The following is a 49,374-nucleotide window of genomic DNA, read 5'->3' as shown; positions in this document are numbered from 1 at the left end:
GGCGGGGCGACCTGCGGGGGCCGGCGCGACCGCGGGGGCGCGCGCCGGGAACGCAGAAGCGCCCGCCCCCAGAAGGGGCGGGCGCTTCGCAGTAAGTCAGTAAGCGATCAGCGCTTAGCGACGCAGACCGAGGCGCTCGATGAGCGCACGGTAGCGGTTGATCTCCGTTGCCTGGAGGTAGCCCAGGAGACGGCGGCGCTGGCCAACGAGCAGCAGAAGGCCACGGCGCGAGTGGTGATCGTGCTTGTGGGTCTTGAGGTGCTCGGTCAGATCCTTGATCCGGCGCGAAAGCATCGCAACCTGAACCTCAGGGGAACCGGTGTCACCGGGCTTGGTCGCGTACTCATCGATGATCGCCTTCTTGACGTCTGCTTCGAGTGCCATATAGGGATCCCCTTCCTGTTGCTGCGCGGCGCTATCAGCAGGGTGCTGGAGCTCTCTTTATCCGCGGCCGTTAAACGGCAACCTTCACATACTAGCACCATCGCGGCGTGCGTACCCGTCACGCTCCGGAAACCGAATGGTGACGCCCGGGTAACGCGGGAGTGACGACCCCGAAACAGCGGCCCAGCACACTAAACCCACGACACAACCCCGGGGCAACCCGGAGGAAGGCGGCACCGATGGAACTCCTCACCCCGCACGACGTCTGGGTCCTCACGAGCGCGGCGCTCGTGCTTGTCATGACCCCGGGTCTCGCACTCTTCTACGGCGGGCTCGTCCGCGTCCGCTCGGTCGTCAACATGATGCTGTTCAGCATCAGCGCAATGGGCGTGGTCGGGGTCCTCTGGATCCTCTTCGGCTACGGCATGAGCTACTTCGCTCCGGGCGAGAGCGGCTGGGCCGGCAGCCCGGCAAAAGACTTTGGCCTGATCGAGACGGATCCTGCCAGCTTCATCGGACTCGGGTTTGGCGTGACCTTCGCGATGATCTCAACGGCGCTGATCTCGGGGGCGATCGCCGATCGGGTCGGCCTCGGCTCGTGGGTATTGTTCTCGGGCCTGTGGGCGACGCTCGTGTACTTCCCCGTCGCCGCCTGGGTGTGGGGCGGGGGCTGGATCCAGCAACTGGGCAGCGTGCTCGGCACCCCCGAGGTGATCGACTGGGCCGGAGGCACGGCGGTGCACATCAACGCCGGGGCCGCGGCGCTGGCGCTCGCACTTGTCGCGGGCAAGCGTGTGGGCTTTGCCCCGGGCTCGCACCGTCCCCATAGTCTCCCCCTCGTCACCATTGGCGCGGCGTTGCTGTGGTTCGGTTGGATCGGCTTCAACGCCGGAGCTGCCGAGGACGCTGCGACGGCCGGGCTCATCCTGGTGAACACGCTCGCGGCTCCGGCTGCTGCGATCCTGGGCTGGCTGCTCGTGGACCGCGTGCGGGGACGGAAGCCGAGCGTGGTGGGGGCAACCTCCGGTGCGGTGGCGGGCCTCGTCGCGATTACTCCATCGTGCGCGAATCTGGCACCCATCTGGGCCCTGCTTCTGGGGCTTGCTGCCGGCGCCGTCTGCGCGGTCGCGATCGATCTGAAGTACCGGCTCGGCTTTGACGATTCGCTCGACGTTGTAGGGCTCCACCTTGTTGCCGGCGTCTTCGGCACGCTGTACCTCGGCTTCTTCGCCACCGGCGACGGGCTGTTCATGGGCGGCGACGCTGGGCTGCTCCTTGTGCAGACGATCTCGGTGCTTGGCGTGGCGCTCTACTCGTTTGTGGTGTCGCTCATCATCGCCCTCGCGGTCAAGGCTGTCACGGGACTGCGGGTCCCCGTCCGCGTTGAGGAGGCCGGGATCGACGCCCACGCACACGGCGAAGAGGCCTACGCCTCCGACGCCATACTGGCCCCCGCGTCCCGTTAGGCTCGGAGCATGACGCACACGCAGAGCATCGAGCTGTCCCCTGAGGCCCTGGCCGAGCTTGCCCGGATCGCCGCCGACATTGCGCGCGTGGCCGGGACGAAGATCCAGGAGCTGCGTGCGGAGGGGGTCACGGTCGCGGCAAGCAAGTCCAGCATCACGGACGTGGTGACGGCCGCAGATCGTGCGGCCGAGGAGCTTGTGGTGGCCGCTCTGCGTGCGGCGCGTCCGGACGATGCGATTCTCGGCGAGGAGGGTGCGGGCATCGCGGGCACGAGCGGGATCACCTGGGTGATCGACCCGATCGATGGCACCGTGAACTACCTCTACGACCTCCCGATGTATGCCGTGAGCATCGCGGCGACCGTCGCGGATCCGTCCGCAATGGCGGACGGTCGCCGCGCGGTCGCCGGTGCCGTCTACGCACCGCGGCTGGACGAGCTCTACGAGGCGTGGGAGAGCGGCGGTGCGCGGCTCGACGGGGTGCCGATCCGGACCTCCGGCAAGACCGAACTCGCAACCTCGCTCGTGGCGACGGGTTTTGGCTATACCGTGGAGCGCCGGATCGAGCAGGCCGAGATGGTGTCCCGCCTCGTGCCCCGGGCCCGGGACATCCGCCGCATGGGCTCCGCCGCCTACGATCTGTGTGCGCTCGCAGCGGGCCGGCTCGACGCGTATTTTGAGCGTGGCTTGCAGCCCTGGGATTACGCGGCGGGTGCCCTGATCGCGCGGGAGGCCGGGGCTGCGCTGCTGGGCCGGGACGACGCAACCCCGCCCGGTGAACCGCTCATGTTCGTGGCGGATCCGGCGCTCGTGCACGAGCTGCGCGACGTTGTGCTGGGGCAGGATTCCGACGCACGTCAACGTGAATGACATCACTTCTTACATTTGAGGCCTCGGGTGTGTGAGGATGGAAGCGAGAGCGGCTCCGCAGGAGTAGCCGCGTTTCCTTAGGAGGACCGATGCGTCGGAATTCACCCGATCCCCTGATTCAGGAACTCGTGCAGCGCGCTCGGGCCACACAGTTGAATCGCCGCCAGCTCCTTCGCGGGGCCGGATTCGGAGCTGCGCTCCTGGGTGCCGGATCTCTCGCAGCATGCGCGGGCCCCAGCGGTCCCGGCGACGGCTCCGGCGGCACCGTGCGCTGGGCCAACTGGACGTACTACCTCGACTATGACGAAGACGCAGGTGACTGGCCTTCGCTCAATGAGTTCATGGAGCGCAGCAACATCCGCGTCGAATACTTCGAGGACATCGACGACAACAAGACGTTCATCGCAAAGATCAAGGACCAGCTGAAGCTCGAGCAGGACACCGGCTACGACGTGTTTGTCCCCTCGGACACCACGACTGTGCGGCTCGTTGAGCAGCAGCAGCTGCTCGAGTTCGACCGCACGCTGATGCCGAACGTGGACGCGAACATGATCGACATGGTGCAGCACGCGAGCTTCGATCCGGACCGGATCTGGTCGATCCCCTACCAGGCCGGGATGACGGGCCTGGTCTACAACACACAGCTGTATCCGAAGGGCGTGCGCTCAGTGTCGGATCTGTGGTCGCCGGACCTCGCCGGAAAGGTGAATCTGTTGACGGAGCAGGACGACACCCTCGCCCTCATCATGCTGGAGCAGGGCGTCGACATCGAAAGCAACTGGGGCGACACCGAGTTCGAGGCCGCCCTGGCCGTGGCGCGGGATCAGATCGACAGCGGGCAAGTCCTCACCGTGAAGGGGAACTCCTACACGCAGGATCTTGAGCAGGGCAACGTCTGGGCGGGCATGTGCTGGTCCGGCGATATCGCGATCCTGAACGAGGAGGCCGGCGAGGAGATTTGGAAGTTCGTGGTGCCCGACGCGGGGGCCTCGGTGTTCATCGACTCGTTTTCAATGCCGCTCGCGGCCCAGTCAGTCGAGCAGGTGCACGAACTCATCGACTACTACTACGAGCCGGAGGTCGCCGCGCAAGTCGCCGAGTACGTGCAGTACGTGTGCCCGGTCGCTGGCGCGCAGGAGGCGATGGCGAAAACGAACCCGGAGCTCGCCGAGAACCCGTTAATCTTCCCTGACGAGGAGATGTCGAAGCGAATCTTCGATATGCGCTCGCTCAGCGCCGAAGAAGACAATAGATACACGCAGGCGTACCAGAAGATCCTCGGGAACTAGGCCGGAAAGAGGTAGCTGTCGAGCGTCGGCCCGACGAGTTCCGCGAGCTCGTCGCGGCTGAGCGCTGCGATCGCGGGAACCTGTAGAACGTACCGCGCAACGACAAGCCCCAGGATCTGGGACCCCGCGAGACTGAGGCGTAGATCTGGCGATTCCCCCGGCAATCGAGGCGACACGACCCCCAACACGTCCCGGGTGACAAAGCTGAGAAAGATCCTGCGCGACGGCTCGTGGGTTCCGAGATTCCGTACCAGGCCCAGAAATGCCGGGCCGACCTCGGGATCCTCGAGCGCGCCGAGTACGGCCCGCAGGTACCCGACTCCCCGGGAGGCCCCGGAATCGTGGTGAATGTCCACGAGCAGATCCGGCAGTCCACGTGAACGAAAGCCCTCGGAAATCACCGCGGTGAACAGCGCCTCTTTAGATCCGAAGTAGTAGTGCACGAGCTTCGCGTCAACACCCGCCGCCGCCGCGATCCCGCGCATGGTGCTCGCTTGATAGCCAGACTCGGCGAAGTGAGTCATCGCCGCCCGCAGGATCTGGGTTCGCATACCAACGGCACCCGGCCGACGCCCCCGTTTGGGCCCCCGTGGCCCGCCCGGGTCTTCGTCTCTCGCAACCACGGCACCCTCCTCGCCTACTCAGCTCGACGCGATATGCGGGCTGATGCACTCAAATGTCACCTTGAGTATTTCATCACTTGATGAACGGCAATTACGCTCAAATTCATCAACTGACGAATTGGGAAGGTGGCCCATGCTTGCTGTGATTCGGAAAGAGTTTCGTGAGCTTGCTCGCGACCGCAGAACCCTGGCTCTGCTTGTGGTACTGCCCATGCTGCTCCTCATCATTTTCGGCTACGCCGCGAACTTCAGCGTTGACCGGGTCGCGGTGGTGGTCGGTGGCGAGGGTGGCGCAGCGTTGGCGGAAGAGGTCGAGCTCCGGGATGCCGATCCGGCCAAGATCCACATCATCCGCATCGATTCCACACTGGACGAGGATGCTGCCGTGCGCCTCCTTCGGGATCGGGAAGCCGATGCGGTGATTCTCGGCACCGCCGTGTCGGCCGAGCCGATCACAAATCGCATGCGGGTGTTTGTCGATGGGAGCCGCCTGTTCACCGCGCAAGCGACACAGGCCGCGTTTGTACAACTTGTCGGAGCGGATGCCCGCGAACGCGCACGGGATGCGCAGGCGGATGTCGCCGCGGCACGAGCTGCGGGGGAACGTGCGGAGGGCAATGTCACCCAGTTCCGCGTTGAGCTCACCGAATACGTGGAATCGCTCGTACGTTCCTCGGAAACGGGATCTCCGGCGCCCGCCGAACCCGTTCCGCCCGAGGAAGTCACGTTCCCCGAACTCCCGGAGCTCTCCATCCCCTCCTTCGATCCCGATGAATTCATCACGATGCTGTTCAACCCGGACCTCAAGACCTCCTGGGTGATGGTGCCCGGCCTCACCGGCCTGATTCTCCTGTTTGTGGGGACCATGATCACCAGCATCGGTCTGGTGCGCGAGCGAGAAACCGGAACGCTTGAGCAGCTCGCGGTGATGCCTCTGAGTCCCTCCGCGATCATCTTCGGCAAGGTCACGCCCTATTTTCTCCTCGCGATCCTCAACATGGCGGCGGTGACGGGACTCGGGGTCTGGCTATTCGCGATTCCATTTGCGGGCAGCGTCCTGTGGTTCGCACTCGCGGCCCTAGCCTTCTTGCTCGTGGTGCTCGGAGTGGGGGTTCTGATCTCGTCCGCTTCGCAGAGCACCGGACAGGCGATTCAAATGGCGATCATGTTCGTGGTGCCGCAGGTCCTGCTGTCCGGGCTCATCTTCCCGCTCGAAGCCATGCCCGCGATCATCCGGTCGATCGGCTACGCGCTCCCGCTCACGTGGTTCCGCGAGGTTTCGCAGGGGGTAATGTTGCGAGACGCACAGATCGACAGCCTGTGGCTGCCGATCCTAATTCTTGTGGGCATGGCCGTGGTGGCGTTCGGCGCGGCCACCGTCCGGATGCGACGCATCCTCACCCACGGCGGGGCCCGCTGATGTCCGTGCGCCCCATCACGCTCGACGAGGTGACCGTTCGACTCGGGGGCCGCGCGGTGCTCACAGACGTCTCCGGCTCGTTCGCCCCCGGGACGATTACGGCGGTGATCGGCGGTGACGGCGCCGGAAAGTCCGTGCTCTTGCAGCTCCTCACTGGTCGCCTGCGCCCGAGTCGCGGGAGCATCTCTGGGCTCCCGCGGCACCGTCACGAGCTCGGATATCAGGCCGCCACCGCCGGTGTCTGGCGCGATCTCTCCGTCGCGGAAAATCTCGAGTTTGTCGCCCGTGCCTACGGGATGGATCCACAGCTCACACGATCGCGAACGGCGGAGCTGTTGGACCGGGCTGGGCTGACATCTGCGCGGCGACGCCGTGCCGGCCAGCTGTCTGGCGGGATGCGGCAGAAACTCGGCGTGATCCTCGCGACGCTGCACCAGCCGTCCCTGGTCATCCTTGACGAGCCGAGCACCGGGGTCGACCCCGTCAGCCGGTCGGAGCTGTGGACCCTCATCACGAGGATTGCCGCGGAGGGAGCGACGGTTGTCTGTGCGACGACCTATCTCGACGAAGCGGAGCGCGCCACAAACCTCATCCTGTTGGGCGAGGGCCACGTGCTCGCCACGGGGCCCCTTCACGAGGTGGTCCGTGACACACCAGGAGCCATGTGGGAGGCACCGGCGTCGAGTAAGGGTGCCGATCTCGCGCCCGAGTCGCCGCGATCATGGCGGCGCGCGGACACTGTGTACCGGTGGAGCCCACACCGAGAGACCCCGGCCCCGGCAGGGTTTTCTCCCACGCAGATCGATCTCGAAAACTCCAGCATTGCATTGCTCCTCGCCGCGGAAGAACGCAGGAAGGTGCCCGTCGCGCCACAGAGCTCCGTCGCGCAGGAGCGCAGCCGAACCCGTACCACGCGCGTGGAGACACCCGTGGTCGAGGCCGCCCACGTGGGGCGCACATTCGGCGACTTCGCCGCCCTTTCCGAGGTCTCAGTAGAGGTGCGTCCCGGGGAGATCGTGGGGTTGCTGGGCGGGAATGGTGCCGGTAAGACCACGCTGATGCGGATCTTGCTCGGTATCGACGCACCCACAACGGGCAAGGCCGAGCTGTTCGGGGCTCCGCCCACACTGGCCTCGCGGCGCCGACTCGGATATGTCTCGCAGGGGCTAGGACTCTATTCGGGGCTCTCCGCACAGGAGAATCTGAGATTCTCCGCTGCGGTCCACGGTGTCCCGATCTCGGATCGCGCCGCAGAGTTCGCGCGAGGGGTCGGGCCGGGCGCTGTATCGGGGCTTCCGCTCGGGACTCAGCGCACGCTCGCGTACTGGGCCGCAGCGCTCCATACCCCTGAACTTCTTGTGCTCGACGAACCGACCTCGGGAATGGACCCCTTGACGCGGAGCCGCCTCTGGCGCGAACTCCACACTGCCGCGGCTCAGGGGGCCGGGGTGCTGGTCACCACGCACTACATGCAAGAGGCGGCCCAGTGCGATCGGCTCGTTGTCCTCACGGAGGGACGCGTCACAGCTGCCGGCACCGTGTCCAGTGTCACCGCGGCACACCACTCGGTCTCCGTCACCTGTGAGGACTGGCAGCGCACGTTCACGACCTTGCGCGCCGCAGGCCTCCCGGCGCTCCTGCACGGTCGTGCGATCCGCGTGCCGGGTGCCACCGTGCCGGTCGTCGCCGAGGCGCTGGCCGATGTTCCCGGGACACGGGAGTTGAGGGACACGTCGGCCACGCTCGAAGAAACAATGCTCCTCACCGCGCTGGCAATGAACGACTCCCCGAGCGGGCTCCGCGACAGCCTCGGAGTAGCGTCAGAGTAGGCCCGCGGCTACTCGCGCTCGGCCGACCAGCGGGCGGCGCGTTCGGTGAGCCGCGCTGTGAGGGTGGCAAACGCTGTCGGATCGTCTGCCGCCCGGCCCACCGCGATGCCAAGCAGAAACGTGGTGAGGGGTGCCGCGGGCCGCGCGACATCGTGTGCCACGTCGCGCGCGAGATCGAGCAGCGCGCCGATCGAGATCTCGCTCGCATCAAGGCCCAGCTCGTCAGCCGCCGCGATCAGCCAAGCGTCGAGAGCCTCGGGCGGGAGGTGTTTCGGGGAGGTGCTCATGGCGTGTCCTTTCCGGGGTTCGCCGCGCGGGCGCGGGCCAGGTCTGCGGGGGTGTCGATGTCGGCGATGAGTGCGGCAGATGCGGGCACGGCGCGGATCGAGAGCCCGTCACACGCGGCGCGTAACGGGCGGTTCGCAACCTCGCCAACCGCGGCGACTCCCGCGCGCAGCGGCGCGATTCGGTACCGTCCCGCCAGCCACTGCGCCCGCCCGTCTGGATCGTGCAGGATCACCGCGTCCACGGGAGTGCCGTCCGCGGCGCAGAGCGGCTCCCGTGCGAGCGCCGAGACAACGGCTTCCGGGTGTTCAAGGTCGCAGGACAGTAAGAAGACTGTGTCGTTGGGAACAATCTCGGGACCCACGTGCAGCACGTCGAGCCCCGCGGCGAGCGCTGCAAGCGGCCCGCCGAACGGTGGATCTTCTCGGGCGGGGATGCATCCCGATGGCACCGCGTGGTCCGGACCCACGACCACGATGTGTGTCACGCCGCGCGGTCGCACGGCCGCCACCACTCGATCGATGAGTCGGGTCCCGCCGAGCCGCAACTCGGCCTTGTCGATTCCACCGAGCCGCGAACCGCGGCCACCGGCAAACAGGATCGCGGCTGGCACGGAGGTGATGGGTTCGGTACCGGCGGGTCCGGTGCCGATGGGCTCAGGTGCCGGAATCATGCGTCAACCAGGATGACGTCGACCTGCTCACCCACGGCAACGTCCCCGCGTTCCGCAGCGACGAGCGCGTACCCGTCAGCACTGCCGTGGCCGCCGACGGCGTGCGAGACCCCGCCGGGATCTACCGCTGGGCGGCACCTCAGAACGCCGTCCGCGACAGTGATTCGCACCGGGAGCACTTGGAGCCGCTCGGAGGCTCCGCGCCACCCGACCTCCGCCGTGGCGGCGAGCCGCGGTCGTTGCGTATCGCGCCGACCCTGAGCGTGCCGGAGCGCGGGGAGCACAAACAGTTCGCAACTCACTGCGGCGCTCACGGGGTTGCCCGGGAGCGCGAAGATCCACGCACCGCCCCGCAATGACCCCGCACACTGTGGTTGCCCGGGGCGCACAGTGACGCGCACCGCGCGCACGCCAGGCTCGGCTTCGAGGGCGATACGGACGATGTCGTGGCGGCCGGGCCCCACGCCACCGGTGGTGATGATGACATCGACAGTCGGAGCGAGCTCGGCGAGCCGCGCTCCGAACGCGTCCGCGTCATCGGCGTTCACCGTGACGGTCTCGGGCACGATGCCGTGTTCCGCCAGCAGGCTCGCGATCAGCACCGAGTTGGACTCGGGAATCTGGCCTCGGCTGAGAGTCTCCCCTGGGCCGCGCAGCTCCGATCCGGTCGCGATCACAGCAATCCGCGGCCGGGGCCGCACACGCACAGATGAGACCCCAGCTGCGGCGAGCGCGGCGATGCGACGGGCCCCCAAATGATCGCCGGATCGCGCGAGAATACTTCCCGCCGAAACATCCTCGCCGCGGCGACGCACGTGCGCACCCGGCACCGGTGCGCGGAGGATCGCCACCGATGACTCGGCCCACTGTTCGCCCGGGTGTTCGCCGCGGGTGTGTTCGACAGGAACGACGGTATCGGCCGCGCTCGGGAGCGGGGCCCCGGTCATAATTCGCACGGCGGTACCCGTGGGGAGTTCGGGGTCGGCTGGGCTGCCCGCGGGCACTTCGCCGACGATCCGCAACGACACGGGTGTGTCGGGGGTCGCCGTGGCGAGATTCGATGCGCGCACGGCATAGCCGTCCATCGCAGAGTTGTCCCAGAGCGGCAGCGCGTGCGGCGCGGTGACATCCTCGGCGAGCGTGAGTCCGTGCGCCTCGCGCAGTGAGACCGAGATCGGGGCGAGCAGCGGGATCCGGCGCAAAATCCAGGCGAGGTGTGTCTCGGGAGTGACGGGCCCGAGTCCCGGAGCTTTGGCGCGTGCGCGCTCCCCCACAGTGTCCGTCATCGCGACTCCGCTCCGCGCACTCCGTGCGCTTCCTTGCCCTCGAACTGATTCGATGCTATCCAAGAAGCATGTCTCGTATCGCCGCACGACGTCGTGTCACTAGAGTCACCGCGGGGGTCCGCACGTCGCAGCGTGCAGATTTCCTCTCGGTGGAGGAGCCACTTGAAATCCGGGTGCTCGGGAAGTCGCTTGCGGTCACGATGCGATCCCCCGGGCATGACGTGGAGCTCGCCGCGGGCTTCCTTGTGTCTGAGGGGGTGATCCACGACGCGGATCACTTCAGTACCGCGCGCTACTGCGCGGGGGCAACCTCGGACGAGGGCAACACCTACAACGTGCTCGATGTGACGCTCGCCCCCGGCGTGGCACCACCCGATCCAAGCCTCGCCCGGAATTTCACCACGACAAGCGCGTGCGGACTGTGCGGCAAGGCAAGTATCGAGGCGGTGCATACGCAGACCCAGTTCGACGTGTCAGATGACCCGCTCGTGATCGACGCGAGCGCAATCATCGAGTTTCCGGACAAGCTGCGCGCCGAGCAGGCCGTGTTCGAGCGCACGGGTGGGCTGCACGCTGCCGCGCTATTCGACGGCAATACCGGCGAGATGCTCGTACTGCGCGAAGACGTGGGCCGGCACAACGCGGTAGACAAGGTTGTCGGCTGGGCGCTCATGCGCGGACTTCTGCCCGCCCGGTCATGCGTCCTCATGGTCTCGGGCCGCGCAAGTTTCGAGTTGACGCAGAAGGCGCTCATGGCGGGAATCCCGATGCTCACCGCGGTCTCGGCCCCGTCCTCGCTCGCGGCCGATCTTGCGGAGGAATCCGGGATCACCCTCGTGGGTTTCCTCCGCGGCGACTCGATGGTCGTGTACACTCGCCCGGATCGCATCACCAATCTCGGCAGCGTCGACGAGACGGACGCTATGGCGTCTTCCGGCACCGGCGCACTGCCTGTTTCCTCCCTTGAGAAAGTAGCCCTGCCATGACGCCCGAAGCACCGATTGAGGATTTCTCCGACGCCGACATCGAGGTGACCGAGCCGAAGGACTACGCGGCCGGCATGGGCGGTGTGCTGCACTCGATGATGCCCTCGCTCGCGACACTCGGCGTCGCGCGGTCAGCGAAGCTCCTCACCAAGATCAATCAGAAGGACGGCTTCGACTGCATGAGCTGCGCGTGGCCCGACCCGGGACACCGCAAGATCGCGGAGTTCTGCGAAAACGGGAGCAAGGCCGTCACCTGGGAGGCCACCCCGGTCACGGTGCCGCGCGAGTTCTGGCAGGAGCACTCCCTGACCTCGCTTGAGGACAAGACCGAGTACTGGTTGGGGATGCAGGGCCGCATCACGGAACCCGTGTACCGCCCGAAGGGCAGCGACAACTACGAGCCGATCACCTGGGATCGAGCGTACGGGATTGTCGCGGATCACCTGAACGCGCTGGATTCCGCGAACGAGGCGGCCTTTTACACGAGCGGGCGCGCCTCGAACGAGGCAGCGTTCCTGTATCAACTCTTTGCACGCATGCTCGGCACGAACAACCTGCCCGACTGTTCCAACATGTGCCACGAGTCCACGGGGACCGCGATGCAGTACACCGTGGGCATCGGGAAGTCGACGATCGCGTATGACGACTTCGAGAAGTCCGATCTCATCATCATCATGGGCCAGAACCCCGGCACCAACCATCCGCGCATGCTCACCGCACTGCAGGAAGCGAAAGAGAACGGCGCGAAGATTGTCGCCGTGAACCCGCTCCCGGAAGCTGGGTTGAAGGGCTACAAAGATCCGCAGCGGGTGCGCGGATACCTCGGCAAGGCCACCGAGATCGCCGATCAGTTCATGAAGATTCGGCTCGGCGGCGATATGGCGCTGCTCCAGGCAATCTCGAAGCGCGTGCTCGAGGCCGAACAGCGCGCCCCCGGGACGGTGCTGGATCAGGAATTCATCGCGCAGCACACCGACGGCTTCGAGGCATTTGCCGCGCACATCGCCACAGTCGACGACCGCGAGGTGGAGCAGGCAACCGGGCTCACCACGGCCGAGATCGACGAGCTCGCGGACCGTTACCTGAGCGCGGACCGCGTCATCATCGCCTGGGCGATGGGCATCACGCAGCACAGGCGTGCCGTCGACACGATCAAGGAGATCATGAATCTCCTGTTCCTGCGCGGCAACATCGGTAAGCCCGGCGCGGGTGCCTCGCCGATCCGCGGGCACTCGAATGTGCAGGGCGATCGCACGATGGGTGTCTGGGAGAAGATGCCCGATTCGTTCCTCGACGCGCTCGGCACAGAGTTCGGTTTCGAGCCGCCGCGGGATCACGGCCTCGACTCGGTCGACGGGATCCGCGCGCTCGATCAGGGCAAGGTGAAGGTCTGGATGGGTCTCGGGGGCAACCTCCTCGGCGCGATCTCGGACACGAATCTCGCCGAGTCGGCGATGCGGAAGACCCGCCTCAGCGTGCAGCTTTCCACAAAGCTCAACCGCTCGCACGTGATTACGGGTGAAGAGGCGCTGATTCTGCCCGTGCTCGGTCGCACCGAGGTTGACATGCAGCGCTCCGGTCCGCAGTACATCACCGTCGAGGATTCCGTGTGCGCGGTGCACGGCTCACACGGTCAGATCGACCCGATCTCCCCCGAGGTCCGCTCCGAAACCGCAATCGTCGCGGGGATCGCGCAGGCGACGCTCGGCGAGCGGTACAACGTCGATTGGCAGGGCATGATCGACAACTACGACGTGATCCGCGATCACATCTCGCGGGTGGTTCCGGGCTGTGAGCACTACAACGAGAAGACCCGCCGCCGCGAGGGCTTCGTGCTGCCGAACGGCCCGCGGGACGAGCGCCGCTTCGACACGGACACCGGCAAGGCTCGGATCACCGTCAACGAGTTGGAGCCTGTCGAGTGCCCGCCCGGGCGGCTGTTGCTGCAGACGCTGCGCTCGCATGACCAGTTCAATACGACGATCTACAGCCTCAACGACCGCTACCGCGGGATCAAGAAGGGCCGTTCGGTGATCTTCGTGCATCCGGATGATCTGGCGGATCTCGGCCTCGAGGACGGGCAAACTGTCGATATCTTCAGCGAGTGGAAGGACGAGCCGGATCGCGTGCTGCGCGGGTTCCGCACGGTCGCCTACCCCACGGCCCGCGGTTGCGCGGCGGCGTACTTCCCCGAGGCGAACGTGCTGGTGCCGCTCGATAGCACGGCGCTGGAGAGCAACACCCCGGTATCGAAGGCCGTGGTGATCCGCATGGAGCCGTCGAACACTCCGGTGGGGGTCGGCCGGCCCGTCGTCGTGTAACTGCCAGCTCAGCCCCGGCTAGGCTGGCTGTATGCCGCGCCGCGTGGAGGACTTCCGGGGGCTCACCCGTGTGAGCCGGCTCCGGCTGCTCCACGCGGTGCACCGCGGACCGGGTCGACGCTTGCCGGAGCTCGCTACCGAGGTCAGGCTGCACCTGAACACGGCTCGGGAGCACCTCGCGGTGCTCGAGCGCGAGGGGTTAGTCCAGAGTTTTACTCTGACAACGGGAGGCCGGGGGCGGCCACCGGTTGTGTTCCACCCGGTCGAGGACACCGAGGAGAATCCCGCCGCGCGCCGCCGCGTCGACGGAGCGCTCAAGCGGGGCGAGATCCTGCGTCGCCTCTCCCCCGACCTCGACCGCACCGCGGAGCTCGGCACCGCGGCCGTGCAGCAGATCGACGCGCTCACCGAGCACCTCGACGACATCGGCCTCGAGCCGCGCCCGGATGAGTCCCAGCTCCGCATCGACCTGGCACCGTGCCGCTACGCCTTCGCGATCGAGACGGATCGCGCGCTTGTGTGCTCGGTGCACATTCAGCTCCTGAAGCAGCAGCTGCGCCAGGTACCCGGGCCCGTGCGCTTGCAGAGCGTGCGGCCCTTTGTGACCCCGACACAGTGCACCGTCACCCTCCGCGTCCTCGAAGCGGAGGCAGAGGGCAACAGTGCGGAGGGCGACGGTGCGGAGGGTGACGGTTCGGAGGGCGGCTAGTCAGGCCGGATTCTGCGCCCACATGTCGGGGCCGAAGACCTCGTAGTGGATGTTGCCCGCCGCAATGCCCTGCCCCATGAGCTCGCGCCGCGCGGACTGCATGAACGGCAGCGGTCCGCACATAAACACCTGCGCGTCGGTGGGTATCTCGACCCCGGTGAAATCCATGAAGCCGCTGCGAGCGGGTACCAGCGTTGGCGCGGCCGCCGCGTGTTCCTCGTACCAGTTCTGTCCCCGAGCGTCAGGCATGGCGAGCACCTGCTCCCGCAGCTCCGTGTAGAGCGGGTGCTGGGCGTGGGAGCGATCGGCGTGGAACAGTCGCACGGTCCGATCAGGCTGGTTCTGCGATACGTCCGCCATGATCGCCGCGACCGGCGTAATCCCGATTCCCGCGGAGACGAGCACGAGCGGGGCTGCTGTGTTGTCGAGGACAACGTCTCCTGCCGGCTGCGAGACCTCAAGCACGGTGCCCGGCTGCGCGTACTCGTGGAGCCAGCCCGAGACGACGCCGTCCGGCGTGCCGTCTGCACCGCGCACCCGCTTGATCGTGACCCGCAGCGCGTCCGCACCCGGGCCGTTCGAGACCGTGTACTGGCGGGGCTGGCGCTGCCCGCTCGGGAGGTCCACCGCAATTGCAATGTACTGGCCTGTACGCACCTCCGGCAGTTCGCCCGCGACAGGGGTCAGGAGCAGCGAGAACACCTCTGCGGAGTGCTCCTGCCGCGCCGTGACCCGGTACTCACGCCAAGGCTGCTCGGGGTCGGTGCCGCCCAGCGCGTACAGCCTGGCCTCCTCAGCGATCAGCTGGGTCGCAAACAGCCAATAGACCTCGTCCCAGGCTGCCGCCACTTCCGGGGTCACCGCGTCACCGAGCACCGTGCCGATCGCGGCCATCAGGTGGCGGCCCACGATCGTGTACTCGGGAGCGCGAATGCCGAGCGAGACGTGCTTGTGCGCGATGCGCTGCAACACCGGGGTGAAGTCGGGAGCGTCCGGGTCGATGAGTTGCACCGCGAAGGCTACAACGGATGCGGCGAGGGCTTTGGGCTGTTCTCCGATCGCTTGGTTGGCGGCGTTGAACACGTTCCGCAGTTCCGGGTGGGCGGCAAACATTGCCGGGTAGAACGTGGCGGTGATCTCGTCGGCGTGCGCTGCGACAACCGCCGCGGTGGCCGCAACCGTGGCCTCGGACTGGGGGGACAACTGCATCGACATACTGCCTCCTGAGTGGTGGTGTTCTCAGTGCTGATCCTCCCGCGCGGGGTCGGATCGCTGCCCGGTCTTTCACCGTGTTTATTCGAGGGAGCGGTGTGTAGATCGAAAACACCGCAGGGACCGCCAGCTCATGCTGACGGCCCCTGCGGTGATTCAAAAGCGCGGGACTGCGGGAGTTCTAGCCGAGCGCCGATGCCGCGCGCGGCGCTCCCATTCCGGGATCGATCTGCGCGGGCCCCGAAGCCGACGGTCGAATGTCGACGTCAAAGATCGCCGTCGGCAGGTACACCGTGGAGCAGGAGTTCGGGATATCCACAACGCCCGAGAGCCGGCCCTCGATCGGCGCGGCCCCGAGCAGCAGGTATGCCTGCTCCGGGCTGTAGCCGAACTTAGTCAGGTAATCGATCGCGTGCAGGCAGGCCCGCTGGTAGGACAGGTGCGAGTCCAGGTAGCGCTGCTCGCCGTCGAGCGTCACTGAGGTGCCCGAGAACGCCAGCCACTCGCTGTACCGCGGCTCGACGTTGCCCGGCATGAAAATCGCGTTCTCAGAAACACCGTAGGTCTCCATACCCCCGCGGATGATGTCGACGCGCAGGTCGATAAACCCGCCCATCTCGATCCCACCGCAGAACGTGATTTCGCCGTCGCCCTGCGAGAAGTGCAGGTCCCCCACCGAGAAGTTCGCCCCGTCCACAAACACGGGGTAGAAGATCCGGGTGCCCTTGCTCAGGTTCTTGATGTCCTGGTTGCCGCCGTTCTCACGGGGCGGGGCGGTGCGCGCGGCCTCGGAGCCCACGCGGCCCCACTCTTCGCGCGGCACCCCACCGAGAATCGCGTGCTCTGCCTCGGGCGGGAGCGCGAGGGGCGGGACGCGGTGCGGATCCGTGGCGATCAGGGCACCCTCACGTGCGTTCCACTTCGCCAGCAGCTCCGCAGACGGTGCCGTGCCCATGAGGCCCGGGTGGATGAGCCCGGTGAAGGAGACACCCGGGATGTGCCGCGACGTTGCGGTTTGCCCGGTGAAGTCCCAAATCGCCTTGTATGCGTCGGGGAACTGATCGGTGAGGAAGCTGCCGCCGTTCTCTTTCGCGAAGATGCCCGTGTAGCCCCAGCCCTGCCCGGCGAGCGGACCGGTGTCTTCCTGCGGGATCGGGCCGACGTCGAGGATATCTACGACAAGCAGGTCACCGGGCTTCGCGCCCTCGACAGCGAACGGACCGCTCAGGGTGTGGACCGACAGCAGCGGCGCGTCCATGATGTCCTGAGCGGAGTCGTCGTTCTTGATCGCGCCGTCAAACCATTCGCGGCAATCTACGCGAAAGCTCTGACCGGCCTTGACCGTGGCAACCGGTGGGATCTCCGGATGCCACCGGTTGTGCCCGAGTTTCTCCTGCTCGGTGAATTTTTTTGTGGAATCCAGGGTAAACAGATGCTCTGGCATTGCTTCGTTCCTCACTCATTCATCGGTCACGCCGACGGGCTCCCCGTCAGCCGGGTGCAGGCGACGCGGTGAGGCGCCGCCCGGGGTTCAGGGGCGCGGAAGTTTCGCGTGGAGGGGGTTTCGCGTGACAGGTGTCGCTTGACCGGGCCCGCGCGAGGGGAGGTTGCTCACCACGGCTGGCTCGTGGGCGGTCGCGGCGGCCCGATCCATCAGCCCATACGCAGAGCTGCCGGCGGCAGACAGGAAGGGGGCGGTGATCGTGCGGCGGGCGCTCGCGCCGCAGCTTCGACAGTCAAGCTGGGCGGGCACCTCGGACATGGAGAACAGGGCATCAAACTGGCACCCCTCCGCACAGGTGTACCGGTAATTGGGCATTTCCACGGCCTTTCTCGTCGTCGCGCCACTGCGAGATGAGGGGGCCGCGCCATCGAAACACGACCCGTCATGAATGGGTGACCTGTCCGAGCATCCCCACCTGTCTGGGACGCTATCGGCATCCGCGCGGCCCCGTCAACGGTCGGCAGTTTCCGGCGAACTCTGGCACTCCGCACCAGCGCCAAAAAAGGTTGCATTGAACCTCATATGCGTGGCTAAACTGCCAGGTATGACAGATTTCAGGATTAGTGAGGCCGCGCGCCTCATCGGTGTCAGCGACGACACCGTGCGACGGTGGGCTGCGGATGGGCTGCTCGAGGCCCGAGAGGATGAGTCGGGCAGAAAAGTCGTGTCTGGTGCCTCACTCGCGCGCCGCGCCGTGGAACTCGCACCGCAGGTCCATGAGAGGGGTGCGGTGCGCGGCAGCGCCCGGAATCGCTTCACCGGGATCGTCACCGCGGTGGAGCGCTCCGGCGTGGTGGCGAAGGTGGATCTGCAGTGCGGACCGAACCGCGTCGTCTCGCTGATGACCTCCGAGGCGCTCGACGACCTCGGCATCGACGTCGGCTCACGCGCGACCGCAGTCGTCAAAGCCACAACAGTGATTATCGAAACGGGACAGCGGTGATCCGGATCGCGCGGCACACCGCGCTTGTCTCCGCGACCCTCGCTGCACTGCTCCTCGTGGGCTGCAGCTCCGCTCCGGCACCGGAGTCGGATCAGCACAGCACTGAGGGCGAGCTCACCGGCACCCTGAACATCGCCGCGGCCGCCTCACTGCAGCCCGCGTTCGAGGAGCTTACTGAAGCGTTCACCGAGCTGCATCCCGGGATCACGATCGACCAGCTCACCTTCGACGGATCCTCCGGGATCGCAACGCAGATCCTCGCCGGGGCACCGATCGACGTCTTCGCGTCTGCGGACGAGGCGAACATGGACAAGGTCGCTGACGCCAAGCTGACCGCCGCGACCCCCCTCCCGTTCGCGACAAGCAGTCTCCAGATTGCCGTCGCACCGGGGAATCCGCTCGGAATTTCTGGGCTGATGGATCTCGTGGATCCGAAGCTCGGTGCCCCCGGCCCGCCCGTTGTGGTCACCTGCGCTCCAGAAGTACCCTGCGGTGCGGCATCGTGGCAATTGCTCGATCGCGACAAGGTCACGCTCAGCCCCGCCAGCGAGGAGCAAAATGTGACAGCGGTGCTCACCAAGGTGGCCGCGGGCGAGGCCGACGCTGGGTTGATCTACCGCTCCGATGTGCTCCGCTCGGACGGCGCGGTCGAGGGCGTCGACATCGATGGCTCAGACGAGGCCGCAGGCACCTACGTGATCGCCCCAATTGCGGGCACCGCGGCACTCGACGCCGCGACAGCGTTCACCGAGTTCATGCGATCGGAACGCGCCCAGTCGCTCTTCGCGCAGCTCGGGTTCGGCCAGGCGTGAGTTCTCGCGCGGGGAGTATCCCTGCCGGGCTGTTCGTCCCGGCGGCGGTCGGCGGCGGTTTGTTGCTGCTGCCGCTCCTCGCGCTGCTCTCGCGGATCGAGTGGGCCGCGATCCCGCGCCTGCTTGTCGCCCCGGAGACCGCGAACGCGCTCGGCATCTCGCTTGTCACCGCGCTGACTTCGACGGCCCTGTGCCTGGTACTGGGAGTGCCTCTGGCGCTTGTGATCGCGCGCGCCAGGGGCTGGGTGGCCACGCTCCTGCGCGCGGTTGTGACCCTGCCGCTGGTGCTGCCACCGCTCGTCGGGGGTCTCGCGCTGCTGTCACTGCTGGGGCGCGGTGGCGTGCTCGGCGACGCGCTCGCCGAGGCCGGAATCCGGATCCCGTTCACCACGGTGGCGGTCATCGTTGCCCAGACCTTTGTCGCGTTGCCGTTCCTGGTGATCTCTGTGGAAGGCTCCCTCCGCAGCCTCGACCCCGTCTACGCGGAAGCTGCCGCAACGCTCGGCGCGTCCCCCACCGGCGTGCTGTTCCGGATCACGATTCCGATGATCGCGCCGGGGCTGCTCGCCGGAACTATCCTGAGTTTCACGCGCGCCCTCGGCGAGTTCGGGGCCACCGCACTCTTCGCGGGTAATGCCGAGGGCACAACTCGAACCGTGCCAATGGCGATCTACACGGCGTTCAACGGCGCGGGGGTCACGCAGGACACCGCTCTCGCGCTCTCCCTCATCCTGATCACCGTCGCCGTCACCGCGCTCGCGGTGCTCCACGGCCGCACAGCTGGCGACCGCGCGGCCGCGTAGCGGCTGGACGCTGCACCCGGTGACCGAGTGCTAGGGTGAGCACCACAAGGAGGTGCCGCGATGCCCGCTCGCAGTCGTGCCGTGACGAGTCTGCCCATCGGCACTCGCGAACGGCCCACGCAGCTGCCGTCGACCGGCACCCTCGACGCCCGTTCGCGTCCGCTCCGCGATCTTCGCATCTCGGTCACCGACCGCTGCAATTTCCGCTGCGTGTATTGCATGCCCAAGGAGATTTTTGGCCGCGATTACACCTTCATGGAACGCGCCGAGCTACTCACGTTTGAGGAGATCGAACGGCTCGCCGCCGCCGCCGTCTCCCTCGGCGTTGATACGCTGCGGATTACGGGCGGAGAGCCGCTGCTGCGGCGCGGGATCGAGGATCTCATTGCGCGCCTGGCCGCCCTGCGCACGCCGGACGGCCGCCGCCCCAACCTCGCACTCACGACCAACGGCTCGGCCCTCCGTGTGAAGGCGGCCGCGCTCAAGGAGGCGGGGCTTGACCGCGTGACGGTCTCGATCGATTCGCTCGACGACACCAGATTCCAGGCAATCAACGACGTGAATTTCCCGGTCTCTCGGGTGCTTGACGGGATCGCCGCAGCAGCTGAGGCCGGGCTGGACCCCATCAAGGTGAATGCCGTGATCACACGCGGCGTCAACGATGACGAGGTGTTGCCCCTCGCCGAATACTTCCGGGAACAGGGAAACACCCTGCGGTTTATCGAGTACATGGATGTCGGATCGTCGAACGGATGGGTGCTTGACGAGGTCGTGCCCTCCGCCGAGATCGTCGCCATGATCGACGCCGTGCACCCACTCGAAGCGGTGGCCGCGAGCCGGCCAGGAGAAACGGCGAAGCGGTGGCGCTACCGGGACGGTGCTGGTGAGATCGGCGTCATTTCAAGCGTGACGAGTGCGTTTTGCGGCGACTGCACTCGCGCACGGGTATCCGCCGACGGCAAGCTCTATACCTGCCTCTTTGCGCGTGAGGGCTTCGATCTGCGCGCTCTGATGCGCTCCGGAGTCGACGACGCCGAGCTGCGCGCAACGCTCGCGAAGCTATGGTCCGTGCGCGACGACCGCTACTCGGAACTGCGTGCGAGCCTGCCCAACGTGCCGCAGCCTGAGCGCATCGAGATGTCCTACATCGGGGGCTAGAGCCCCACCCACTCACTGACACCGTCGCCGAAGTGCTGCCGCTTCCAGATGGGGACTTCCCGTTTGATCCGCTCCACGAGTCGCTCGATCGCGGCGAACGCCTCGGCCCGGTGCGGGGCCGCGGCGGCGGCAACGAGCGCCGAGTCGCCAATTGTGAGCGCGCCGACGCGGTGCACGGCCGCAAGTGTCAGGCCGCTTGCCTCCTGCTCCTGCGCGACGCACGCGAGGATGAACCGTTCGGCATCCGGGTGCGCCTGATAGTCGAGAGCTTTGACGCCACGGCCACCGTCGTGGTCGCGCACGATGCCGTGGAACATGACAAGCGCGCCGCAATCGGGGGCATCGACGGCGGCGCGCACCTGCGCGTCATCGATCGCGTCGGTCGTGATCTTGGCGAATGGTGTGGTGGACATGAAACTCCTCGGGGCAACGACGGGACAAACTGATGATGACGCGGAGACGCTAGGCATCTCGCTCAACGAGATCCGGGGCCACACGAGCGAACGCCTCGATACCGCCGCGGAGGAACACAACCTCGGTGTTTCCCTGGGCGATCAACGCGATTGCGGCGCGCACCGAACGCGGATCGCGCTCGCAGTAGACCAGCGCGGGGCCGTCGACGCGCACCGCGCCTGCTTCGATGTCTGCAACGGGGATCAGCTCTGAACCACGCACGTGTCGTTCCGCGTGCTCCACGGCCGAGCGAACGTCGATCCAGCGCGGTGCCGATCCGCCACGCAGCGCCGCGAGCGCGGCCCCAATCTCGATCCCCTGCGGTGCCCCGGGTGCCGCATCTGAGGCGGCCGGGCCCACTCCGCAGAGCAGCGCGTAATCGACAAGCTCGGTCACGGGCGCGCCTGCAGGATCCCTGTTGATGTGCAGTTCTCGGGTGCGCGCGGTCAGCGCGTCGTAGAGCAGGACGCGGCCGATCAGCGGCTCGCCGATGCCGGTGATGAGCTTGATCGCCTCGGTCGCGAGGAGCGAGCCGATCGTGCCACAGAGCCCCGGCAGCACGCCGCCTGTCGCGCAATCGAGCACAGTGTCGGGGTCCGGTGGCACCGGAAAGAGATCACGATAGCCTGCGCCGTGCGCGTGCCAGGCGACACCGATCTGACCGGAATACTGCAGGATCGCGCCCCACACGAGCGGGATCCCCACGAGCTGGGCCGCATCGTTCGCGAGATACCGCGTCGGGAAATTGTCGCTGCCGTCGATCACCAGGTCGTAGTCCGCGAACAGCTTGAGCGCGTTTTCCGAGGTCAGACGGACTGCCAGACGGTCTACCGTCACGTGCGGTGTCTGCGCGGCAACGGATTCGGCAATCGAGTCCACCTTACGCCGCCCAATATCGGCGGTACCGTGCACGATCTGCCTGTGCAGGTTCGACCGCTCAACCACGTCGTCGTCGATGATTCCGATTCGCCCGACACCGGCCCCGGCCAGATACGGGACAAGCGCCGAGCCGAGGCCGCCAGCACCAATCACGAGTACCCGCGCCGCCCACAGCCGCTCCTGGGCAGACTCTCCGAAGCCGGGCAGCGTGATCTGCCGGCGGGCTCGGGCCGCGACGTCGCCCGGAAGCTTCGCTGCGGGTGCCACAAGCGGCGCAAGCCGTTCGGTCAACGCTGAGTCCATGCGCCCCATTCTAGGAGCAGACACCCACTCCGCGGTGGGACCCCTGCGCGTCATTTCCGCGCACGGTCTAGCATGGCGGTATGGACCGCATCACTGTCAGGTACTTCGCCGCTGCCGCCGAAGCCGCTGGACGCGAGGAAGAGGCCTGGGACTTGCCCGCTCCGGCCACCCTCGAGGCTCTGCGCACCGATCTTGCCACCCGCTACGGAACCGAAATGCAGCGGGTGCTCCGCAGCGGCTCGTTCCTCGTCGATGGCACGGTGCGGCGGGACGGCGGCGCGATCAGCGGGACCACCGTCGACGTGCTCCCCGCCTTCGCGGGCGGGTGAGCATGCGCACGCACAGTGAGCACGCCCGGCTCGTCCGCGCCGTGCTCGATCCGGCGCTCGCTGCCGCGTCGGCCGAGTCAGAGTTCGTGTCCGTGCAGGATCCCGCACTCACCGGCCGCGTCGCCGCACACCCGGTCACCTCGCCGATCCCGCTGCCACCGTTTGATAACTCGCAAATGGACGGCTACGCGGTGCGCGTTGCGGACTTCGCGGACTCTGCAAGTGGAGTCACCGAGCTACGGATCGGCCGCACGACCGCTGCGGGCGACGCCGCGATGCTGCACGTGGCGGGCACAGCTTCCCCCATTATGACGGGAGCGCCAATCCCAGAGGGTGCCGATGCGGTGATTCCGATCGAGCGCGCAGATCCCGCACGCTTCACCGAGCTGCGCCACGCCGGCGATCCCGAACCCCAGGGCACGGTGCGCTTCGCGGAAGCGCCCGTATCCGGTGAGTTCGTGCGGCCGCGCGGTTCCGATCTTGCGGTCGGAGCGTTACTTCTCGCCGCGGGCACCCGCGTGACCCCCGCCCGGATCGGCTTGCTCGCCAATGCCGGGGTCGTCGAGGTGGCAGTGCGCCGCAAGCCCCGGGTGCTCCTTCTTTCTACGGGGGACGAGGTTGCCGCCCCGGGGGCCCCGCTCGCACCCGGTCACGTCGGCGACGCCAACACACCCATGCTGGCCGCGCTGCTCACCGGGCTCGGCGCGGAGGTCTCGGCGCATCGTGTTCCCGATGCGGTCTCGGCTGTCGAGGGCGTGCTGGCCGCCCACGGACCCAATGCCGACATGATCGTGACCTCCGGCGGGATCAGCGCTGGCGCGTACGAGGTTGTCCGCGATGTCTTCTCCGGGCACGGCGTGGAGTTCGGCGGCATCGCGATGCAGCCCGGTGGGCCCCAGGGCCTCGGCTACTGGGACCCTGACGGGGCACGCGTCCCCGTGATCTGTTTCCCGGGCAATCCGGTCAGCACCGCGCTGTCAGCCGAGCTGTTTCTCGCGCCCGCGCTGCGCGCTGCAGCGGGGCGGCCGGAACGGCTCCCCGCCGAAACCCGCGCGCTCGCCCACGCCATCGATTCCCCGGCCAACAAACACCAGGTACGGCGCGGCAGTCTCGATGCGGCCGGCCAGGTGCAGCTCACCGGCCCCAGCTCACACCTGCTCGCCGACCTCGCGGCCGCGGAGCTACTTGCCCACATCCCGATCGGCGTCGACAAGCTGCCGGCGGGATCCCCCATTGAAATCTGGAGACTCGATGTCTGACGAGACCCCCCGCCTCACCCACATCCGCGCCGACGGGAGTGCCCACATGGTCGACGTGACCGAAAAGGCTGTCACGAAGCGCACGGCCCGCGCGGAGGCATTCTTGGAGACCCGACCCGAGGTGATCGCCCAGCTTGTCGCCGGCGAGCTCCCTAAAGGTGAGGCGCTGGGCACGGCCAGGATCGCCGGCATCATGGCGGCCAAGCGCACGTGGGAGCTCATCCCGCTGTGCCACCCGCTCCCCCTGACCAAACTCGCCATTGACTTCGAGCCCGCGGCGGATCGGGTGCGCATCATCGCCACGGTCACAACGCGTGGGGTCACCGGCGTGGAGATGGAGGCGCTGACCGCGGCGAGCGTCGCCGCCCTCACCCTCTACGACATGATCAAGGCGGCGGACAAGCACGCTGTCATTTCGGGGACGCGGGTGCTCGCGAAGTCTGGCGGAAAGAGCGGCGACTGGGAGATCGAGTGACGGGCGACGTCTCAGCGGGCACCGCCCGCGTGATCGTCGTCTCCACGAGCGCCGCCGCGGGACACGCACCCGATCGGACCGGGCCGGTCATTCGCAAGTGGCTCACCGCGGCGGGGTTCACCGTCGACTCGCCGCTGATCGTCGCCGACGGTGATCCAGCAGGCCAGGCTGTGCGCGAGGCTCTCGCGGGCGACCCCAGGGTGATCCTCACGACCGGCGGCACCGGTGTCGCCCCGTCGGATCGCACGCCCGAAGCAGTCGCACCGCTCCTTGCGCTCCAGCTCCCCGGAGTGATCGAGGAGCTCCGCCGCCGCGGTGCCGCGAGCTTTCCGCACGCGCTTCTCACCCGCGGCGTCGCGGGGTTCGCCGGGGACACATTCGTCATGACGCTGCCCGGATCCCCTGGCGGGGTCCGCGACGGCCTCGCGATCCTCGAACAGGTGCTCCCTCATCTCCTGGCACAGCGCAGCGGCAGCCGGGATCCGGCACCCCACCCACCGCGGGACTGATTTCGGGAGCACACACGAACGCGGCCCGTCCGCGCGCCGGCCAAGGCCGGAAGCGCGCGGACGGGCCGCGTTCAGCGTGCGGAGCGTTACACCCCGAGCATGGCCTCGATCGGGCCACGTGCAAAGAAGATCACAAAGCCTGCCGAGACGATCCAGAGCAGCCAGTGCACCTGCTTCGCCTTCCCGGTGAACGCGTGGATCAGCACCCAGGATACGAAGCCCGCGCCGATGCCGTTGGCGATCGAGTAGCTCAGCGGCATGACCGCAGCCGTGAGGAACACGGGAAGCAGGACTCGGAAGTCCGTGAGGTCGATGTGCGCAATCTGCGACATCATCATGGCGCCCACGATCACGAGAGCCGCGGCAGCGACCTCGGTGGGGACGATCTCGGTGAGCGGGGTGAAGAACATCGCCAGCAAGAACACCACGCCCGTGACGACGTTCGCGAGACCCGTACGTGCGCCCTCGCCAATACCCGCGCCGGACTCAACGAACACAGTCGTCGAGGAGGACGAGGTACCGCCACCGACGATTGCGCCGACGCCCTCGACGACAAGCGCCGACTTGATGCGGGGGAAGTTGCCCTTCTCATCCGCAAGACCAGCCTCGCGGGACAGGCCCGTCATGGTGCCCATCGCATCAAAGAAGTTTGTGAAGAGCAGCGTGAACACAAGCATGACGACGGTCACGAGGCCGACCTTGCCGAAATCGAAGCTCACCGCACCGACGAGGCTGAGATCCGGAACCGCAAACGGCTTGTCGCCCAGCACTGGCTCCGTGAGGCTCCAGCCGCCGGGGTTCACCGCGCCGTCGGCACCGAACTTCGGGCCGATCTTCCAGATCGCCTCAACGATCACCGCGATGACGGTGCCGGTGACGAGGCCGATGAGGATCCCGCCCTTCACCTTCTTGGCAACGAGGATTCCCGTGAGGACAAGCGTCACTACGAAGATCACGGTGGGGATTGTGGTAATAAAGCCAACGCCCGACGGGCCGAGGCCCACGGGGGGCGAGGACTGTCCGGTCGCGTCCACAAAGCCGGAGTTCACAAAGCCGATGAACGCGATGAAGAAGCCGATACCGACGGTGATCGCCAGCTTCAGCTGCACGGGGACCGCGTCAAAGATCATCCGGCGCAGGCCGGTCGCCGCGAGCAGCACGATCAACAGGCCGTTAATGACCACGATTGCCATCGCCTCGGGCCAGGTCACTTCCTGGACCACGGAGAACGCGATGAAGGCGTTAATGCCGAGCCCGGCCGCAAACGCGAACGGGAGGCGCGAGACGATACCGAAGAGGATCGTCATGACACCGGCGGCGAGCGCGGTGACCGCGCTGACCTGACCGAAGTCGAGGATGTTGCCGGCGACGTCTTCTTTACCCGACAAAATAATCGGGTTGAGGATCACGATGTAGGCCATCGTCACGAACGTGACCAGGCCTCCTCGGATCTCTGTGCCGAAGGTAGACCCGCGCTCGGAGATCTGGAAGAACCGATCGAGGGTGCCCTTCACCCCCGTGGCACGCTGCTGATTGGTGTCCTGCTGGGCCTCTGCCACGGGGTGCTCCATTCCCTCAAACTGGGCGTTTCCTGAACGGATATACGTTACCACCTCGGCGGAGACTCGCCGCCGGTTCGGGTTCGCGGGGATATTCCGGGGTACTGCCGGCCTCTTCGGCCACTGTGCGCGGACAAATCACGGGCTCGCTCGGGCCGGCGTACAAACTGCGATGCGCATCGAGCAAGGTGCTGTGCACATCGACCGCGGATGAGATAGCCTGTTCCGCAGATTCTTTCCGCGATGCGGAACACCTCTGGCACGCGATAAGGACTCTTCATGGCCGCAGTTCCCTCCGACGCCGTCAAGTCGGTTGCCCGCGTATTCAATCTGCTCGAACTCATCGCGGATGCGGGCGGCGATGTCGCGCTCAGCGAGCTCGCGGCGACAACGGATCTGCCTCTCCCCACGATCCACCGGCTCCTTCGCACCCTGGTGTCGCTGGGATACGCGCGACAGCTCGCGAACCGGCGCTACGCGCTCGGCCCGCGCCTTGTGCGTCTCGGTGAGGTCGCGAACCGCAAGTTTGGCCAAATTGCGATGCCGCAGTTGAAAGATTTGGTCGCACGGTTGGGCGAGACCGCAAACCTGGCCACGATCGACGGGGACCGAGTGATCTACGTCTCGCAGGCTCCCTCCCCCCACGCGATGCGGATGTTCACCGAAGTGGGTCGCCGCGCGTACCTGCACTCCACGAGCGTGGGCAAGGCGATCCTTGCACAGCTGAGCGACGACGCCGTGCGGGAGATTATCGGTCGCACGGGGACTCCCCGCCTGACCGACTTCACGATCCGATCGACGAGTGCGTTGCTCGCCGATCTGGAACTCACGCGCACGCGAGGCTACGCGCTGGACGATAGCGAGCAGGAGGTGGGAGTTCGGTGCTTCGCAATGGCAGTCCCGGGCATGCCCACACCGACCGCCGTGTCGATCTCCGGGCCAACCACCCGCGTTGATGACGCGTTCATCGAGCGCGCGATCCCGGTACTCACCGAGGTCGTGGCGGAGATCTCCGCCTCCGCGAACGCGATCTAATCCCACGCCTTTTCGTCGTACACCAGGCATAAGTCGAGGCAGGGCCCGTGATTGGGGGCCTATTTGGTGTGCCCGCAGCGCCCCCTTGACCGGGTCGCGTATTCGACCTATCCTTTCCATATTCCAAGAAGATACTTCCGAATCCTGGAAATACGCACCGAAACTCAATGACGAGAGGTGACCATGTCAAGCCAAACCTCCCCGGGGCCCGCCTCCAACGAGACACAGTCCAAATACTTGCCGACCGGCAACGATCCGGACTTCTACTTTCCTGTCCGCGCGCGCCGCCGAAACGGTTTCTGGACCACGCTCCGCTCACTATTTCAGCGTCGGCCCTCGCCGTAATTCTCGCTTCCGACCCCACGCACGCCATCGCCGACGTACGGACTGGGGCATCGTTGCCCAGCCTCCGGAATAGCTTGAGGAGACTGCCTCATGAATGACACCGAAGTTACGGTGAACGGGCACTCGCGTTCACTTGCCGGTTCGCCCACGCACACCACCGCGCTTGATTGGCTCCGCACCACTGGACTCTCAGGAAGCAAAGAGGGGTGCGCCGAGGGTGAGTGCGGTGCGTGCGCCATCCTCGTGGCGACCCCGAATCCAGACGGTGGCACCGCCTGGACACCCGTCAATGCCTGCCTCGTTCCTGTGTACGCACTCAACGGGCAGGAGATTACGACCGCAGAAGGCCTCGGCAGCCCCGAAGAATTGCATCCGGTACAGGAGAAACTCGCTGAGGCGGGCGGCTCACAGTGCGGCTACTGCACTCCAGGGTTTGCCTGCAGCATGGCGGCAGAATACTATCGCCCGACCCGCTCACGGTCGCGCACTCCCGCAGCCGCCGAAGCTCCCCCTGCGGCAGCACCGTGCCGGGATCGCGATCCGGAGCACGGACCTAATGGATTCGATCTGCACGCGTTGAGCGGTAACCTGTGCCGCTGCACCGGATACCGGCCCATCAGGGACGCCGCCTACGCGCTCGGCAGTCCGGAGCCGTCCGACCCGCTCCAACAGCGCCTGGCCGCACCCGCTCCAGTGACAGTTCCCACCGATGTCGAAGTCGAAGGCGCGCGCTTCGTCCGTCCCCAGACGCTCGCCGACACGCTGGCCATCATCCGGGACGAACCCGACGCGCTGATTGTCGCGGGCTCCACAGACTGGGGCGTCGAGGTCAACATCCGAGGCCGTCGCGCACCGCTCGTCGTTGCCATCGAGCAGCTCGACGAACTCCGCGAGCTCACCATCACCGATGAGGCCGTGGAGATTGGTGCCGCGCTCCCTCTCTCCGAGGTGGAGAACCGTTTGGCCGGTCGGCTCCCACTGCTCGCACAGCTCTTTCCGCAGTTCGCCTCTCGCCTCATCCGAAACCGCGGCACAATCGGCGGCAACCTCGGCACGGGCTCACCCATTGGCGACACTCCACCGGCGCTGCTCGCGCTCAGCGCGCACGTCGTTCTCGCATCGGCCGCCGGCGAGCGTGAGATCCCGATCTCCGAGTACTTCACCGGCTACCGCCAGACCGTGCGTCGCCAGAATGAACTCATCAAATCAGTCAGGATCCCGCTCCCGCTTGCCCGGGTCACTGCGTTCCACAAGATCGCAAAGCGCCGCTTCGACGATATTTCAAGCGTCGCCGTGGCATTCGCGCTCGACATCGAAGACGGTGTGGTCACACGGGCACAGATCGGCCTCGGCGGGGTGGCCGCAACACCGATCCGAGCAACTGAGGCCGAGCGGGCACTGCTCGGGAAGCCGTGGACCCTTGCCACTGTGACCGACGCCGCACGAATCCTAAGCGACTCCGGAACGCCGATGTCCGATCACCGCGCGAGCGCAGAATACCGCGCCATCATGATGAGCTCTGCACTCTTGAAGTTCTACAACTCGACCGCACTTGCTTCCGAGGAGGTCCCAGCATGAGCACGCTCGCTGATCGTCCAGCCCACCCCATCGTTGGCATCCGAGCCCCGCATGAGAGCGCGAAGCTCCACGTCACCGGCACCGCGATGTACACCGATGACGTCGCCGCGCACACCCCCGGCGTTCTCACTGCATGGCCGGTGCAGTCGACACACGCCCACGCGCACGTTCGCGTCGATGTGTCCGGCGCCTATGACGTTCCCGGCGTCGTGCGCGTGCTCTCCGCGGATGACGTCCCCGGCGTCAACGATGCCGGCGTACACAACGATGAACCGCTGTTTCCGAGTGTGGCCCAGTTCTACGGCCACGCCCTCGTCTGGGTACTCGGTGACACGGAAGAGGCGGCCAGGCTGGGGGCGGAACGAGTCACCATCGACTACACGCCGCTGCCCTCGCTGATCACCGTCAAGGAAGCGATCGATTCCGACTCATTTCAAGGCAACGAGCGGACAGTTTCCCGCGGCGACGCCGCCACCGCACTGCACGGTTCCGCTCACGTTTTCGAGGGAGTCACCGAGTTTGGTGGGCAAGAACACTTTTACCTCGAAACACACGCGGCGCTCGCGCTGCGAGATTCCGAGGGACAGTACTTCGTCCAGAGTTCCTCGCAGCACCCCTCTGAGACGCAGGAGATCGTGGCGCATGTGCTGGGCATCACCTCCAGCGAGGTGACCGTACAGTCGCTCCGCATGGGCGGCGGCTTCGGCGGAAAAGAAATGCAACCGCATGGCTTCGCAGCGATCGCCGCGCTGGGGGCCAAACTGACCGGCCGCGCCGTGCGGCTCAGACTGAACCGCACCCAAGACATCACAATGACCGGAAAGCGACACCCGTTCCACATCACGTGGAAAGCCGGTTTCGATACCGAAGGACACATTCAGGGTCTGGAGGCAAACCTCACCTGCGACGGCGGGTGGAGTCTCGATCTGTCGGAACCGGTCCTTGCACGCGCGCTCTGCCACGTCGACAATGCGTATTGGATTCCGCACCTGCTCGCGCGTGGACGCGTGGCGCGCACCAACAAGGCCTCAAATACGGCGTTCCGCGGCTTCGGCGGGCCCCAGGGCGCGTTCCTGATCGAAGACATCCTGGGTCGGGTCGCCCCGCTGTTGGGCATCGATCCGATCGAACTTCGCGCACGGAACTTCTACAAGCCCGGGCAGACGGCACCGTATGGCCAGGTCGTCAAAGACGCAGAGCGGCTGGACGACATCTGGACGCAGCTCCGTGCGGAGTCGGGACTGGATGCGCGGCGCGCGGAGATCGCGGCGTTCAATGCCCGAAACCCGCACGTGAAGCGGGCACTTGCGATGACTCCGGTGAAGTTTGGGATCTCCTTCAACTTCGCCGCGTTCAATCAGGGCGGCGCACTCGTGCACGTCTATAAGGACGGTTCGGTGCTCGTCAACCACGGCGGCACCGAAATGGGTCAGGGGCTTCACACCAAGATGCTCCAGGTGGCCGCGACCGCACTCGGGCTCGGGCTCCACCAAGTTCGCCTGGCACCGACCCGCACGGACAAGGTACCGAATACCTCCGCGACCGCTGCGTCCTCCGGCGCCGATCTCAACGGGGGCGCCGTCAAGAACGCGTGCGAGCAGATCCGCGATCGCCTGGCCCGTGTGGCCAGTCGGATGCTTGACGCGGACGAAGAGGATGTCCGATTTGGCGGAGGCTACGTCACCGCGCTCGGTAACCCCGCACAGCGTCTTACCTTCGCTGAGGTTGTCGGCTCCGCGTATCTCCAGCGCGTGCAACTGTTCGCGGCGGGGTACTACCGAACCGAAGGTATCCACTGGGATGCCCGGGTGATGCAGGGCTCGCCTTTCAAGTACTACGCCTACGGTTGTTCCGCGACCGAGGTTGAGATTGACAGCTTCACCGGCACCTATCGCGTGCGCCGGGTCGACATCGTCCACGACGTCGGCGACTCCCTCTCGCCCATGCTCGACATCGGACAGATCGAGGGCGGCTATGTGCAGGGTGTCGGCTGGCTGACCCTCGAGGAACTGCGCTGGGACACGAGTGACGGCCCGCACCGCGGCCGGCTCCAGACCCAGTCGGCATCGACGTACAAACTGCCGAGTTTCTCAGAGATGCCTGAGCAGTTCACGGTGCGCCTGTACGAGAACGCCCGGGAGACGGGGGCTGTGTACGGTTCCAAGGCCGTTGGGGAACCGCCCTTCTTGCTCGCCTTCAGCGCACGCGAGGCGATTCGAGAAGCCGTGGCGGCGTTCGGTCCGGCAGGACACGCAGTTGATCTGCCCTCACCCGCGACGCCGGAGACCGTGTACTGGGCAGTGAGCGCTGCGCAGCAGGCGCGTGTGGCCAGCGTCGACCCTCAGCTCGCCACCGCGGGTGCGGAGTAGCTGATGGACTGGATCGACGCGCTGCAGGGATTCCGGTCCCGACGCGAACCCGCCGTGATCGTCACCCTCGCAAGCGTGCGCGGGCACGCGCCGCGCAACGGCGGGGCCAAAATGGTCGTCGGTGCCACCGAACTCATCGGCACAATCGGGGGCGGCAATCTCGAGGCCACCGCCACAGAACGCGCACGCGCGATGCTTCAGTCTGGCACTGCCGAGCCGGCTCTCCTGACATTGCGTCTCAGCGATAAGGCCTCCGCAGACTACGGTGTGCAGTGCTGCGGTGGAGAGGTGACAATTATGCTCGAACCCGTGCCGGTCGTCCCAGCAGTGGCAATCTTCGGCGTGGGCCATGTCGGGCTGGAGCTCGCCAGGATCCTCGCACGCCACGAGCTTGAACTCCACCTTGTCGATTCCCGAGCTGAGATGCTGGATCCCGACCGCATCGGTATCCCCGGCGTCGCAGGGGTTCTGGGTGACGCTGTAGCTCGCGTACACGTCGCCCATTCGCCGCTCCCCGAGGCCGCGATTGCGCACCTCCCACCGGGCACACACGCGCTCGTGATGACACACGATCATCACGAGGACCTCGCGGTGATCGATCAAACGCTCCGCGCAACGCATCTCGGCTCGATCGGCCTGATCGGCTCCCGATCGAAGTGGGTACGATTCCAACACAAACTCCGCGGCACCGGGCACTCGGATGCCGATCTCTTGCGCATCACCACGCCCATCGGTGTTCCCGAGGTGACCGGCAAGCAGCCCGCCGTGATCGCCGTGAGCGTCGCAGCACGCCTGTTACAGCTCATCAGCGCCGCGGCCCCCGTCACTGTGTCGACGCCGCTCACGGTGCCCGCGATTCCCCAAGCCGGCGATGTCTCCGTGCCGGAGCGCGCCGAGTGACCGCCGCAGCGTCTCCCACAGCGATCGTCACCGGTGCGGGCAGCGGGATCGGGCGCGCCATCGCCCACGCTCTGCTCGCCGATGGCTTCGCGGTGACCCTAGCTGGGCGACGGATCGCGCAGCTCCGGGAAACTGTCGCGGCAGTCCCGGAGCACACCGCCGGCGTATCCTCGCACACACTGCTGTGCGAGACGGACGTGACGGATCCCGCGCAGGTCGAACACCTCTTCGCCACGCACGCTGCGGAGTTTGGACGCCTCGACGTGCTCGTCAACAACGCCGGCACGTTCGGACCGACAGCGGATATTGGCGATCTCACGCTCACCGATTGGGAGGCCACGCTCGCCGTCAACGTCACAGGGTCCGTTCTGTGTGCCGGTGCGGCCTTCCGCCAGATGCGCAACCAGACTCCCACAGGGGGCCGAATCATCAACAACGGTTCAATCTCGGCGCAGACCCCGCGACCACGCTCGGTCGCCTACACGACCACGAAGCACGCCATTGCGGGGCTCACGAAGTCAATCGAACTCGACGGACGCGCACACCAGATCGTCGCAACGCAGCTCGACATTGGGAACGCCCAGACCGGCCTGCTTGACACACTCGTGGGTCCGGGTGCCCTCCAAGCAGATGGCTCCACGCGCCCTGAGCCCGCGTTTGAGGTTGCTCACGTCGCAGCCGCTGTGCTCCAACTCGCCAGACTCCCGCTTGCGGTCAGCGTGCCTCAGCTGACAATTACCGCTGCGGGCATGCCGTTCATCGGCCGCGGCTGAGCGGGCCGCGACCGGACTCAACAGACCCTTCAGTACTCAGTTCGAGCGGAGTTCTGCGTCCACTCAGTGAAGGGCGCAATACGCTGATCCGTCGGCAGTGTTTCCTGAGCAACTGGCATCACCGCCCGGTCCGCTGGACCGCCTTCGAAGTATTGATAGAAGACGGCGTCGTCGAATCCCGCCTCGGCAGCATCGTGACGATCCGCGGCGAAATACACACGATCGATCCGCGCCCAGAGCGAGGTCGCGAGGCACATGGGGCACGGCTCACAGCTTGTGTAGAGCACAGCACCCGTGAGGTCAAACGTGCCAAGTCCCTGACAGGCGTTGCGAATGGCGGTGACCTCCGCGTGCGCTGAGGGATCAAGATTTGCGGTGACGCGGTTCAGACCTTCGAATACACGCCCATCCGCGGACACCACGATCGCCCCGAATGGACCACCCTCGTTTCGCACGTTCTCAACCGCGAGTTGCACCGCCCGGGCGAGATAGTCGGCCGGGGATGAAGCAACGCCTGGGCTGTTTGCCGGGATGGGGGCAGCAGTTCCGTTCGTCTCCATATGTGAAAGCTTCCTTGCGCTCGTGGCGGGTTCCGTCTGGGCCGAGTCAGTTGCCCAGAGAGTATCAGCGAAAACCTGCCACTTCAATGTTTCTTGGAATCGAAATTTCATGATGTGAGATAAAACTCGCCTGGTCGCGGGCAAGTCATCACACTTCCTCAACATCAAGCGGTCATGCACTCCTCACTGAGACTGTTTTGCGAACGCACAGCTTGGCCTATGATGCGCTCGATGTATTCGCCCGTAGCCCTCGAGAAGGACACCCGCATGCACCCCATCCCATCCCGCCGTTCGCGGCTCTCTCGCACGCTCGCATCATGCGCCGCAATCGCTGTGCTGGCCTCAGGTATCGGCCTCACGACCGGTGCCGCGGCACACGCCGAGCTCCTTCGATCTGGGCCCGTAGCCGGCCAGTTCGAGGGCCCCGTCGCCACCCCTACCGAGACGCTCGATGCAATTTCCGAGCCCGCTTCGGAAGAGCAGGAATCCCCGGAAGTGCCGGAACCGGCCCCGTCCGTACCCGATGAGGGCGAGGAGACCTCAGCCGTGCCGGCCGACACCGAAGCGCCCGGCGAGCCCGATCGGAGCGAGGTCACTCTTCCGGCCGAGGAGGCCGTGGAGTCTCCTGCTCCGGCACCCGAGCCGGTTCCGAACGGAGCGCCGGAGGCCATCACGAACGGGTCCTCCAAGCAAGCAGCTACCACGATTGGGCTCGGGCAGACCGTGACTGGATCCGCAAAGAGCTACTACTCCCCGACGTACTATCGGCTCCGCGCTCCGAGCGATGGGCGGGTAAATTTCTCGCTCACGTTCCCAACTTCGGTGTCCGGGGAAGCATTTCAAGTTGAGCTCGAGTCGGATGTCTCAAACAACGAGTATGAATACCGATTCAACGGCGGCGATGCACAGGGCAAGAGTAGCGCCATTCCCGCAGCGTTCCTGCCCGCCGGTGACTTCTTTGTGATCGTCCGCCCACTCTCGGAGTCGACGCGCAATGTCCAGTACACACTGAACGTCACCCACAGTCAGGTCTCCCAGGTCGAACGCGAACCCAACAATTCCCGTTCACAGGCAAATTTCATCACTGCCGGGAAAACCATCCACGGGTCCTCTGACTCCTACTACAACCCTGACTTCTTCGTCATGAACACACCCCAAGCTGGGACTGGCCAGATCCAGTTCACATTCCCCAATCGCCTCTCCGGGAAGACCTATCTCCTGAACATCTACGATGCGGGCGGCACCGAAATCGACGAGTTCGAACTGTTCGGTTCAGATGCGGACGGGCGCGCACTCGCCCAACGCTCAATTCGCTTTCCCAAAGGCCAAATATTCGTGGAAGTTCGGGGATACGAGCCTGCCAAGGGCCAACCCTACACACTCACCCTCGGCATGAAGGTCACCGCGTCCACCCCGACGATTTCAGGGAACACATCGCTGGGGTCCACGCTCACCGCACAGCCCGGGAAATGGGGGCCGGGGACCATGAAGTTCGCGTACCAGTGGAACCGTGACGGCAAGGCGATTCCGAAGGCCACCGGCGCATCATACAAAGTGGCTCAGGCCGACGTGGGCCGCGCGCTCACCGTCACAGTGACGGGCTCCCGCGAGGGCGTTGGCTCCGCGAGTCGCACCTCCGCGAAGAAGGTCATCCCGACAACGTTCCTCGATGTGGGCCGCAGCCACAAGTTTTACAGCGAGATCCAGTGGATGTACGACACAAAGCGCACCACGGGCATCCGCACTTCGAAGGGCCTCGCATATCAGCCCAAGTCCGGGGTGACCCGGGAGGCGATGGCCGCGTTCTTGTTCCGACAGGAAGCGAAGAAGGGGTACGCCCCGCCGAAGAAATCCCCGTTCCGGGATGTCCCGACGAACCACAAGTTCTATAAGGAGATCGCCTGGATGTACGAGCAGGGCATCTCGACTGGCAGCAAGACGAGCGCGGGCCGCGAGTACCGCCCGAAAAACGGTGTGAGCCGCGAGGCAATGGCGGCCTTCCTGTTCCGGCTCCGCGCCCCCGTCACAGCCCCGACGCCCAAGACGGCGCCGTTCGCCGACGTCGGCACGGGCCACAAGTTCGCGCGCGAAATCGCGTGGATGAAGAGCAGCAAGCTCTCCACAGGCTCCAAGATCGGTGGCCGGATCGTCTACCAGCCAGGCACCACCGTCTCACGCGAGGCTATGGCCGCGTTCCTGTACCGCATGGACCGTTCCGTACCCCCAAAGCCGACCACGCCCACGACACCGAAACCGCCGACAACGAAACCGCCGACCACCAAGCCCCCGACCACGAAGCCGCCGGTAAGCAAGACGCTGAGCGCCGCAGTGCCGTCGATCAGCGGGAACGGCCGCCCCGGGCACACGCTCACCGCGCACACGGGCGCCTGGGGTCCGGCCCCGGTGAACCTCAGCACCCAGTGGCTGCTGAACGGCACCCCCATCGCGGGGGCTACCGGGCAGCACTACACGGTCAGGCTCGGGGATGGCCGGCAGAACATCAGCGTGAAGGTCACAGGCTCAAAGAGCGGGTACACGACCGCGAACCGCACGAGCGGGACCGTCTGGGTCGCGCCGGATCTCGGCGACAAGCTTGTCGCCGGGCAGACGCTGCCGAATAACTTCTACTTGGAGTCCGGGAACGGCAGGTATCGACTCGTCATGCAGGACGACGGGAATCTCGTCGCAACTGACTATGGGAAGGCGTACTGGAGCACGAAGACAAATGGGAACGGATCCCGCACTACGCTCAACATGCAGACCGACGGCAATCTGGTCATTTACAGCCCGACCAAGGTGGTCTGGGACTCGAAGACCACCGGCAAGGGCGGCACACGACTCGTCATGCAAAACGACGGCAACGTGGTGATCTACACTGCGACCGGACGTCCTGTGTGGGCCAGCAAAAAGTAGCCACATACACAAGTGCCCCCGCCCGGAATCCCGGGCGGGGGCACTCAACTGTGGGACAGCTGAATTAGCTGACGCCGAGCAGGTCGATAACGAAGATCAGAGTCTTGCCGGAGAGCGGGTGTCCGCCCGAGGTGCCATAGGCCTGGGCCGGGGGCACGATCAGCTTGCGGCGGCCGCCGACCTTCATGCCGGGGATCCCGACCTGCCAGCCCTGGATGAGGGCGCGCAGCGGGAAGTTGATGGACTCGCCGCGGCTCCAGGACGAGTCGAACTCCTCGCCGGAGTCGTATTCGACGCCCAGGTAGTGAACGTCGACGGTCGAGCTCGCGAGAGCCTCTTCGCCGCTGCCCTCCACCACGTCAACGATCTGCAGCTCTGCCGGGGCGGGCCCGTCGGGGAACTCGATCTCGGGCTTCGTCATCGGTGTTTCAGTCATGCCACCCATTCTCCACGATTCACAGGGCCTCTCACCTCCGAGTTCGCTCAGAGGAAAGCCTCGGCGCGTCACGAACGCCTGTATGCCCCACACGCACCCCCGGGTTCAGATACCCTGGAAGGGTGAGATTCGCACACTTGTCCTCTGCCCCCACGTCTGCCCCTGAGCTCGTCGTTGTCCAGGACGAGCGGTACCTCGCAGTTCGCTCGCTCGGCGCGGAGTACGCGACCCTGCAGCAGCTCATCGAGGCTGGCCCCGAGGCCACCGATCGGCTGCGCAGCGCAGTCGCGGCCGCCCCGGACGATGCCTGGCAGGAGCTCGCGGATGTCACCTACGCTCCCGCGGTCATCACCCCGCCGATTGTCCTGGCCGTCGGCCTGAACTATGACGAGCACGCAAGCGAACTAAGCCTCGACAACGATTCGGGCCCCGTGCTCTTCTCGCTGTTCCCGAACTCGCTCGGTGCCCACAACGGTGAGGTCCCGATCCCGGTCCACATCAGCGAAGAGGTGGACTACGAGGGCGAGCTCGGTGTGATCATCGGCCGCCCGGCAAAGAACGTCACACCGGAGGAAGCCCTCGACTACGTCTACGGCTACACCACCATCAACGACATCACTGCGCGGAACGTGCAGTTCCAGGAGCCGCAGTGGTCACGCTGCAAGTCGTTCGACGGGTTCACCCCGATCGGGCCCGTGGTCGTCACGGCCGACGAGATTCCCGACCCGCAGGCGCTTGCCATCACCACGGACGTGGACGGCCTCCGCGTGCAGGATTCGACGACCGGGTTCATGGTTCGCACAGTCGCCGAGCTCATCTCCTCAATCTCGCAGTCGCTCACGCTGCTGCCCGGCACCGTCATCTCGACAGGCTCCCCCGGCGGCGCGGGCCGCTCGCGCAAGCCGCCGCTCTACCTGGTGCCTGGCACCGAGGTTACGGTCACCATCGAGAACGTGGGCACCCTGACCTCGCACTGCACCCGGGCGTAGCCCACTCCGGGCGCACGCGCGCCTCGGGAACACAAAAGGACCCGGCGAGAATCTTCTCGCCGGGTCCTTTTGTGTGTGTGTGCTACTCGACGTCGGAGTCGGATCCTGCTTCGAGCTTCTGGGGCGCGCCGGGAACGATGTCGATCGCGCCAGTCTCGGGGGCGAGGCCCGCGAGCTTCTGAGGCTGCAAGATGTCGTCAAGTTCGGCCTGGTCCAGGAGGCCCCGGGACACAACAAGCTCCGAGACCTTCGCGTTTGTGGAGAGGGCTTCCTTCGCAAGCTTCGAGGCTTCCGCGTAGCCGATGACGGGAGCGAGCGCCGTGATCACGGTCACCGATCGAGCCACCATGTCTTCGAGGCGATCCTCGTTCGCGGTGATGCCGTCGACGCAGTTCACGCGCAGGGTCTGGCACGCGCGCTCAAGCCACGTGATCGACTGGAACAGCGAGTGCGCGATGATCGGCTCGAACGCGTTCAGCTGCAGCTGCCCGGCCTCGACCGCCATGGAGACGGTGACGTCGGATCCGGCAACCGCGTACGCAACCTGCGACACGGCCTCCGGGATCACGGGGTTCACCTTGCCCGGCATGATCGAGGACCCAGCCTGGCGCGCGGGGAGGTTGATCTCGCCAAACCCGGCCTGCGGGCCCGAGGAAAGGAGGCGGAGGTCGTTCGAGATCTTCGAGAGCTTGAGCGCACTGCGCTTGAGCGCACCCGAGAAGGTCACGAACACACCCGTGTCGCTCGTGGACTCGACAAGGTCACCGGCGGTTTCGAGGTTCAGCTCGGTGATGTCGCGCAGGTGGCGAATCACGGCTTCCTTGTAGCCCTTGGGTGCGTTGATGCCGGTGCCGATCGCGGTGGCGCCCATGTTGACCTCGCCAAGCAACGACACGGCTTCCTGGAGGCGCTCAATATCCTCGCGCAGGGTCACCGCAAAGGCGTTGAATTCCTGACCGAGGGTCATCGGGACGGCATCCTGCAGCTGCGTACGGCCGACCTTGATGATGTGCGAGAACTCGCGGCCCTTCGCGGCAAACGACTCGGAAAGCAGGCGCAGCTCCTCGAGCAGGCTGCCGAGCGAGAACGCAAGCGCAATCTTGATCGCGGTCGGGTAGGTGTCGTTTGTCGACTGGCTGTGGTTCGTGTGGTCGTTCGGGTTGATGTACGCGTAGTCACCCTTGGGGTGGCCTGCGAGCTCGAGCGCGCGGTTCGTGATGACCTCGTTCGCGTTCATGTTGCTCGACGTACCTGCGCCGCCCTGCACCACACCGACAACAAACTGGTCGTGCAGCATGCCGGTCTTGATCTCTTCGCAGGCCCGGTCGATCAGCGTGGCGCGCTGCTCGTCGAGCGCCCCGATCTCCAGGTTGGCGCGTGCAGCGGCCTGCTTCACACACGCGAACGCGCGGATGAAGTCGGGGTACACCGAGATGGGCCGACGCGCGATCGGGAAGTTCTCGTGCGCACGGGCGGTGTGCACACCCCAGTAGGCGGATGCGGGAACCTCGACGCTGCCGAGCGAATCCGTTTCAGTGCGAGTCTGGGCGGACAGGAAGTCACTCACCGGTTATCTTGCTCCAGTTTTGGAAGGGGTGCGGACCAGCCGCTGGGACGCACCCAGCCTACCCCGCAATGGTGCGCGGAGCCACTTACGCCGGCCGCCGCGCGGAGGCGTCCGGATCCTCGTCATCAGCATCGGCTGGTGCCGAGCCGGGCTCGTCGATGCGCGGGATCATGCCTGTGGGCACCTCCTGCGGCGCGGATTCACCGACGGGCTCCGGCTCGCGCCCCAGTACAGCGATGGGAGCGGTCAGAGTTTCGGACTGACGCGCGCGATTGTCACCGAGCCCCGGCCGGCCCACGTGCGTGACGCGCCATCGCCCACCCGAACGATGGAAACGGAGTTGGCGCTCGGTGAGCAGCCAAGCCATCCCAACCCCGAACGCCAAGAGCGACGCCGCGGCGCTGATGTACAGGGTGGAGCGGGCCCCCAGGGCGTTCGCGGCGGCACCCACGAGCGGCGCACCAATCGGAGTGCCGCCCATCAGGATCGCCATGTACAGGGCCAACACGCGGCCTCGCACCGCGGGATCCGCCGTCGTTTGCACAAAGCCATTTGCGGTCGTCAACATCGTGGAGATCGCAAGCCCCAGGAACACAAGCATGGCGGCGAACGTCCAGAACGTGGGCATCATCGCGGCGATGAGACTGACCACGCCGATACCGCCGACAGCGATGATCACCACGCGCATTCGAGCCGCGGGGCGTCTGGCCGACAGGAGCGCGCCGGAGAGCGAGCCGATTGCGAGGATCGAGGACAGCAGGCCGTAGTCCCCCGCCCCTCTCCCAAATTCAACGGCCATCGTCGAAGACATGACCGGGAAGTTCATGCTGAACGCGCCCACGAGGAAAACGATCACAAAGATCACGAGCAGATCATGGCGCTGTCGCACGTATCGGAACCCTGCAAGGAGCTGCGTAAGTTGCCCCTCCCGCGGCCCGCTCGATGCCGGCGTAACCCGGCGCGTGGTGATCAGAAGCAGCGCCCCGATCACGGCCAGGAACGAGACGCCGTTGATGATAAACACCCAGCCCGAGCCCACCACGGCGATTAGCACGCCCGCCACGGCGGGGCCGATGAGGCGCGCCGAATTGAAGGACGCGGAGTTCAGGGCGACCGCGTTGGAGAGCTGATCGTTCCCCACAAGGTCGGAGACAAACGCCTGCCGCGAGGTTGTATCGAAGGCGTTCACGATCCCGAGCGCCAGCGCAAACCCGTACAGGTGCCAGATCTCCGCCGCGCCGAACACGAGCAGGGTGCCGAGCCCGAACGCCAGCAGCATGAGGAGCGACTGGGTCACGAGCAGCACCTTGCGCCGGTCAAAACGATCCGCCACCGCGCCACTGAAGGGGACGAGCACAAGCTGCGGGCCGAACTGCAGGGCCATCGTGGTCCCGACCGCGGCCGCGTTGTTCGCGGTGAGCTCCGTCAGCACCACCCAGTTCTGCGTGGTCGCCTGCATCCACGCACCGATGTTCGAGACGAGCGCCCCGACAAACCAGATGCGGTAATTGCGCACGGACAGGGAGCGGAACATGTTCGACACGGGTGTGGGCAACCTCCTTCGGCTGCCTCCACCCTACTCCTGCACAGGGACTAGAACTTGTCTCCCATGTCGAGCAAACGGCGGATCCGCTCCGGGATCGGCGGATGCGTGGCGAACAAGCGTTGCATCATGCCTGGCTTCAGCGGGTCTGCAATCCACAGGTGCGCCATGCTCGACTGCTGCTTCTGCAGCGGCTGACCATAGGTCGAGAGCTTGTGCAGCGCACTCGCGAGCGCCTCCGGGTGACGCGTCGTGAGCGCTCCCGTGGCGTCAGCCAGGTATTCGCGCTGGCGAGACACCGCGAGCTGTACGAGGCTCGCGACGAGCGGGGCCACGAGCATCGCCACAAGGCCGAAGATCATGACAACCGGGTTGCCGTTGTTGTTATTGCGGCCAAAGAACGCCATGCGCACAAGCATGTCCGCGATCATGCCCACGGCGACGACAAGCCCATAGACGATCATCGAGACGCGGATGTCATAGTTGCGCACGTGCCCGAGCTCATGTGCCATGACGCCCTCGAGCTCAGAGTCCGTCATCAGGTCAAGCAAGCCGGTGGTCGCGGCAACCATCGCGTGCTCGGGATCCCGCCCCGTCGCAAAGGCATTGGGGGCTGGATCGTGCACGATGTAGACCTCGGGCATCGGCGTCCCCGTCGTGATCGCGAGATTCTCGACGATCCGGTACAGGCGCGGGTTGTCGGCCTCGGTGATGCGCTGGGCCCCACTCATCGCGATCGCCTGCCGACCAGCCATGAAGTACTGGATCAGCGCGTAGCCGAGCGACACCACCATGACGGTGATGACGATCCCGGGCGACTGATAGATCGCCGAGGCCAACCAGCCCAGCCCACCGACGATGCCGATGAACAGCAGGACAATGAGAAAGCTGTTGACCTTGTTGCGTCGTATGGCGCTGTACACGGTCCTCCGTGGTTAGAACTGAATGCGGGGCGGTTCGGAGATCGCGGCGATATCCGCAACCTCGAAGAAGTCGCGCTCCGTGAAGCCCATACCCCGGGCGAAGATTGTGTTGGGGAACACCTGGATCTTGGTGTTGTACTCACGGACGCCACCGTTGAAGAAGCGGCGCGAGGCCTGGATCTTGTTCTCGGTGTCGACGAGTTCGCTCTGCAGCTGCAAGAAGTTCTGGCTCGCCTGGAGCTGCGGGTACGCCTCCGCCACCGCGAAAATGCTCTTCAGCGCGGACTGCATGTGGTTCTCCGCGAGGGAGGCCTCGGCCGGGCCCTGCGCAGAAATCGTCTCCGCGCGCGCCTTGGTGACCGAGTCGAACACACTCTTCTCGTGCGCCGCGTAGCCCTTCACCGTTTCGATGAGCGAGGGGATCAGGTCGGCGCGGCGTTTCAGCTGCACCGTGATGTCGCTCCAGGCCTCATCAACTCGGACGCGTAGCGTCACCAAAGAGTTGTACGTCGCCCAGACATACACACCGAGAATTACGAGGACGCCGACGACAATCAGCGTGGCAATCAATCCACCAGACATACGTGCATCCTATCCAGCATTTCCATGAAACCGCTGTGATCGCAGGATTCCGCGGGAGAGTTTCCCGGCGGCGAGTAGCAGCCCGCCCGCGGCCAGCAGCAACACCACCCAGACAAGGCCTTTGGCTGGGCTTGCTCCTGTGTCGGCAAGCGGAGTCGTCGTGCTGGGCTTCGCACCTGGGTCGGTCGCAGACTCAGTGCCCGGGTCAGTCTTGGGGTCAGCGCCAGGATCAGCGCCAGGATCAGCGCCAGGATCAGAGCCTGGATCAGAGCCAGGATCTGTCACCGGATCCGTACCAGGATCCGTACCAGGATCCGTACCAGGATCCGTAACGGGATCTGTCACAGGATCTGTCACAGGATCTGTCACAGGATCCGTCACCGGGTCAGTCCCCGCATCGTCCTGCGAGATCATGACTGTCGCTGTTTCGCGCTCCCCCACTTCGGTGTCCACGGGAGACACGAGTGTCGCGGTAAAGTCGCGCACCCCTGGAATGCCCGCTCGCGTGTCGACCGTGAACTCCTTCGCGGCAGCATCACCCGCGGCCCAGGAAAGCTCAATGGGCTCCTCGGTGTAGTCGACGCCAGCAATCGCCGTGCCGTCGCGCAAGGCGACGCTGACACGTGCGGCATCGGACACTTCTCCGCTCCGCGTGACCTCCAATGTCGCCGGGTCCCCCGCTCGCACCGCAATATCGGCTCCGATCTCGATAACTGAGGGGGCTCGTTCGACCGCACCGCGATCCGGCCCTGCACCCTGCGGCCGCGACAATCCACGCTGGTCCGTGCGCACCTCAGACGGAACAGCTGAATTAAGCAGCGGCGAGCGTGTCGCCGGGAGCATCGTTGGGGTTGCTCCGCCGTTGTCCACGAGTTCACCCAGGAGCCAATCTGCAATCGGCAGCTCGTCCGCGAACCCTGCGGGCAGATCCTCGCTGTGGGGGACCGTGTTTGCCGTTCCTGTGACCAGGCACTCAGGCCCCGCTAGGATCGGCGGGCCGTCTTCCGGCCCCCAGGCCGAGTTCTGCACCGTCAGCGCTCCGCGTCCGTCCGGACGACACTCCTGTGCAATCGATCCGCCGGGCATCGACACATGCTCCATCCGAGTGTGCACGTCGCTCCCCGATACGCGTATCGCGGGCACCCCCTCGTCCGTCACGGAGGCTTCTCCGGCTCGCCGCTCGATCGTCGAGTTTCGCATCACGAATTCTGCGCGATCCTCCACGTTGGGGCTCTCGAACTCGAGGATCAGATCGCTCACCCAGCTCACCGAGTCATCACCGAGGGCATCCGGATTGTGGAACGTGCTGTTTTCGACGAGGATGTCAATCCCCGACGAGCTCACGCCCCCCGCCACGCTGAACAGCGCTCCGGACACCTCTCCGTCCCGGTTGTCGCTCACCACAGTATTGCGGACCTCGAGCGTTGGTCCCACACGCTCAGCGGAACTGTCGATGTTCACCGTGAGCCCGGCACCACCATCTTTGCGCCGGGCAGTGTTCCCAACGAACTGCGAGTCCCGGATCTCTACCCGTTGCTCGGACGTCTCAAGGTCGAGTTCCTCGATGACAAACCCCGCAGCGGTATTCCCTCGACTCACGACCTGATTGGCAAGGAGCCCCCCGGCCATCTCCGTCATCATGACAGCACCCGCGTCTGCGGTGATCCCGGTGACCTCGACTCGCTCGAGTACCGTGTCCCCCGTCACATCGTCCAGCAAGAGCCCCCAGTCAAGCGGCAGCTCCGCGGTGCCCCCGCCGCGCAACGTGACGTCCCGCAACACCAACGCCGGGCGACTGATCGGAACTTCCGGAGCTACGCTCTCGATCTCGAACACAGCAAGCTCCGCCTCAGATTCACGGACATCTACCCGTTCTAGCCGCGCCACACCGTCAATGCCAAACACGCTCCCGATCGTGGTCCTCGCGACACTGTCCATGAGGGTGAGATCCTCGATGACGAGTGTCTCCTCGGCCCCAAAGTTGCCCTGGATACCTGAGATATACAGGGTTTCGCCATCAACTTCCGTATCCTGGAACTCGTTTCTGAGCAACGCAACACCCCCCTCCACGTATTCCATCGCGACGATTCCAGTGGATTCTTCGCTGCCGAGTCGGGTGAAGGTGTTGTCGGCAATCAGGAGAGCGGGTTCCGCTCCTCGCACCGCTGGGGAAGAGACGACATCGTCGACGTTCACCGCAAGCCCCTGGTGCTCTGATTCCTCCGGGGTGAGGTCGACAAAGGTATTTCCGAGGATTCGCACCTGCTGTTCCGCCGTCACCGATACTCCATCGATGGCCAGCGCGTCACCTCCGAGGCCCTCAAACGTACTGTCAGTGACCGAGACGCTCCCCCTGACACCCTGTATCTCGAGTACCGCCTCTTCGTGTGCCTCGGTCTCCTCGGTCCCGCCCGTCACACGCAACCCGGTAATTTCGAGGTCAGATTCTGCCTGATCAAGTTGAATTCCGCCCCCGTTCGCGTTGCGTATCGCAACCCCATCAAAGATGTTGGGGAACCCCGCTGGCCCCTCGTCGAGAACGATCATTGGCTCCCAGTTGTCGGCCGTCCCCACGATCGTGAGACCGAACATCTGCAGATTCACTTCGTCGAGGTACAACCACGAATCTGGTCGCCACTCAAGCGTGTCGATCTGCGTCCACGTCACGGTCGCGCCCTCGCCCCGAATAGTGACACTCTCGGTGAGCCACCAGGTTCCCGAGAGTTCAGCGTGCAACCCCGGGGCGAACGTAATCGTGGCGGGTGCCCCGCCGGCATTCACGGCCTCAACTGCGGCACCAAAACTTCCCTCGCCGGAGTTCCCGGGTGCCGTCACCAGGTAATTCTCTCCCGCGGGGAGGGGCGTGCGGTCAGCAGGAATTCCCACGCTGCGCTGCCTAGCATCCGGCACCTCCAAGTTCTGCACGAGTGGTACCGCGAGAGTCAGAGTAAGCACGGCAGCGGCGCTGAGCCGCATCGCACGGAGTAACCGGAGGCGTCGCAATTGTTGCTCCTAGAGTTCGATTCCCCCGAACCCGGGCACCACGCTAGCGGTCGAGATTCTCTCGCGCAAACCGAATCTCGTCAGATACTGAGCACTCGATCCAGGTAATCGTTGCGGAATACCCGTTCAGGGTCAAGGTTCTCGCGAACCGTCGCAAATCGGTCGAATTCCGGATAGCGCTCCCGCAGTTCAGCTGCGCCAAGTGTGTGCATCTTGCCCCAGTGCGGGCGCCCGCCGTGCGCGGCAAGGATCGCCTCAGCATCCCGAAAATAGCCGAGATCTCGGTCCCGGTGGTACCGGTGCACGGCGATGTAACCGGAGTCGCGCCCGTGGGCCGTCGAGAGGAGCAAATTGTCGGCCCCGGCCGCCCGCACCTCGATCGGGAAGGAAACGCTGTAGCGCTTCCGCTCAATCATCGCCCGGAGCTCTCGCATGGTGTCCGCGACTTCCTCGAGCGGCACGGCGTACTCCATCTCGCGAAAGTGCACTCGACGGTGCGTCACGAACACGCTGTGTGACTCGTCCGTGTAGCGCCGCCGACTCGACAGGGTTTCCACGAACCGATTGACCGCGGGAGTCGCACGGGGCGTCACAGCGCCCAAGTTCACACACGCACCAAAGGCAAGATTGTTGGCGAGTTCCTCGTCGACGAAGCGGGAGAGCTTACCGAGTGGTGCGCGGCCGTGATCCAGCGGGAGGCGGGTGTTTGTCTTCGTACGCACAGTGTCAGTGTGCGGAAACCAGAAGAACTCGAAGTGGTCGGCCGCACGCGAGCGTTCGACAAATTCGGCGAGGACGATGTCGAGCTGATCCGGCGCTTCATCCGCTTGCAGCAGGAAACGTGGCACGCACTGCAGCGTCACCTCGGTCACAATGCCCAGCGCACCGAGGCCCAACGCCGCGGCGGGCAACAGTTCTGGATAGTTGTCCGCGTCAATGCGAATCGTGTCGCCGGTGCCGGTCACGAGTTCGAGACCGACGATGCCCGTAGCAATCCCGCCGAACTTGAGCCCGGTGCCGTGTGTGCCGGTCTGTGTTGCGCCCGTGATCGACTGCCTGTCGATGTCGCCCATGTTCGGCAGGGCGAGGCCCAGCGGTCCGAGGAGAGCGGGAAGCTCCCACAGTCGCGTCCCGCCGCGGAGCGTTACCCTGCCGCGCTGCGGATCCGCGGAGACGAGCCCACGCATGCGGTCCATACTGAGCTGCACACCGTCGGTCGCGGCAATCGAGGTGAAACTGTGTGAGGCACCCACGGCCTTGACAGTGTGACCGGTCTCCCCGGCGCGGCGAACCGCAAGCGCCACCTGATCCGTCGATCGCGGGGCGAGCACCAGTGCCGGATCCGACGACTCCGTGCGCGCCCAATTCTGCCACCGCCGCGGCGTTGCTGCCCCCCTCGCCCCGTTCAATCTACGTCCACTCACAGGAAGCACTTCCCCTCACCTCGGTAGCTCAGTATGGGATCCCCCGCGGATCCATCGGGCCCCACCGGAACAACCTCGGCCGTGTGTTCGAGGGGTTCTCCGGCCTTGGTGTGCCGCAGCCAGACCCGATCCCCCACGTGCAATGCCCGAGCCGTCGCCCCGCGTAGCGGAGTCTGCACCTCCCCCGCACCCTCGCGTGGCTCATAGGAGAGACCCGCAGGCCACACCGGCATGGGTAGCCGATCCGGCGCAGCGGGACCGGAAGCAATCCACCCGCCGCCGAGCAACGTCGCTCGATCTGGCGTGGGTTTTCGCACAACATCCAGCGCGAATCCCAAGGCCGGCGCGACAGTGAAGGCGCGGTACCCGTCAAACAGGTGCGGACCATAGAGACCACTGCCCGCCGCGACCTCGGTGATCGCGGCTTCGGCGGCGGTCCGCTCGATCGACCCGGTCCCACCCCCGTTCACGAATTCCAGATCGCCGACGTCCCGTACCGCAGCGATCGCCGCACCGCGACGATCTGCGAGCTCCGCGCCGCTCACCCGCTGCATGGTCCGGAGCAGAGCCGCCTCCGCGGGATTGGCTGCACGATCCCCCACCCCGGCGATCTGCGCCTCGTACGCCATCACACCGACGAGACGAAACCCCGGCCGGGCGGTGACGCGACTCGCCAGATCCCGCAGCGCTTCCGGGCTATGCACCGGCGAACGTCGCACCCCGATATGGCCGAGGGCCCGACTCCGCCACGACACATCGAAATCCAGGCACACGCGAATCGGCACGCGCGATCCAGGAGCAAGGGCGGCGTCGATGACGTCGAGGTGCTCCTCGCTATCCACCATGACGGTCACGCGCTCAGCGAGCTCTGCCGATTCCCCCAGCTGCCGCAGGGCCGCGCGGTCCGCGCTCGGATACGCCACCACGACGTCGTCAATCGTGTCGGCGAGCCAGAGCGCCTCGGCCACCGTGTACGCAAGCACCCCGTTGAATCCCGGCAAGGCGAGCACCGCTTCGAGCACCGTCCGGGATCGCACCGACTTGCTCGCAACGCGGATCGGTATTCCCCCCGCACGTCGCAGCAGATCGCCCGCGTTGCGGCGTAGCGCCGGAGTGCTCAGCGCGACGACCGGTGCCGGCCTGTCCCGCGTCGCCGCATCGAGTCCACCCCAGTACCGATTCGGGTCTTCCCACGGAGCGCGCGACGCGGCCGCGACCACGTCGGCCCCGCTCAGATCGAGAGTCATACCCGCAGTGTATTCCTCCCGCGATACCCCGAGTCGCACGCACAACCCCTGCAGACTACGAAGCGTCGCGCAGCGCCTGATCGACCTCTGCTTGCCACGCGCGTTTCGCCGCGGTGCGCCGCGCCCGCCACGCGCGTACCCGAAGCAGCAGCGCGAGGGCGATTGCTCCGAGTACCAGGAGGAGGAGCAGGATCTTGGCAAAGGTCACGGACGTAGCCTAACGCGGAGCGCTCTGGCTGTGCGCTCTTTCTTTGCGGACCTGCTTTGCGGGTTTGCTTTGCGCACTGGCCTTGCGCACCAAATTTGCTCACCGGCGTTGCTCAGCTGCCTTGCTCACCGGCTTTGCGGAACAGCCTTGCTCACCGGGTTTGCGGAACGGCCTTGCACACCGGCTTTGCGGAACGGCCTTGCGGACCGGCTTTGCAGACCGACGTTGCGGACTCGCTTTGCGTACCGGCTTCGCGGACCGTCGTTGCGGACTCGCTTAGCGCACCGGCCTTGCTCAACCGCCTTGCACACCGGCTTTGCGGAACGCCCTTGCTCACCGGCTTTGCGGAACGGCCTTGCAGGCCGTCGTTGCGGACTCGCTTTGCGCACCGGCCTCGCTCAGCTGCCGTGCATACCGACTTTGCTCACGGGCCTCACGCACCGGCTTTGCTCATCCGCCCCGATTTCAGCCTGGCTTCCGGCCCGCGCTCTTCCACAAAAGCCCTACTTCTCGCACCGAGCCGGCAAGATCGCCGGTGCACCATGCCTCCTACACATAACCGGATGCCGCTCATTCACACCTGGAGCGTCTCGGAAGAGTGGGGGGGGGGGGGGGGGGGGGGGGGGGGGGGGGGGGGGGG

44 protein-coding genes are annotated in these 49,374 nt (G+C 65.9%); 23 read left to right on the top strand and 21 right to left on the bottom strand.

The genetic code is table 11. The features are described 5' to 3' along the window. Positions 1-114: 114 nt before the first annotated feature. Positions 115-384, bottom strand: coding sequence for a 30S ribosomal protein S15 (gene rpsO, locus FM113_RS08160; RefSeq protein WP_087013365.1), 270 nt, complete (start codon positions 382-384; stop codon positions 115-117). Between the two features lie 239 nt (positions 385-623). Here rpsO and FM113_RS08155 point away from each other — a divergent pair, with 239 nt between their 5' ends. The 3 genes from FM113_RS08155 to FM113_RS08145 all read left to right on the top strand — a co-directional run bounded on the left by FM113_RS08155 (position 624) and on the right by FM113_RS08145 (position 4,009). Further along, positions 624-1,850, top strand: coding sequence for an ammonium transporter (locus FM113_RS08155; RefSeq protein WP_087013363.1), 1,227 nt, complete (start codon positions 624-626; stop codon positions 1,848-1,850). Positions 1,851-1,859: 9 nt separating this feature from the next. Beyond that, positions 1,860-2,720 (top strand): inositol monophosphatase family protein, encoded by an 861-nt coding sequence (locus FM113_RS08150; protein ID WP_087013361.1) that lies wholly within the window; start codon positions 1,860-1,862, stop codon positions 2,718-2,720. A gap of 89 nt (positions 2,721-2,809) precedes the next feature. Beyond that, the gene (locus FM113_RS08145; protein ID WP_087013358.1) at positions 2,810-4,009 is read left to right on the top strand and encodes a PotD/PotF family extracellular solute-binding protein; all 1,200 of its coding nucleotides are present in this window, start codon (positions 2,810-2,812) and stop codon (positions 4,007-4,009) included. Here the strand turns inward: FM113_RS08145 and FM113_RS08140 are convergent. After that, complete coding sequence (locus tag FM113_RS08140; protein ID WP_087013356.1) at positions 4,006-4,560, bottom strand: TetR/AcrR family transcriptional regulator; 555 nt, start codon at positions 4,558-4,560, stop codon at positions 4,006-4,008. The two genes, FM113_RS08145 and FM113_RS08140, sit on opposite strands and share 4 nt — an antisense overlap. A gap of 205 nt (positions 4,561-4,765) precedes the next feature. On the opposite strand from FM113_RS08140, the gene FM113_RS08135 reads away from it, so the two are divergent. Then, complete coding sequence (locus tag FM113_RS08135) at positions 4,766-6,052, top strand: ABC transporter permease (RefSeq protein WP_087013354.1); 1,287 nt, start codon at positions 4,766-4,768, stop codon at positions 6,050-6,052. Continuing rightward, the gene (locus FM113_RS08130) at positions 6,052-7,881 is read left to right on the top strand and encodes an ATP-binding cassette domain-containing protein (RefSeq protein WP_087013351.1); all 1,830 of its coding nucleotides are present in this window, start codon (positions 6,052-6,054) and stop codon (positions 7,879-7,881) included. The genes FM113_RS08135 and FM113_RS08130 overlap by 1 nt, the downstream gene beginning before the upstream one ends. A gap of 8 nt (positions 7,882-7,889) precedes the next feature. Here the strand turns inward: FM113_RS08130 and FM113_RS08125 are convergent, their stop codons facing one another. Genes FM113_RS08125 through glp (FM113_RS08115) form a run of 3 tightly spaced genes read right to left on the bottom strand, consistent with a single transcriptional unit; the run spans position 7,890 to position 10,125 of the window. Beyond that, the gene (locus tag FM113_RS08125; RefSeq protein ID WP_176387127.1) at positions 7,890-8,168 is read right to left on the bottom strand and encodes a DUF6457 domain-containing protein; all 279 of its coding nucleotides are present in this window, start codon (positions 8,166-8,168) and stop codon (positions 7,890-7,892) included. Next, positions 8,165-8,839, bottom strand: coding sequence for a molybdenum cofactor guanylyltransferase (locus FM113_RS08120; protein ID WP_087013349.1), 675 nt, complete (start codon positions 8,837-8,839; stop codon positions 8,165-8,167). Before FM113_RS08120 ends, FM113_RS08125 begins: the two co-directional genes overlap by 4 nt. Then, complete coding sequence (glp, locus tag FM113_RS08115) at positions 8,836-10,125, bottom strand: gephyrin-like molybdotransferase Glp (RefSeq protein WP_087013347.1); 1,290 nt, start codon at positions 10,123-10,125, stop codon at positions 8,836-8,838. Before glp (FM113_RS08115) ends, FM113_RS08120 begins: the two co-directional genes overlap by 4 nt. Before the next feature lie 68 nt (positions 10,126-10,193). On the opposite strand from glp (FM113_RS08115), the gene fdhD reads away from it, so the two are divergent. Genes fdhD through FM113_RS08100 form a run of 3 tightly spaced genes read left to right on the top strand, consistent with a single transcriptional unit; the run spans position 10,194 to position 14,141 of the window. Further along, positions 10,194-11,111, top strand: a complete 918-nt coding sequence (fdhD, locus tag FM113_RS08110) for a formate dehydrogenase accessory sulfurtransferase FdhD (protein WP_087013345.1) — start codon at positions 10,194-10,196, stop codon at positions 11,109-11,111. After that, entirely contained in the window at positions 11,108-13,432 is a 2,325-nt protein-coding gene (locus FM113_RS08105) for an FdhF/YdeP family oxidoreductase (protein ID WP_087013343.1), read from the top strand. The genes fdhD and FM113_RS08105 overlap by 4 nt, the downstream gene beginning before the upstream one ends. A gap of 31 nt (positions 13,433-13,463) precedes the next feature. Beyond that, a complete protein-coding gene (locus tag FM113_RS08100) occupies positions 13,464-14,141 on the top strand; it encodes a helix-turn-helix domain-containing protein (protein ID WP_087013341.1) in 678 nt (225 codons plus the stop codon). Here FM113_RS08100 and FM113_RS08095 read toward each other — a convergent pair whose 3' ends face one another. From FM113_RS08095 to FM113_RS08085, 3 genes are all read right to left on the bottom strand, one after another. Beyond that, a complete protein-coding gene (locus FM113_RS08095; RefSeq protein ID WP_369676691.1) occupies positions 14,142-15,356 on the bottom strand; it encodes a globin domain-containing protein in 1,215 nt (404 codons plus the stop codon). A gap of 178 nt (positions 15,357-15,534) precedes the next feature. Further along, on the bottom strand, positions 15,535-16,797 hold the full coding sequence (gene fmdA / locus FM113_RS08090; RefSeq protein ID WP_087013339.1) for a formamidase: 1,263 nt from the start codon (positions 16,795-16,797) through the stop codon (positions 15,535-15,537). Between the two features lie 87 nt (positions 16,798-16,884). Beyond that, the gene (locus FM113_RS08085) at positions 16,885-17,172 is read right to left on the bottom strand and encodes an FmdB family zinc ribbon protein (RefSeq protein WP_087013375.1); all 288 of its coding nucleotides are present in this window, start codon (positions 17,170-17,172) and stop codon (positions 16,885-16,887) included. A 229-nt stretch (positions 17,173-17,401) separates the two neighbouring features. Between FM113_RS08085 and FM113_RS08080 the strand changes: the two genes are divergently transcribed. From FM113_RS08080 to moaA, 4 genes are read left to right on the top strand one after another with little or no spacing between them, the layout of a single operon-like run. After that, complete coding sequence (locus tag FM113_RS08080) at positions 17,402-17,800, top strand: molybdopterin-binding protein (protein ID WP_087013337.1); 399 nt, start codon at positions 17,402-17,404, stop codon at positions 17,798-17,800. Next, the gene (gene modA, locus FM113_RS08075; protein WP_254908921.1) at positions 17,797-18,612 is read left to right on the top strand and encodes a molybdate ABC transporter substrate-binding protein; all 816 of its coding nucleotides are present in this window, start codon (positions 17,797-17,799) and stop codon (positions 18,610-18,612) included. The genes FM113_RS08080 and modA overlap by 4 nt, the downstream gene beginning before the upstream one ends. Continuing rightward, positions 18,609-19,415, top strand: a complete 807-nt coding sequence (locus tag FM113_RS08070; protein ID WP_217895983.1) for an ABC transporter permease — start codon at positions 18,609-18,611, stop codon at positions 19,413-19,415. Before modA ends, FM113_RS08070 begins: the two co-directional genes overlap by 4 nt. A 60-nt stretch (positions 19,416-19,475) precedes the next feature. After that, a complete protein-coding gene (gene moaA / locus FM113_RS08065) occupies positions 19,476-20,573 on the top strand; it encodes a GTP 3',8-cyclase MoaA (RefSeq protein ID WP_087013335.1) in 1,098 nt (365 codons plus the stop codon). Here moaA and FM113_RS08060 read toward each other — a convergent pair. Continuing rightward, on the bottom strand, positions 20,570-20,986 hold the full coding sequence (locus FM113_RS08060; RefSeq protein WP_087013333.1) for a molybdenum cofactor biosynthesis protein MoaE: 417 nt from the start codon (positions 20,984-20,986) through the stop codon (positions 20,570-20,572). The genes moaA and FM113_RS08060 overlap by 4 nt on opposite strands. A gap of 49 nt (positions 20,987-21,035) precedes the next feature. Next, complete coding sequence (locus FM113_RS08055) at positions 21,036-22,208, bottom strand: ThiF family adenylyltransferase (protein WP_254908920.1); 1,173 nt, start codon at positions 22,206-22,208, stop codon at positions 21,036-21,038. Between the two features lie 80 nt (positions 22,209-22,288). Between FM113_RS08055 and FM113_RS08050 the strand changes: the two genes are divergently transcribed. The 4 genes from FM113_RS08050 to FM113_RS08035 are packed head-to-tail and all read left to right on the top strand — an operon-like array spanning position 22,289 to position 24,780. Continuing rightward, positions 22,289-22,537 carry a MoaD/ThiS family protein gene (locus FM113_RS08050; protein WP_087013329.1) on the top strand — a complete coding sequence of 83 codons (249 nt, stop codon included), beginning with the start codon at positions 22,289-22,291 and terminating at the stop codon, positions 22,535-22,537. 2 nt (positions 22,538-22,539) lie between these two features. Continuing rightward, positions 22,540-23,796, top strand: coding sequence for a gephyrin-like molybdotransferase Glp (gene glp, locus FM113_RS08045; RefSeq protein ID WP_087013327.1), 1,257 nt, complete (start codon positions 22,540-22,542; stop codon positions 23,794-23,796). After that, on the top strand, positions 23,789-24,271 hold the full coding sequence (gene moaC / locus FM113_RS08040) for a cyclic pyranopterin monophosphate synthase MoaC (protein WP_087013325.1): 483 nt from the start codon (positions 23,789-23,791) through the stop codon (positions 24,269-24,271). Before glp (FM113_RS08045) ends, moaC begins: the two co-directional genes overlap by 8 nt. Then, positions 24,268-24,780: a MogA/MoaB family molybdenum cofactor biosynthesis protein gene (locus FM113_RS08035; RefSeq protein ID WP_087013323.1), complete on the top strand. Its 513-nt coding sequence runs from the start codon at positions 24,268-24,270 to the stop codon at positions 24,778-24,780. Before moaC ends, FM113_RS08035 begins: the two co-directional genes overlap by 4 nt. An 86-nt stretch (positions 24,781-24,866) precedes the next feature. Here FM113_RS08035 and FM113_RS08030 read toward each other — a convergent pair whose 3' ends face one another. Next, the gene (locus tag FM113_RS08030; RefSeq protein ID WP_087013321.1) at positions 24,867-26,351 is read right to left on the bottom strand and encodes an NCS2 family permease; all 1,485 of its coding nucleotides are present in this window, start codon (positions 26,349-26,351) and stop codon (positions 24,867-24,869) included. 267 nt (positions 26,352-26,618) lie between these two features. Between FM113_RS08030 and FM113_RS08025 the strand changes: the two genes are divergently transcribed. From FM113_RS08025 to FM113_RS08005, 5 genes are all read left to right on the top strand, one after another. Next, on the top strand, positions 26,619-27,374 hold the full coding sequence (locus FM113_RS08025) for an IclR family transcriptional regulator (RefSeq protein WP_087013319.1): 756 nt from the start codon (positions 26,619-26,621) through the stop codon (positions 27,372-27,374). Between the two features lie 435 nt (positions 27,375-27,809). Then, the gene (locus FM113_RS08020) at positions 27,810-29,297 is read left to right on the top strand and encodes a xanthine dehydrogenase small subunit (protein ID WP_087013317.1); all 1,488 of its coding nucleotides are present in this window, start codon (positions 27,810-27,812) and stop codon (positions 29,295-29,297) included. Next, positions 29,294-31,666: a xanthine dehydrogenase molybdopterin binding subunit gene (gene xdhB / locus FM113_RS08015; protein WP_087013315.1), complete on the top strand. Its 2,373-nt coding sequence runs from the start codon at positions 29,294-29,296 to the stop codon at positions 31,664-31,666. Before FM113_RS08020 ends, xdhB begins: the two co-directional genes overlap by 4 nt. Positions 31,667-31,669: 3 nt before the next feature. Then, positions 31,670-32,566, top strand: a complete 897-nt coding sequence (gene xdhC, locus FM113_RS08010; RefSeq protein WP_087013312.1) for a xanthine dehydrogenase accessory protein XdhC — start codon at positions 31,670-31,672, stop codon at positions 32,564-32,566. Continuing rightward, complete coding sequence (locus FM113_RS08005; RefSeq protein ID WP_087013310.1) at positions 32,563-33,339, top strand: SDR family oxidoreductase; 777 nt, start codon at positions 32,563-32,565, stop codon at positions 33,337-33,339. The genes xdhC and FM113_RS08005 overlap by 4 nt, the downstream gene beginning before the upstream one ends. A 29-nt stretch (positions 33,340-33,368) precedes the next feature. Here FM113_RS08005 and FM113_RS08000 read toward each other — a convergent pair whose 3' ends face one another. Next, positions 33,369-33,899: a nucleoside deaminase gene (locus tag FM113_RS08000; protein ID WP_087013307.1), complete on the bottom strand. Its 531-nt coding sequence runs from the start codon at positions 33,897-33,899 to the stop codon at positions 33,369-33,371. Positions 33,900-34,130: 231 nt separating this feature from the next. On the opposite strand from FM113_RS08000, the gene FM113_RS07995 reads away from it, so the two are divergent. Continuing rightward, the gene (locus tag FM113_RS07995; protein WP_176387126.1) at positions 34,131-36,812 is read left to right on the top strand and encodes an S-layer homology domain-containing protein; all 2,682 of its coding nucleotides are present in this window, start codon (positions 34,131-34,133) and stop codon (positions 36,810-36,812) included. Positions 36,813-36,876: 64 nt separating this feature from the next. On the opposite strand, the gene FM113_RS07990 is transcribed toward FM113_RS07995, so the two are convergent. Then, a complete protein-coding gene (locus tag FM113_RS07990) occupies positions 36,877-37,248 on the bottom strand; it encodes an FKBP-type peptidyl-prolyl cis-trans isomerase (RefSeq protein ID WP_176387125.1) in 372 nt (123 codons plus the stop codon). A gap of 122 nt (positions 37,249-37,370) precedes the next feature. Between FM113_RS07990 and FM113_RS07985 the strand changes: the two genes are divergently transcribed. Further along, a complete protein-coding gene (locus FM113_RS07985; protein WP_087013303.1) occupies positions 37,371-38,237 on the top strand; it encodes a fumarylacetoacetate hydrolase family protein in 867 nt (288 codons plus the stop codon). Between the two features lie 82 nt (positions 38,238-38,319). On the opposite strand, the gene FM113_RS07980 is transcribed toward FM113_RS07985, so the two are convergent. The 8 genes from FM113_RS07980 to FM113_RS18115 form a co-directional block, all read right to left on the bottom strand. Next, positions 38,320-39,804 (bottom strand): aspartate ammonia-lyase, encoded by a 1,485-nt coding sequence (locus FM113_RS07980; protein WP_087013301.1) that lies wholly within the window; start codon positions 39,802-39,804, stop codon positions 38,320-38,322. An 85-nt stretch (positions 39,805-39,889) separates the two neighbouring features. Next, positions 39,890-41,338, bottom strand: a complete 1,449-nt coding sequence (locus tag FM113_RS07975; protein WP_087013367.1) for an MFS transporter — start codon at positions 41,336-41,338, stop codon at positions 39,890-39,892. A 59-nt stretch (positions 41,339-41,397) separates the two neighbouring features. Beyond that, positions 41,398-42,270, bottom strand: a complete 873-nt coding sequence (locus FM113_RS07970) for a M48 family metalloprotease (RefSeq protein WP_087013299.1) — start codon at positions 42,268-42,270, stop codon at positions 41,398-41,400. Between the two features lie 12 nt (positions 42,271-42,282). Then, the gene (locus FM113_RS07965) at positions 42,283-42,852 is read right to left on the bottom strand and encodes a LemA family protein (RefSeq protein WP_087013296.1); all 570 of its coding nucleotides are present in this window, start codon (positions 42,850-42,852) and stop codon (positions 42,283-42,285) included. A 9-nt stretch (positions 42,853-42,861) separates the two neighbouring features. Further along, on the bottom strand, positions 42,862-45,738 hold the full coding sequence (locus FM113_RS18275; RefSeq protein ID WP_217895982.1) for a choice-of-anchor Q domain-containing protein: 2,877 nt from the start codon (positions 45,736-45,738) through the stop codon (positions 42,862-42,864). 197 nt (positions 45,739-45,935) lie between these two features. Beyond that, complete coding sequence (locus FM113_RS07955) at positions 45,936-47,264, bottom strand: D-arabinono-1,4-lactone oxidase (protein WP_087013294.1); 1,329 nt, start codon at positions 47,262-47,264, stop codon at positions 45,936-45,938. An 11-nt stretch (positions 47,265-47,275) separates the two neighbouring features. Further along, positions 47,276-48,526, bottom strand: a complete 1,251-nt coding sequence (locus FM113_RS07950; RefSeq protein ID WP_087013292.1) for an alanine racemase — start codon at positions 48,524-48,526, stop codon at positions 47,276-47,278. Between the two features lie 55 nt (positions 48,527-48,581). Next, the gene (locus tag FM113_RS18115) at positions 48,582-48,734 is read right to left on the bottom strand and encodes a hypothetical protein (protein ID WP_176387124.1); all 153 of its coding nucleotides are present in this window, start codon (positions 48,732-48,734) and stop codon (positions 48,582-48,584) included. Positions 48,735-49,374 lie beyond the last annotated feature (640 nt).

The organism is Leucobacter sp. 7(1) (assembly GCF_900163635.1).
Classification (GTDB): Bacteria; Actinomycetota; Actinomycetes; order Actinomycetales; family Microbacteriaceae; genus Leucobacter.
This window is presented reverse-complemented; position numbering and strand designations above follow the sequence as displayed.

What these genes read in the sequence shown, in the direction of transcription:
- rpsO (WP_087013365.1), bottom strand. Translation starts at nt 384, where the DNA reads ATGGCACTCGAAGCAGACGTCAAGAAGGCGATCATCGATGAGTACGCG.
- FM113_RS08155 (WP_087013363.1), top strand. Translation starts at nt 624, where the DNA reads ATGGAACTCCTCACCCCGCACGACGTCTGGGTCCTCACGAGCGCGGCG.
- FM113_RS08150 (WP_087013361.1), top strand. Translation starts at nt 1,860, where the DNA reads ATGACGCACACGCAGAGCATCGAGCTGTCCCCTGAGGCCCTGGCCGAG.
- FM113_RS08145 (WP_087013358.1), top strand. Translation starts at nt 2,810, where the DNA reads ATGCGTCGGAATTCACCCGATCCCCTGATTCAGGAACTCGTGCAGCGC.
- FM113_RS08140 (WP_087013356.1), bottom strand. Translation starts at nt 4,560, where the DNA reads ATGCGAACCCAGATCCTGCGGGCGGCGATGACTCACTTCGCCGAGTCT.
- FM113_RS08135 (WP_087013354.1), top strand. Translation starts at nt 4,766, where the DNA reads ATGCTTGCTGTGATTCGGAAAGAGTTTCGTGAGCTTGCTCGCGACCGC.
- FM113_RS08130 (WP_087013351.1), top strand. Translation starts at nt 6,052, where the DNA reads ATGTCCGTGCGCCCCATCACGCTCGACGAGGTGACCGTTCGACTCGGG.
- FM113_RS08125 (WP_176387127.1), bottom strand. Translation starts at nt 8,168, where the DNA reads ATGAGCACCTCCCCGAAACACCTCCCGCCCGAGGCTCTCGACGCTTGG.
- FM113_RS08120 (WP_087013349.1), bottom strand. Translation starts at nt 8,839, where the DNA reads ATGATTCCGGCACCTGAGCCCATCGGCACCGGACCCGCCGGTACCGAA.
- glp (WP_087013347.1), bottom strand. Translation starts at nt 10,125, where the DNA reads ATGACGGACACTGTGGGGGAGCGCGCACGCGCCAAAGCTCCGGGACTC.
- fdhD (WP_087013345.1), top strand. Translation starts at nt 10,194, where the DNA reads ATGTCTCGTATCGCCGCACGACGTCGTGTCACTAGAGTCACCGCGGGG.
- FM113_RS08105 (WP_087013343.1), top strand. Translation starts at nt 11,108, where the DNA reads ATGACGCCCGAAGCACCGATTGAGGATTTCTCCGACGCCGACATCGAG.
- FM113_RS08100 (WP_087013341.1), top strand. Translation starts at nt 13,464, where the DNA reads ATGCCGCGCCGCGTGGAGGACTTCCGGGGGCTCACCCGTGTGAGCCGG.
- FM113_RS08095 (WP_369676691.1), bottom strand. Translation starts at nt 15,356, where the DNA reads ATGTCGATGCAGTTGTCCCCCCAGTCCGAGGCCACGGTTGCGGCCACC.
- fmdA (WP_087013339.1), bottom strand. Translation starts at nt 16,797, where the DNA reads ATGCCAGAGCATCTGTTTACCCTGGATTCCACAAAAAAATTCACCGAG.
- FM113_RS08085 (WP_087013375.1), bottom strand. Translation starts at nt 17,172, where the DNA reads ATGCCCAATTACCGGTACACCTGTGCGGAGGGGTGCCAGTTTGATGCC.
- FM113_RS08080 (WP_087013337.1), top strand. Translation starts at nt 17,402, where the DNA reads ATGACAGATTTCAGGATTAGTGAGGCCGCGCGCCTCATCGGTGTCAGC.
- moaA (WP_087013335.1), top strand. Translation starts at nt 19,476, where the DNA reads ATGCCCGCTCGCAGTCGTGCCGTGACGAGTCTGCCCATCGGCACTCGC.
- FM113_RS08060 (WP_087013333.1), bottom strand. Translation starts at nt 20,986, where the DNA reads ATGTCCACCACACCATTCGCCAAGATCACGACCGACGCGATCGATGAC.
- FM113_RS08055 (WP_254908920.1), bottom strand. Translation starts at nt 22,208, where the DNA reads ATGGACTCAGCGTTGACCGAACGGCTTGCGCCGCTTGTGGCACCCGCA.
- FM113_RS08050 (WP_087013329.1), top strand. Translation starts at nt 22,289, where the DNA reads ATGGACCGCATCACTGTCAGGTACTTCGCCGCTGCCGCCGAAGCCGCT.
- glp (WP_087013327.1), top strand. Translation starts at nt 22,540, where the DNA reads ATGCGCACGCACAGTGAGCACGCCCGGCTCGTCCGCGCCGTGCTCGAT.
- moaC (WP_087013325.1), top strand. Translation starts at nt 23,789, where the DNA reads ATGTCTGACGAGACCCCCCGCCTCACCCACATCCGCGCCGACGGGAGT.
- FM113_RS08030 (WP_087013321.1), bottom strand. Translation starts at nt 26,351, where the DNA reads ATGGAGCACCCCGTGGCAGAGGCCCAGCAGGACACCAATCAGCAGCGT.
- FM113_RS08025 (WP_087013319.1), top strand. Translation starts at nt 26,619, where the DNA reads ATGGCCGCAGTTCCCTCCGACGCCGTCAAGTCGGTTGCCCGCGTATTC.
- FM113_RS08020 (WP_087013317.1), top strand. Translation starts at nt 27,810, where the DNA reads ATGAATGACACCGAAGTTACGGTGAACGGGCACTCGCGTTCACTTGCC.
- xdhB (WP_087013315.1), top strand. Translation starts at nt 29,294, where the DNA reads ATGAGCACGCTCGCTGATCGTCCAGCCCACCCCATCGTTGGCATCCGA.
- xdhC (WP_087013312.1), top strand. Translation starts at nt 31,670, where the DNA reads ATGGACTGGATCGACGCGCTGCAGGGATTCCGGTCCCGACGCGAACCC.
- FM113_RS08000 (WP_087013307.1), bottom strand. Translation starts at nt 33,899, where the DNA reads ATGGAGACGAACGGAACTGCTGCCCCCATCCCGGCAAACAGCCCAGGC.
- FM113_RS07995 (WP_176387126.1), top strand. Translation starts at nt 34,131, where the DNA reads ATGTATTCGCCCGTAGCCCTCGAGAAGGACACCCGCATGCACCCCATC.
- FM113_RS07990 (WP_176387125.1), bottom strand. Translation starts at nt 37,248, where the DNA reads ATGACTGAAACACCGATGACGAAGCCCGAGATCGAGTTCCCCGACGGG.
- FM113_RS07975 (WP_087013367.1), bottom strand. Translation starts at nt 41,338, where the DNA reads ATGTTCCGCTCCCTGTCCGTGCGCAATTACCGCATCTGGTTTGTCGGG.
- FM113_RS07965 (WP_087013296.1), bottom strand. Translation starts at nt 42,852, where the DNA reads ATGTCTGGTGGATTGATTGCCACGCTGATTGTCGTCGGCGTCCTCGTA.
- FM113_RS07950 (WP_087013292.1), bottom strand. Translation starts at nt 48,526, where the DNA reads ATGACTCTCGATCTGAGCGGGGCCGACGTGGTCGCGGCCGCGTCGCGC.